Origin of the sequence: Actinoplanes sp. NBRC 101535, from assembly GCF_030269225.1 — a bacterium.
Taxonomy (GTDB): Bacteria; Actinomycetota; Actinomycetes; order Mycobacteriales; family Micromonosporaceae; genus Actinoplanes; species Actinoplanes rectilineatus.
In genome coordinates this window covers 113,049-170,284 of sequence record NZ_BSSY01000017.1, presented here as the reverse complement: position 1 = coordinate 170,284, position 57,236 = coordinate 113,049, and the positions used below count along the sequence as shown (strand labels likewise).

Here is a 57,236-nt window from a genome sequence, read left to right as displayed (position 1 = left end):
CCGCCGGCTCCCGGGCCAGCAGCCCCTTGCCGAACGAGGCCACGGTGGCCAGGAACGCCACGTTGAACGCGGCACCCCAGTCGAAGGTGAACACGTCGAACGCTCCGGCCAGCATCGTCGCCGACAGCGAACCCAGGAACGTCTTCACCAGCCGGGCCACCAGGTCCGGCCAGAACGCCAGATCGGTCAGCCTCGTCGCATACTGCACCGCGGTCAGCGCCAGCGACGACACGAACGCGCCGAACGCACAGGTCAGCGACAGCCGCCAGGGCAGCTCACCGACCGGCCCGGCACCCCCGGCCAGCAGGGTCGCGAAGAACACCTGACCGGCCGACCAGCCGGCCCGCTCCACGAAGTCCAGCAGCACCGCCCGCCACTTCGGAACCGTCATAGCCATCGACCATCCTCGCTGCGAAGATCACCGAGAATCCCCCGAACGGCTCGCCCTGTCGATCAACTCGCGCAGGATGGCGACCATGGCGGCGGGCAGCGGGTGGCGAGGGGCCAGCCAGTCGAGGACGGCGGTCGCGGCGGCGGCGTTGTGCGCGTACCCCGGAACCATCGTGGCCAGCGGCAGCACCTGCGGCGGATGGGCCCGCTCCACCCGCCGCGACGGGTCGAACAGGTCACGGTACAGCGGTTCACCACTGCCCAGCCGGGCCAGCGACACCACCCGGTCCACCGCCCGCACCTGGATCAGGCGGGACGCGGCCAGCCGCTCCCCCCGCAACTCCCGGTGCAGGCCCGACCAGAGCAGCGTGAGCGCCTCCCCGACGTGGAACTCCGGCGAGTCGTACGGCGTCCGGGGCGGCAGCACCTCGCTCTGGGTGAGCCCGGGCGGCGCGTCGGCCCGCCGCCACACCACCCGGGCGCCGGAGAACGGCAGGTGGGCGAGCTCCCGCGCGGTCACTATCCGGTACGCGGCGAGAATGCCGTCCGCATAGAGCGCGGTCCGCCCGTTCCGCTCGTGGGCATAGCTCCACAGCACCGGGCACGGCGCCTCCAGCCAGTCGGTGCGGTCCAGCAGCCGCCACACCGCCCGCTCCTGGGCCACGACCAGGAAGTCCAGTCCGGAGTGCTCGTCGAGGCGAGCCCGCTGCGCCCCGGCCGACCCGAGCGCGAGAAGCGCCACGGTGTCGGCGCGCTCGGACAGGACGGTGGCCAGTTCGTCGAGCCGGCGCAGGATCGGGTGCATCGTGCCCTCCACACTGAGATACCGGCGTATCCCTGAAGGACATCATCGATCCTCGATGCCCGTTGATCTAGACCCGTAGGTCATCGGGCGCAGGCCGAGTCCGCGACCGCCCGGCGGAACGGGGCCGCGCCGAGCGGCAGACTCCGCCCGGCATCCACTCTTGCCGATGGGTCGCGACGTCGCTATGTTAATGAAAAATCACATGTTGACGAAGATTGAAACACGGTCGTAGCTGGATGATCGGTAGGAGGTAAGCGAATGCAAAATCTCAGCAGACGAAGCATCCTGACCCTCGGCGCCGCCCTGGGTCTGGCGGGTGTGGCGGACCCGTCGCGGGCGTGGGCGTGGTCGTCCGCCGGCTCGATCGCGGCGACCGACACGGTCACCGATCCGTGGGGGGTGTGGGACGACGCCACCGATCCGCTCGTGGCGTCGCTCCTGGAGAACGGGCAGATCCCGGCGGTCAACACCGCGTTCGGGGCGTGGCGGCGCAACGGCGACCCGCTGCCCGGCGGCATCCCGGCCGGGCTCACCACCTGGCTCCAGCAGCACAACACGCTGCCGTCGTGGGCCGACCAGACCAAACTGGGCCGGGCCGCCCAGTTCAACAAGCGGATGAGCATGTACCTGTTCCTGCTCTACGGGCTGGGCAGCGGCATCATGAGCACGGCCATCCCGCGCGAGGCCCGCAACGTCTACTGGTCCGAGGGCGGCGGTGACATGCAGGCGCGCGCGGCCAAGACCTTCACCTACGGGTACGACCTGAGCGCGCTCGACGCCTTCCAGCCCACCGGCGGTTTCGTGGTGACGTCGAACAAGACCCGTCTGACGCACGCCGCGGTCCGTCACCTGCTGCCGCAGTCGGCGAAGTGGCGGGCCGTCACCGACGACCAGGATTTCATCCCGATCAGCAACGGCGACATCCTGGTCACGTTCCACAGCCTCGGCACCTATGTGTACGGGAAGCTGAAGTCCTGGGGCATCCGGATGTCGGCGGCCGAGGAGGAGGCGTACCTGCACCAGTGGCAGGTCGCCCTGCACCTGCTCGGTGTCCGCGACGACTTCATCCCGGCCAGCTGGGCGGCGGCGAAGGAACAGTCGGCGTACGCGCTGACACCGGTCATGGCGTCCACCCCGGAGGGCGTCGACCTGGCCGACATCCTGCTCAACCTGGTCGCGCAGGTCGATCTGGGCGTCACCCGCGGATTCCAGCGGGAGTTCGCCCGGTACGTGCTCAGTGACAGGATCGGCGACTGGTTGAAACTGCCGCGCGACTACGCGTCGCGTACCGTGATCGAGGTCGGCTGGCCCGCCTACGTCGCGTTCCGCGAGGGGTTGTCACCGGTCATCCCGAGCACGTTCTCGCTCTTCGACCAGTTCGTGCGGGGCCTGGCGATGCTGTTCCTCAACAACGGGACGTCGCCGACGTACACCCCGATCACCATCCCGACCGGGAACCGCCCCGGCACCTGAGGGTTCACAGCAGGGCGCCGATGACCAGGGCGGTGACCGTGTCCCGATGGCCGGGGGTGTCCTGCCAGCGCAGGGCGCGCCCGGCCTCGACCACCACGCCGAACCCGGCGTGCACCAGCAGGCGGGCCTGCCGGGCGTCGAGGTCCGGGCGGACGGTCCGCAGCTGCTGCTCCCAGACGGCGATGTGTTCGCGCTGGGCCAGGATCAACGGGCGCCGCAGACCGGCCGGCAGACCGGCGAGTTCCGCCTCGGCGACGCTGGTCAGGGCGTTGTGTTCGAAACTGTAGGCGACGTATGCCGCGGTCAGCGCGGTCAGTGCCGCGTCCGGCCCGGTCGCCCGGTGCAGGCTCCGCTCGACCGCCTGGGCGAGCAGTCCGGCCGCCTGCAGGCACGCGGCGACCAGGATGTCGACCTTGCCGGGGTAGTGCCGGTAGATCGCGGACGGGGCCAGCCCCACCGCCTGGGCGATCTGCCCGTTGGTGACGGTGGCGAAGCCGTCCCGGGCGAACAGCGGGACGGCCGCGGCGAGGATCTCGGCACGGCGGGTCCGCGGCACCGGCGGGGCGGGCAGGTCGACCGGTCCCGCGAGGCCTTCGGCCGCGGCCGGATCGGCGGCGACCACCCCGCGGGCCGAGGCGACGAGCAGGTCCTCGATGCGGCGCTGGGCGATCGAGGTGTGGTGCATGGTGACGGATCCGATCGCCCCGAGCGCCGCGACCGCCCGCAGACGTTCCGCCGGCCGCGGGTGCTCGCGGTGGACCGCCGTGGTCACCCGGTCGACGACGTGCCCGAACTTCGCCCGCAGCAGCCGCCGGTCGGCCCGGTCGAGGTAGCGGGCCTCCCAGCGGTAGAGGCCGCCCGACCGGCGGTGCGCGACCGTGACCCGGGTGAGGGCGGTGAGCACGGCGGTGAGGGCGGCCTCCGGACCGCAGGTGTCCAGGGCGGCGACGAGCCGGTCCACCATCAGGTCGGCGCACCCGGCGAAGAGCGCGTACTTGTTGGGGAAGTGCCGGTAGAGCGCGGGGGCACTGATGCCCACCGCCGTGGCGATCTCCTCCATCGAGGCGGCGTGGTAGCCGCGTTCGCTGAACACCTGGCCCGCCGCCTCGACGATGAGCTGCTTGCGGTTGCGCGGGCGGGCGGCTGCGGCCGGCCCGGCCGTCACCGGCGCGCTTCCACGGTCGGGGGCGGACGCAGAGCCATACGCGTCAGTCAATCACAGCGGGATCGACGCCTCGATGAGGTCGGCGGCGCGGTCGGCACCGCTGGCGGCCCGGACCTCCCGGCTCAGAGCGGCGCTGCGGGCGATCACCTCCGGGTCGGTGGTCAGCGCGATCAGGGCGTCGCGCAGCTCACCGGCGGTCACCGTCGCGCTCGCCACGACCCGGGCCACCCCGAGCGACGCCAGCTGCTCGGCGTTGGTGAACTGGTCGGAGGCCTGCGGCGCGGCGATCATCGGGACTCCGCAGTGGAGGCCCTCACTGCTGCCGCCCATGCCGGCGTGGGTGAGGAAGGCGTCCGCCTGCTCCAGGACGGCGAGCTGCGGCACCCACGGATGCAGCTCCACACTGTCCGGAATCGGCCCGAGATCGGCCGGGTCCACGTGACGGCCGATGTTGATCACCGTGTGCCAGCCCGGCAGGTCACCGAACGCGGTGATGCAGCGCCGGTAGAACTCGGGCTGCCGGGTGAAGGCCGACCCCAGCGAGACCAACAGGACCTTCTCGGCACCGGGCGGGCGGGTCCAGCCGCCCTGCTCCGCACGGGCGCCGAGGACCGGGCCGACGAAGCTGTAGACGGCGGGATCAACGCGGTCGGCCTGCGGTTGCAGGGCCTTCGGGAGAAGAGCGAGGCAGCGTACGGGACGGCCGAGGAACGCCGTGCTGTCGGTGACCGACGAGCCGTTCTCGGTGAGCCACGCCGTGAAGCGCCGGTAGTACTCCGCCCCGCGCGGGTCGGCGCGCAGGCCCTCGATCATCGGTGCCATGTCCTGCTCGTAGCCGTCCCAGGCCACGAAGGCCGGGGCGAGCTGGACCGCCGGGATCCCCCACTGCTCACCGAGGATCCGGGCCGGGGCGCCGGCGATGTCGTACAGGAACAGGTCCGGGCGATCGTCGGTGTAGGCGGCGCGCAGCTGCGGCAGCATCGAGGCCGCGTCGTCGAGGAAGACGGTGAGCTGCTCGATCGGGTCGTCGCTCCACACGTCGTCGCCGGTCGGGATCGTCGTCTTGTACGGCTTGAGCTCGGCGCCGGTCGCCTCGATCACGGCGGCGAAGGACGGGTCGTTGGCGTAGGTGACCCGATGACCGCGCCGGACGAGGGCGCGCATGACCTCCAGGCTCGGGTTGACGTGGCCGTGGGCCGGGATGCTGACCATGGCGATGTGGGACATGGGTTCCTCCACCTTGCGTTCTCGCGTGCTTGCGTTCTTCCGTGCTTGCGTTCTCGCGTTCTCGCGTTCTCGCGCTCTCGCCCTCAGAGGCGAGACGCAACGTCTCGTCTCAGACTGGCACGGGTCCGGTGCGCGGTCAAGACGGAACGTCTCGTCTCGCGTACCATCGGAGAGGTGACCGCCCCGCACCGCCGCAACGAACGCTCCCGCCGCGCCATCCTCGACGCCGCCCTGGCCCTACTGACCGAAACCGGCTACTCCCGCATGACCATCGAGGCGATCGCCGCCCGCGCCGGAGTCGGCAAACAGACGATCTACCGCTGGTGGCGCAGCAAAGGCGCCGTCGTCCTGGACGCCCTCGTCGACGGCCTCCCCGCGGCCGCCGCCCTCCCGGACACCGGCGACATCCACGCCGACCTGCGCGCCGTCATCCGCGCCACGGTCGCCGAATTCGCCGACCCGCACCTGTCCGCCACCACCCGCGCCCTCACCATCGAAACCCTGGCCGACGACGAACTGGCCGCCCAAGTCCGCGACCGGCTGCTACGCCCACAACTCGACCAGGTCCGCGACCGCCTGGAATCAGCCCGGCGCGCCGGGCAGATCCGCGACGACGCCCCCCTCGACCAGGTGGTGGAACTGCTCTTCGGGCCGATCTACCACCGCTGGCTGCTACGCACCGGCCCGCTCACCGAGCCCTACGCCGACACCCTCGTGACGCTGGCCCTCACCGCGGCGTGCCAACCGACTGTCGGCCCGGCGACTGAGCGGCAACCCGATCTCCACGCGGAGTGACGATGTCGGCGTCGAAGCGGCCACCGACGGCCGCACCAGGAGGAGATGATCGAGATGGCACTGGACCCCTGGCCCCAGATCCGCAAAGGTCACAAGGCACACCCGGTGCTCACCCTGCAGTACCTGCTCCGCGCCCACGGGCACACGGTGACCCCCGACGACGAGTTCGGGCCGCAGACCGAGACCGCGGTCCGCGCCTTCCAGACAGCCAAGAGACTCACCGTCGACGGCATCGCCGGCCCGCAGACCTGGCAGGCCCTGGTCACCACGGTCCGCCGCGGCGACCGGAGCGACTCGGTCCGCGCCGCCCAGCAGGAATTCGAATACCGCAGCAAACCACTGCTGGTGGTGGACGGCGAATTCGGCCCGGCCACCGAGGACGTGGTCCGCCGGTGGCAGCAGTTCGTCAAGGACCGCGGCGAAACCGCCATGATCGTCGACGGCGTCGTCGGCCCGCAGACCTGGCAGTCCCTGATCAGCGGCATGTACTTCTTCTTCCCGCGCACCAGCGAGGCCGGCAACGCGGTCTGAGAGGAGAGATCAGCATGGCACTACAGCCGTGGCCGCAACTCCGGCAAGGCCACAAAGCCCATCCGGTGCCCAGCCTGCAGTACCACCTGCGGGCCCGCGGGCACACCGTGGTGGTGGACGGCGACTTCGGCCCCAAGACCGACACCGCGGTCCGCGCCTTCCAGAAACAGAAAAACCTGGTCGTGGACGGCATCGCCGGCCCACGGACCTGGCAGGCCCTGGTCACCACGGTCCGCCGCGGCGACGAGGGCGACGCGGTCCGCTCCGCCCAGGAGGAGTTGCAGGCCCGCAACCTGTCCGGCGACCCGTCCAAGGCGCCGGCTGTCGACGGCGACTTCGGCCCGCAGACCGAAAAGGCCGTCCGGAACTGGCAGCAGGCGATCCACGACGTCGACGAGCCGGCCATGCTGGTCGACGGCATCGTCGGCGGGCAGACGTGGCAGTCCCTGATCAGTGGCATGCACCTCGGCTGATCCACAGCCCGATCAAGACGGCGAACGCACCCACAGTCCGGAGATCACGGATCACGGATCATGGTCCACAGATCGCGGTCTACGGATCACGGGCCACGGATCACGGGCCACGGATCAGGGCTCACAGTCCGCGGTCAGCGGCGATCGAGTTACTACGGTGATCGTCGTCCGTGGCGGTGCACGCACCCGATGACCGTGAAACGCGATGGTGGGCGCACCCGATAGCTGCGGACGGCGATGTGGGCGCACCCGTGCTCCTTCAGGAGACCGCCGCCTGGCGAACCGCTACGTGGGCGCACCCGGCGAACCGCGAGGTGTGCACTTCCGCCACCCGCCAATCGCCACCCGCCAGCCGCCACCCGCCAGCGGCCAATCGCCAGCCGCCAATCGCGACGTGAGCGCACCCAGTGACTGGGTTGGGTGCGTTCACCATCCGCGATAGGACGGTGGCAGCACCCGATCACGGTTTCGGGTGCTGCCACCGCCCTGCACTTCCGGCACCGCCCGGATCGGGCGCCCTCGGCATATCCCGGGATATCCCGGTAAATCCGAAAAGATACCCGCGAGCGGCAGTCGATGGCTTCGAGCCGACCGCCACGACCACGACCACGACCACGACCACGACCACGACGGGATACTCGAACGACCGCTGAGCACGGCCGCACACCCCGGGCCGTCGCACACGGCTCTCCCCCAGCCGCTGACCAGCCATAGACGACGGCCACACAGCCCGAGCCGTCGCACACGGCTCCCCGCCAGCCGCTGACCAGCCATAGACGACGGCCACACAGCCCGAGCCGTCGCACACGGCTCCCCGCCAGCCCCTGACCAGCCATAGACGACGGCCACACACCCCGAGCCGTCGCACACAGCTCCCCGCCAGCCCCTGACCAGCCATAGACGACGGCCACACAGCCCGAGCCGTCGCACACGGCTGACCACCGCTCCGAAAACAGCCACCGACGACGGCCGACGATCCTGAGCCGTCAGCCAGGGCTCCCCTTCGCGCGGTTGAACAGGCTGAACGACGGCTGACCGGACGATGACGGCTCATATCACCTGAACAGCAACTAACCGACCGGCGGCGGCTCGCCAAGTGGCGTCAACGGGCGGAGGCGGCTCGCCGGCGAACGGCAGTTCGCAACAGGCGGTGGTCGGCTCACCCGCGGACGGCGCTCGCCGACGAGCAGCGGCTGCCGGGCGAGAACTACCGGGCGGGAGAGCGGGACCCTCCACGGGAGGAACGCTCGGAATGCTGGGGGCTCGGGGACGCGTAGCTGCTGAGGGAGGTGTGGCTCGTACACGAAAAAAGAGGGAGGAAGGTGATCAGCTTGCGGCGGAGGTCATGTGGCGGGTGAGGAAGTCGGGCTGCGGGACCGGCTTGCTGAAGAAGTAGCCCTGGCCCAGGTGGTAGCCCAGTTCCCGCAGGTAGTCCGCCTGCTCGGCAGTCTCGACGCCCTCGGCCACCGCTCGCAGGCCCAGGCCCGTGGTGACGTGGATGAGGGCGTCGACGATCACCGGTTTCTTGCCCGGTTCGATGATCTCGTCGACGAAGGACTTGTCGACCTTGATGACGTCCACCGGGACGGTGCGGAGCAGGCCCAGGGATGAGTGGCCGGTGCCGAAGTCGTCGAGGGCTATCCGGACGCCGCTGCGGTGCAGGGCCTCGACGGCTTCGACGGCGGTGCCGCCGGTGAACAGGGCCGTCTCGGTGACCTCGACCAGCAGGGCGGCGGGCGGCAGGCCGGTCTCGGTGAGGATTCCGGCCACCACGTCGGGGAAGCCGGGTTCGCTGAGCTGGCGGGCCGAGACGTTGACGCTGACGTAGCCGGGTGCGGCGTCGCCGAGGTCGCGGTGCCAGGTGGCGAACTGGCGGCAGGAGGTGCGCATCACCCATTCGCCGAGTTCCACGATGAGGCCGTTGTCCTCCGCTACCGGGATGAAGGCGGCGGGGCTGACGAAACCGCGGACCGGGTGCTGCCAGCGAACCAGGGCCTCCACCGCTACCGTGCTGCCGTCGCACAGGGCGACGATCGGCTGGTAGACGACGTGGAAGTCGCCGTCGTCGAGGCTGTGCCGCAGGTCGGCGGCGAGGCGTTCGGCGGCTTCGGCGCGTTCGTCGAGGTCGGCGGTGTAGTCGAGGACGGGCAGGCCGGCGGCTTTGGCGGCGTAGCGGGCGGTGTCGGCGCGGCGGACCAGTTCGCCGGCGGGGATGTCGCCGTGGCTGACGGCCACACCGAGGCGGGCGTTGAGCAGCAGTTCGTGTTCGCCGGCCTGGACCGGGTGGCGCAGCAGGTCGAGGAGCCGTTCGGCGACTGTTTCGCCGTTCCGGCGCGGGGCCGAGCGGACCAGGACGGCGAATTCGTCGGCGCCGAGGCGGGCCACCAGGTCGTCGCCGCGGACCCGGTCGCGCAGCAGGGCGGCGACCGCGGCCAGGGCCTGGTCGCCGACGGCCCGGCCGAGGCGGTCGTTGATGTGTTTGAAGCCGGCCAGGTCGATGACGATGACGTGGCAGGGTCCGGCGGCGACGGCTTCGGCGACCCGCAGGTCGAACTCGCGACGGTTGGGCAGGCCGGTCAGGTCGTCGTGCATGGCGAGTTCGCGCAGCTGCCCGGCCTGGTGGTCGACGCGGGCGATGTATCCGGACATCCTACTGACGATCAGCACGAACAGGGCCATCGACCCGAATGCGACGGCGCCCCAGCTGAACCGGCCGCCGGTGCGTTCCTGGATCAGCAGGGTGGCCGGGACCATCAGCATCGAGGCGGTCAGGACGATCAGGCGGGACCGGCCGAGACCGTCGATGTCGGGGGGCGGCACCTTCATCGTGGGGTGTGCGGCGGCGGCCGCCCAGAGGATGTACGCGAGCAGGAACCCCGCCCAGACCAGTTCCTGACTGTCCGCCAGCACCTGCGGGAACAGTGTGTAGACGACGTTGCAGACCAGCGTCAGGGTGGCGCCGGCCGTCAGCAGCCACAGGCTCACCGTCCGGGGGCCGCGGCGCAGCAGGATCGGCGTGACCACCCCGCAGACCAGCACGCTGGCGGTCGGGTAGCCGACGCTGACGATCCGGGCCGGCAGCGGCAGACCGGTGTCGGTGAGCACCGGCTCGATCACGAACGTCCAGTACACGATGCCGATGCCGATCGCCACGATCGCCGAGTCGATCAGGTTGCCGGACCAGACCGGGCCGCGCTGGCGGGTCAGCCCGAACAGGCCCACCACCAGCGGCGGGTAGGCGCTCAGGTAGAGGTAGTCGGCCGGGGACGGGTAGGCCTGGCTGTGCATGACGAGTTGCTGGTAGGCGAAGACCGCGTCGCCGAGGACCCAGAGGATCAGGCCGGCGAGGAAGACGCTCCAGGAGCCGAGCGCGGCCGGCCGGTGCCGGCGGATGCCGGCGACGACCACGGCGCACGCGAGCAGCCCGGACAGCGGTGACAGGCCGAGTTTCCACCAGCCCCAGGGCAGCACGGGGTAGAGGACCGCCGCTGCGGTCCCGCCCGCGAGCCACGCCCACCACCAGGTGCGGGCGCCCAAGGTCGTCACGCTCACACCCTTCGGCGGGGAGCCTGAGAAGTTGAGCGCCGGGTCACACGCCGATCATCAGGTCCGCTTCGATCGCGGCGGCGGCGGCCCGCAGCGGGGGCAGCAGACGGTCGCGGACGTCGTCGAGGGTGGTCCGGGCCGCGTGCACGGAGATGTTGACGGCGCCGACCGTCGCGCCGGTGCGGTCGCGGATCGGCACGGCGACCGCGCGCAGGCCCTCTTCGAGCTCCTGATCGACCACGGCGTACCCCTGGATGCGAATTCGGGCGATCTCCGCGCGCAGCGCGGCGGGGGAACAGAGCGTGCGGTCCGTCAGCTGCCGCAGGTGCGCTCTTCGGAGGTACGCGGTGAGCCCGGTCTCCGGCAGGGCGGCGAGCAGCACCCGGCCCATCGAGGTGGCGTACGCCGGGAAGCGGGTGCCGACGTTGATCGTGACGGTCATGATGCGGCTGGTCGGCACCCGGGCGACGTAGACGATGTCGTCGCCGTCGAGCACCGACACCGACGAGGATTCGTGCACCTCGGCGACCAGGTGTTCGAGGTGGGGTTCGGCGACTTCGGGCAGGGTCAGCCCGGACAGGAAGGCGTAGCCGAGTTCGAGCACCCGCGGGGTGAGCGAGAACAGCCGGCCGTCGGTGCGGACGTATCCGAGGTCGGTGAGGGTCAGCAGGAACCGCCGGGCGGCCGCCCTGGTCAGCCCGCAGGACCGGGCGACGTCACTGAGGGTGAGCTCGCGGTGTGTCGCGTCGAACGCCCGGATGACGGCCAGTCCCCGTTCCAGCGACTGCACGTAGTACGGTTCCCGCGACATCAAGTGATCGAAGCCAATCGTTGACGTGACACGGGGCACATCTTAGCGTTCTCGATGAGAACTCATGTTCGTTGTGCGCACACATTTCGAAGGAGTAGACATGCGGCGCTTCCTCGCGGGGATGACGGCGATGGTGCTCGCCGGGTCCCTTGCGGCATGCGGATCGTCCGACGACGCGTCCGGCACGGACGGCGTGGACGCCGTCAAGGTCGGCGTCATCCCGATCATCGACGTGGCCCCGATCTATCTCGGCCAGAAGCAGGGCTTCTTCAAGTCCCGCAACATCGAGCTGACGCTCGAGAGCGGCCAGGGCGGCGCGGCGATCGTGCCCGGCGTGGTGAGCGGCCAGTTCCAGTTCGGCTTCAGCAACCTGACCTCGCTGATGATCGCCCAGACCAAGAACGTGCCGATCAAGGCGGTGGCCGCGGGTGTCGCGTCGACCGGCCAGGACGGTGCCGACTTCGGTGGTGTGGTGGTCAAGGCGGACAGCCCGATCAAGACCGCGGCCGACCTGGCCGGCAAGAAGATCTCGGTGAACACGCTGAAGAACATCGGCGACACCGTGGTCCGCGAGTCGGTCCGCAAGAAGGGCGGCGACCCGAAGGACATCGCATTCGTCGAGATGCCGTTCCCGAACATGCCGGCCGCGCTCGCCGAGGGCCAGATCGACGCCGCGTGGGTGGTCGAGCCGCAGCTCTCCACGATCAAGGCGGCCGGTGGCCGGGTGGTCGCGTCGACGTTCGTGGACGCGGCGCCGAACCTGACCGTGGCGGCGTACTTCGCCTCGACGAAGCTGGTCCAGGAGGACGCGGACCTGGTCAAGCGCTTCACCGAGGCGATCAACGAGTCGCTGACGTACGCCGACGCGCACCCCGACGAGGTGCGGGAGGTGCTCGGGTCGTACACGAAGATCGACGAGAAGTTGCGGGCGTCGCTGATCCTGCCGAAGTGGCCGGTGGAGATCAACGAGGCGTCGGTCCAGAAACTGGCCGAACTCGGCAACACCGACGGCATCTTCACCGGCAGCCCGGATCTGGCGGAACTGCTGCCGTGACCCGGTTCCGGCCTGTTCTTCTGGGTGCGGCGGGCCTGGCCGGGCTGCTCCTGGTGATCGAGCTGGCGCCCCGGACCGGGCTGGTCGACGAGCGGTTCCTGCCGCCGGCCAGCCGGATCCTGGCGGCGCTCGCCCGGGAGGCCGGGTCACCGGCCTTCTGGGCGGCGCTCGGCGACACCCTGGTGGCGTGGGCGCTGGGGCTGGCCGTCGCGGCCGGCGCCGGCGTCCTGGCCGGGCTGGTGATCGGCTCGGTGCCGGCGTTGCGGGCGCTGACCGCCTCGACGGTGGAGTTCCTGCGGCCGATCCCGTCGGTCGCGCTGATCCCGCTGGCGGTGCTGCTCTACGGCACCGGGCTCGGCTCGACCCTGATGCTGGTCTGCTACGCCGCGTTCTGGCAGGTGCTGGTGCAGGTGCTCTACGGGGTGGCGGACGTCGACCCGGTGGCGTTCGAGACGGCCCGCAGTTTCCGGTTCTCGCCGTGGGCCCGGGTCCGTTACGTGCTGTGGCCGACGGCGCTGCCCTACGTCTTCACCGGGGTACGCCTGGCGGCCTCGGTGGCGCTGGTGCTGGCGATCACGGCCGAGCTGGTGATCGGCTCGCCCGGTCTCGGCAAGGAGATCGCGGTGGCGCAGGCCTCCGAGGCGGTGCCGGCGATGTACGCGCTGATCGTGGTCACCGGCCTGCTCGGCGTCGTGATCAACGTGGCGGCGCGGTTCTCCGAGCGGCGTTTCCTGGCATGGCACCAGTCGGTGCGAGGTGAGATCTAGTGTCATTCATACGGAAAATCGGATATGCGGTGGGGCTGCCGCTGATCCTGTTCGGCCTGTGGTTCGTGCTCAGTTCCGGTAGCGAAAGCTTCTACGCTCCCCCGCTCGGCACCATTCTGACCGCATTCGGCGACACCTGGACCTGGCCCGCGATCCGCGCCGACGTGCTGCCCAGCCTGCTCCGCCTGGCCGCCGGCTACCTACTCGCCGCCGTGGTCGGCGTGACCCTCGGCGTCGCGATCGGCCTGGACCGCCGGCTGCGCGCCACCGTCGAGCCGGTGCTGGAGTTCTTCCGGGCCGTTCCGCCGCCGGTTCTCGTACCGGTGATCATGCTGTTCGCCGGCATCGGTGACGCGATGAAGGTGATCGTGATCGTCTTCGGCTGCGTCTGGCCGATCCTGCTCAACACGGTCGAGGGTGTGCGCGCGGTGGACAGCGTGCAGCTGGAGACCGCCCGCGCGTACGGCGTCACCGGCCCGGCCCGGATCACCCGCGTGATCCTGCCGTCGGCGAGCCCGCAGATCGCGGCCGGACTGCGCCAGGCGCTGTCCATCGCGATCATCCTGATGGTGATCAGTGAGATGTTCGCGGCCAGCAACGGCCTCGGCTTCACCATCGTCCAGTTCCAGCGCAGCTTCGCGATCCCCGAGATGTGGAGCGGGATCATCCTGCTCGGACTGCTCGGCTTCGGTCTGTCGCTGCTCTTCCGGCTCGCCGAACGGCGGGCCCTGCGGTGGTACGAGGGCCTGCGCGCCGCGCAGCGCACACGTTAGGGGGTCGGCGATGCTCGAGGTGAAGGGCCTACGGAAGGTCTACCAGGCCGGCGGCCGGGAGGTGGAGGCGCTGCGCGACCTGACGTTCACGGTGGACCGCGGCGAGCTGGTCTGCCTGGTCGGCCCGTCCGGCTGCGGCAAGACCACGCTGCTGCGCTGCGTCGCGGGCCTGCTCGACCCGAGCGGCGGCGAGGTCGCGGTGGACGGCAAGGCGGTGGACGGCCCGCCGCCGGGCATGGCGGTCGTCTTCCAGGAGTACGGGCGGAGCCTGTTCCCCTGGATGACCGTGAAGGCCAACGTCGAACTGCCGCTGAAGCAGAAGAAGGTGCCGAAGCCGCGGCGCGCCGAACTGGTCGAACAGTCCCTGGACGCGGTCGGCCTGACCGGCAACGCGGACGCGTACCCGTGGCAGCTCTCCGGCGGCATGCAGCAGCGGGTGGCGATCGCGCGGGCCGTCGCCTACGAGCCGCGGACGCTGCTGATGGACGAACCGTTCGCGGCGGTCGACGCGCAGACCCGGGCCGACCTGGAGGACCTGGTCCGCTCGCTGTGGAAGCGGCTGGACGTGACCATCCTGTTCGTCACGCACGACATCGACGAGTCGGTCTATCTGGGACAGCGGGTGGTGATGCTGTCGTCGTCGCCGACCGTGGTCCAGGACGAGCTGACGATCGACCTGCCGGCCGAGCGGGACCAGCTGACCACCCGGGCGGATCCGCGGTTCGCCGAGTTGCGGACCAAGGTCTACCAGCAGATCCAGCTGGCCAAGAAGGGCGCCTGACACCGCTCGCGTGTTGAGTTCGGGCGCTCAGCACGCCCAAACTCAACACACCCAAACCGGCGTGGTGACTTCGGGCGCCCAGCACACCCAAACTCAACACACCCAAACCGGCGTGGTGACTTCGGGCGCCCAACACGCCCAAACTCAACACACCCAAACCGGCGTGGTGACTTCGGGCGCGCAGCACGCCTGAAATCAACACACCCAAGCCGGTGTGGTGAGTTTGGGCGCGCAGCGCGCCCGAAATCAACACACCGGGGGACTCAGCGAGCGCCGATCGCCTCGCGGATCTCGGCGCGGGCGGAGTCCGGAGCGGACCGCAGGGTGGCCGCCGCCGACGGATCCGGCTGCGGGTTGGGCTCACACTGCACGTCGGAGCGGTTGCCGCGGACCCGGTCCGGCAGGGCGCCGGTGGCCAGGTAGGCGGCGATCAGGTCGTCAGTGCAGGCGATGCCGTTGAGCGAGCCGGAATGCGTGGTGCCCCCGACGCCCTCGATCAGCACCGACTTCGGGAAGCGCTTGCGTACCTCGATCGCCCCGGAGTACGGCGTCGCGGCGTCGTACGTCTCGGCGATCAGCAGCGACGCGGGCGCCTTCCTGCCGTTGATCTCGACCGGCTTGCCGGCCTTGGCGCCCCAGGTGAGGCAGGGCGCGTTGAACCAGGCGTTGTTCCAGGCCATGAACGGGTACTTGGCGTGGATCGCCCAGTTGTCCCGCTGCCACGTCGACCACCGGGTCGGCCATTGCACGTCGGTGCACTCGGTCGCCAGGTACATCGCGTAGCCGTTGTCCGCGCCGGCACCGCCCGGCTCGCCGTACAGGCCGAGCAGACCGGAGGCGTCCTTGTCGTTGACCCAGGCGGCGAACGCCTCGGCGATCGACTCCCAGCCGTAGACGTAGTAGCCGGCGGACAGGAAGATGTCGTTGAACTCGGACGGGCCGATCTTGCCGGCCGCCGGGGTCTTCCGCAGCGCCTCGAGGGTGGCGTAGTACTTCTTCTCCACCGTCCTGGCGCTGGTGCCCAGGTGGTACACGGCGTCGTTGCGGGCGACCCACGCCCAGTACACGTCCATGTTCTTGTCGAACTGGACGTCCTGGTCGAGGTTGGCGTCGTACCACACCCGGCGGGGGTCGACGACACCGTCGAAGACCAGCCGGCGGACCTTGTCCGGGTGCAGCGTCGCGTAGACCTGGCCCAGGTAGGTGCCGTACGAGAAACCGTAGTAGTTGATCTTCGACTGGCCGAGCGCCTTGCGCAGGCTCTCCATGTCGGCGACCGTGTCGGTCGTCTTCACGTGGTCGAGCAGGGCACCGCCGGCGGCGTCACAGGCCTTCGCGTATCCGGCGGCCTTCGCCAGCCAGGTCTTCTCCAGCGCCTTGGTGACCGGCACGTAGTAGGGCCGGTTGTAGCCGGCGTAGCCCGGGTCGCAGCTCAGCGCCGGGACGCTGGACCCGACACCGCGCGGGTCGAACCCGATCCAGTCGTAGTACTCCCCCGCTCCGTCCGGGACGAACTCGCCCAGGATGGCGAGACCGAGACCGGAACCGCCGGGACCACCCGGGTTGACGAGCATGACGCCCTGGTAGTCGGCGTCGGCGGACTTGTGCTTGATCCGGGACACCGCGACCTTGATCGTGGCGCCCTTCGGCTTGGCGTAGTCCAGCGGGACGACCAGGAAGCCGCACTGCGCGCCGCGGGCGACCAGACTGGCCCGGGTGCAGACTCCCCAGTCGATGGGTGGTGGCGTGTAACCGCCCTTGGTGGCTCCTGTCGTGACCCCGTGCGCCTGTGCCGTCGCCGGGATCACGCCGGCGCCGAGGAGCAGGCCGACAGTTGCGGCGATGGTGGCCGCAAGGACTCTTCGCATCCTCTGCCTTCCGTTCACTGTGGTCGATCGATCTCTCGCACAGTAAACATTCGTCGATGGACGGGCGCCCGGTCGCGGCGGTGATTCATTTGCCGGATCATCGGGTTGCGGAACGGTCGATGCGATAGGTGTCGATTGATATGCCCTGCTGACCTGGTTCCTCTGCGATGCTCGGGCGACCTTCCGTTCCCTAGGCATCCACGGAGGACACCCGTGCGAGCATTCCCCCTCCTCGGCGTCGCGGCGCTGATCGCCGGCGGCCTGTCCGCGGCCACCCCGGCGTACGCGGCGGCCGCCCCGGACATCCCGGTCGCCAACGTCAAGGCGCACCTGACCCAGCTACAGAGCATCGCCACCGCCAACGGCGGCAACCGGGCGCACGGCCGGGCCGGGTACCTGGCCTCGGTCACCTACGTGAAAGGCCTGCTGGACGCGGCCGGATTCACCACCACACAGCAGTCGTTCACCTACAACGGCGCGACCGGGTACAACCTGATCGCCGACTGGCCGGGCGGCGACACGTCCGACACGCTGATGATCGGCGGGCACCTGGACAGCGTCACCGCGGGCCCCGGCATCAACGACAACGGCTCCGGCTCGGCCGGCATCCTCGAGGTGGCGCTGCAGGTGTCCCGCTCGAACTTCCAGCCCGGCCGGCATCTGCGGTTCGGCTGGTGGGGCGCCGAGGAACTCGGGTTGCGGGGCTCGACCGCGTACGTGAACTCGCTGAGCACCGCGCAGAAGGCGGCGATCACCGGGTACCTGAACTTCGACATGATCGGCTCCCCCAACCCCGGCTACTTCCTCTACGACGGGGACAACTCGGACAACACCGGGTCGGGACCGGGACCGGCCGGATCCGCGGAGATCGAACAGGTGCTCGCCGACTACTTCACGTCCATCGGGGTGCCGACCCGCGGCACCGACTTCGACGGGCGCAGCGATTACGGGCCGTTCATCGCGGCCGGCATCCCGGCCGGCGGCACCTTCACCGGGGCGGAGGGCACCAAGACCGCCGCGCAGGTGACGCTCTGGGGCGGCACGGCCACCCGCTTCGACCCGTGCTACCACGCGGCCTGCGACACCAGCACGAACATCAGCGACACCGCGCTGGACCGCAACACGGACGCCATCGCGTACGCCGTCTGGACCTTGGCGGACAGCGCGGGCGAACCGCCGACCGGGACCACCGTCTGGTCCGACGGCTTCGAGACGGCGACCACCTGGACGCGCGGCACGGCCGACACCGCGACGGCCGGTCTGCTCGAACGCGGCAACCCGGAGGCGACCACCAGCTCCGGCGTGGCCACCCAGCTGGACGCGGCGGCCGGCGGCAGCTACGCCCTGGTCACCGGGGCGACGGCCGGGGCGAGCGCGGGCGCGAACGACCTGGACGGTGGCACCACCGGCCTCACCTCCCCGGCGATCACCCTGCCGTCGACGGGGACGTTGACGCTGAACCTGAGCTGGTACCTGGCGTACCTGAACAACGCGACGAGCGCCGACTACCTGCGGGTGAGCGTGGTGACCGGCTCGGGCAGCACGATCGTGCTGTCGCAGACTGCCGCGGCGGCGAACAAGGCGGCGGCGTGGACGACCGGCACGGCGAACCTGTCGGCGTACGCCGGGCAGACGATCCGGCTGACCGTGGAGGCGGCCGACCTGGGGACGGCGTCACTGGTCGAGGCCGCGGTGGACGACCTGCGGATCGTCCAGTCCTGAGACGGGGCAACCCTCGCTGTGGTGGGCCGCCCCGTGGGCCCACCACAGCACCCCGTGACGCCGCGGAAAATCAGCGGGCGGGACGGGTGAGGGCTCAAGCGGCCGGGTGCGCCGCCGATCGGGACGGCGGCAGCACCGCATCGCCCCGCATGACGAGCCCGCAGGAGGACCGCCCCGCATGACGAGCCCCGCGCAGCCCGCCGGCTGGTACGCCGACCCGCACGGCCTGCCCGCGCAGCGCTGGTGGGACGGGCACCGCTGGACCGAGCACGTGCAGCCGGGCGGCACGCCGATTCCACCGGTCACCGGGTTCTTCCCGCCGATGGCGCCGCGCGGGCGGGCCGCGCCGGGACCGCACACGGTGGCGCCGACCGACCCCGAGCAGGCGGAGATCTTCGCGGCCCGCCAGCAGATCATGCCGGGCAGCGTGCCGCCGGTGAGCCCGCCGGCAGGGCCGTTCCTGCGGCCCGCCGGCCCGGAGAACGCCGGGGACCCCGCGGAGGCCATGCCCACGGCGGAGGTCCCGCCGATGTACCGGATGCCGCCGGTGGACGCCGCCCCGGCTCTGCCGCGACCGGCCGTCTCCCCTTCCGGCACGCCCTCCGCCGGGGAGGCGCCGGGCCCACGACGTTGGCGGCTCAGCCCGATCCTGCTGGCCACGCTCGGCGTCGTCGCCCTGGCGGTGATCGCCTACCTCGTCGCCTGAATCGCCCGGAGTGACCGATCACGGATAGAAGGCTGCGATCCTCCCACGGGGTCGCTAACGTGACGGTCCCCCTCCCGGAGAGGCACGACGATGGCCGACGACAGTTACCCGGCGTCCGGCGGCCGTGGGCGGCGCACGCGGCAGATCGCGCTCGGCGTCGCCCTGCTGGTCGCATTGATCCTGCTCTTCCTGCTACTCGCCTTCTGCACGCGGGACGGTGGCGGCACGGTGACCGAGCCCTCCTACCCGGTGACCCCGACCTCCGCCCCGCCCGGTGGTCACCCGTCGGCGAGCGTCGGCCCCTCGCTCTCCTACCCGCCCTCCTCGCCCCCGTCGCCGCCCCCTTCCCCGACCTACCCGCCCGACTCGCCGACGCCCCCGGCCTCGTCGCCGCCGGCGCCGTCGTCACCGGTGCCCAGCGACTCCGGGCCGGGCTCGGCGGGGCCGACACCCTCGGGCGGGGTGGACGCCGGCGGCGGCAGCACGGCCTCCGGCACCCGGGTGGCCCTGCTGGCCGGTGGCCTGTTCTTCCTGGTCGCCGCGATGGGCGCGGGATGGCGTGCGGTCCGCCGCTGACGCCGCCCACCGGCCGCACGCCCCGGTCCCCCGCCGGTCACGGTTCGCACTGCCTGTGGTGCGTGACCGGCGGGCGGCCGCCGCGGCGGTGTTGTTCGCGGTGCTGGGTTCGACCCTGACCGCGATGGGAGTACGCGCGGAGCCGACACTCCCACCGCCGGTGGCCGCGCCCGTCGCCACCGCCACCGCGTCACCGTCGGCCGACCGCGGTGAGGCGTCACCGCCGGACGACCGCGGTGAGGCGTCGCCGCCGGACGACCGTGCCGGCGCGATGCCGCGGTCGGTGCCGGTGCGGTTGAGTGTCCCGGCGATCGGCGTGGACACCGCGGTCATGAAACTGGGGCTGCGCGGGGACGGCACGCTGCAGGTTCCGCCGCTGCGGGCGGACGCTCCGGCCGGCTGGTACGAACATTCGCCCACGCCGGGTGAGCCGGGCGCCTCGGTGATCGCCGGGCATGTGGACACGGCACGCGAGGGCGCCGCGGTCTTCTTCCGGCTCCGGGAGCTCACCCCGGGCGACATCATCCTGGTACGCCGTGCCGACCGTTCCGTGGCCCGCTTCGCGGTGCGACGGGTCCTCGCGTACCCGAAGGACGACTTCCCGACGGCGGCGGTCTACGGGCCGGTGAGTTACGCGGCGTTGCGTCTAGTCACGTGCGGCGGAACGCTGGACCGGGATCGCGGCAGTTACCGGGACAACGTGGTGGTGTTCGCGGAAGCGGTACCGGAAGCGGTTTCGGGCAGCTGAATGGGCATCCGGTTCCGGAACCCGGGTGACTCGTCCCGGAAGCGTGGGGTATGCCGGATCGCCACCCTTGACATGGAGCTTCGCCGATTGGTTCCGTGACGGGGATCATTGCGATCTTGTTACGGAAGGACACCCTCCGCATGACGAGACTCTCCCGCCGCGAGCCACGGTCGCGGTCGTTACGGCGTACCCCCGCGGTGTTTCTGTCGATGGTCCTCGCCGTCACCGCGGCACCCAGCCCGGCCACCGCCTCGCCGGCGGCCGTGAAAGCCCCCGATCTCGGCACGAACGTGACCGTCTTCGACCCGAGCATGCCGGTGAGCAGCATCCAGGCGAAACTGGACGCCACCTACGCGGCGCAGGTCGACAACGAGATGGGCACGAGCCGGTTCGCGTTCCTGTTCAAACCGGGCACCTACGGCACGGCCGAGCAGCCGTTGCAGGTCAAGGTCGGCTACTACACGGAGATCAGCGGCCTGGGCGCGAACCCGGGCGACGTGGTGATCAACGGCAAGGTGGAGGCCTACAACCGCTGCCTGAGCTCGGATCCGGCCAACCCGAACTGCATCGCGCTGGTCAACTTCTGGCGCACGGTGTCGAACCTGACCGTCAACATCAACGGTGCGGGCCAGGACGGCTGCCGGCAGACGGCGAACTTCTGGGCGGTATCGCAGGCGGTGTCGCTGCGCCGGGTGGAGTTCACCGGCGGCACGCTGTCGCTGATGGACTACTGCACGGCCGGACCGCAGTACGCGAGCGGCGGGTTCATCGCGGACTCGAAGCTGCCGGCGACGACGAACGGGTCGCAGCAGCAGTGGCTGACCCGGAACAGTTCGGTGGCGTCGTGGTCGAACGCGGTGTGGAACCAGGTGTTCTCGGGTGTCGACGGGGCTCCTGACGACTCCGCCTTCCCGGATCCGCCCTACACGACACTCGCGAAGACGCCGGTGAGCCGGGAGAAGCCGTTCCTGTTCGTCGACTCTCGCGGGAAGTATCAGGTGCGGGTGCCGGCTGCGGCACGGAACACGAGCGGGACGTCCTGGAACGCCAAGTCTGGAAAAGTGCTGCCTTTGTCGGATTTTTACGTCGCTAAGCCCGGCGACTCGGTGGCGAAGATCAATCTGGCGCTCGCGCTCGGCAAGCACCTGCTGCTCACGCCGGGCGTGTACGACATCGCCCGCAGCATCCAGGTGACCCGGCCCAACACCGTCGTGCTCGGCATCGGGCACGCCACGCTGACCGCCGTCAACGGCGCGACGCCGCTTGACCTCGCGGACGTGCCCGGCGTGATCGTGGCCGGCGTGACCATCGATGCCGGCACCGAGGAATCGCCGGTACTGCTGCGCGTCGGCCGCGGCAACGGCGTCACCTCGCCGTCGAACCCGACCACGCTGAGCGACGTCTACTTCCGGGTCGGCGGCCCGCACATCGGCAAGACGAACATCGCGCTCGAGGTGAACAGCGACGACGTGCTGATCGACCACACCTGGGTGTGGCGCGGCGACCACGGCGTGGAGGGCTTCACCCAGGGCGTCAACGGCGACACCGACCGCTGGCGGACCAACACCGGACGGTACGGCGCGGTGATCAACGGCGACGACGTGACCGCGACCGGGCTGTTCGTCGAGCACTTCCAGAAGTACAACACGGTCTGGAACGGCGAACGCGGCACGACCGTGCTGTACCAGAACGAGCTCCCGTACGACCCGCCGACGCAGGCGGACTGGATGAACGGGTCGACACTCGGATACGCCGGATACAAGGTCGGCAACCGCGTGAAGCAGCACAGGCTGTACGGCGCGGGCGTCTACGTGTTCAACCAGAACAACCCGTCGATCCACACCGCGAACGGGTTCGAGGTGCCGTCCACACCGGGCGTCGAGCTGCACCACATCATGACCGTCAACCTGAGTGCGGGCGTCATCGACCACGTGGTGAACGGTGTCGGCGCGGCCGCGGACACCACCAAGGTGGGCCAGCCGGTCTTCGTGACCTCCTACTGATCCGTCCGGGTGGTCATCCGTCCGTCACCGGGCGGATGGCCACCCGTGGCCGTAGAGTCCATAGGTCATGGTGGATACGACGCTCAACCGGGTGATCGGACCGTGGCTGCTGCTGCTCTTCGTGGTCGGCGACATCCTCGGCACCGGTGTCTACGCGCTCACCGGCAAGGTCGCCACCGAGGTCGGCGGCGCGGTCTGGCTGCCGTTCCTGCTGGCGTTCGTGGTGGCGCTGCTGACCGCGTGCAGCTACCTCGAACTGGTGACGAAGTATCCACAGGCCGCGGGCGCGGCGCTCTACACGCACAAGGCGTTCGGCCTGCACTTCCTGACCTTCATGATCACGTACGCGGTGATGTGCTCCGGGCTGACGTCGGCGTCCAGCGCGGCCAAGGCGTTCGCCGGCAACTTCGCCGCCGTGTTCGGCCCCTCCACCGGCGTGGCGATCGGCTTCATGGCCCTGGTCGCGGTGATCAACTTCCGGGGCGTGGGCGAGAGCGTCAAAGCGAACGTGGTACTCACCACGGTCGAACTGACCGGGCTGCTGATCGTCATCGTCATCGGCGCGTGGGCCATCGGCGGCGGAGACGGCGACCTGTCCCGGCTCACGTCGTTCTCCTCCCCGGACGGGAACGTCGTCCTGTCGGTCACCGCCGGGACAGCCCTCGCGTTCTTCGCCATGGTCGGCTTCGAGGACTCGGTGAACATGGCCGAGGAGACCCGCGACCCGGTCCGGATCTTCCCCAAGGTGATGCTGACCGGGCTCTGCATCACCGGACTGATCTACATCCTGGTGGCGATCTCGGCGGTCGCGCTGGTGCCGCCCGCCGCCCTGGGCGAGGGCGAGACCCCGCTGCTCAAGGTGGTGTCCGCCGGGGCGCCGGGCTTCCCGCTCTCGGTGTTCGCGTTCATCACCATGTTCGCGGTGGCCAACAGCGCGCTGATCAACATGATGATGGCGTCCCGGCTGCTCTACGGGATGGCCCGCGAAGGCGTGCTCCCCGCGGCCTTCGGCCGGGTCCACGCCGGGCGGCGTACGCCCTGGGTCGGGATCCTCTTCACCACCGTCGTGGCCTTCGGACTGATCGGGTACGCCGACCTGACCGCGCTCGGTGGGACCACGGCGCTGCTGCTGCTCGTCGTCTTCACTGTGGTGAACGTCGCGGTCCTGGTCCTGCGCCGCGACCCGGTGTCGCACCGGCACTTCCGCACCCCGACGGTCATTCCGGTCATCGGGGCGGTCAGCTGCGCATTCCTGGCGAGCCCGTGGAGCGGGCGGGACGGCGCGGACTACCGCGTCGCGGGAATCCTCCTGCTCATCGGTGGCATCCTCTGGGCGATCACGTACGCGGCGAACCGTTTCGTACTCTCCAGGCCCTGATACCCGTCACGCCCTGCAACGACCGACCGGGCGTAACCTGCCGGAAATGATCTGGCGCCCCGGTCCGGGTGCAGGTGGCACCGTATGGCGGACGAACGGCACCCTCGTTCTCGCTGCGTACGGTGATGTGCGAAGCTGCCCGCTACCGCAAAGCATCCTCCTCTCCTGTCCGGAGGCCCCATATGGCATCATTCCTCTCCTTTGTCGCCGGGCTGGTCATCGGCGCGATCGCGGGTTGGCTGGTGTGGGGACGCCAGCTCAACGCGAAGTCCGCGCCGGCCGCCGCCTTCAAGCCCAAGTCGTCCACCACCCCCGCCACCACGGAATCCGCCGACGCGCCGACGCCGGAGCCGGCCGCGGTCATCGCCGCGGTGGCGGCCACGTCGGCTGCTTCTCCGGCCGCCGCATCTCCGGCCGCCGATTCCTCCGTCGCGTCTTCGCCTGCCGCGCCTTCCGCCTCCTCCTCGGATGACGACGCGGAGGCGACCTCGGTTTTCACGTCGCCCGTCGTCGCGACGCCGGAGGCGGTTACGGACACCCCGGCCAGCGAGTCCACCGCGGTGATCCCGCTCGACCCGGCCTCCTCCTCCTCCTTCTCCTCCTCCGGCACCGCCGCGGGCAGCGTCTCGGGGATCGACGAGCCGGTGGCCGAGGCCGAGCCGGTGGCCGAGGCCGAGCCGGTGGTGGCGTCCGCGCCGCTCGTCGAGTCCGCGTACTACGAGAACGAGGACGAGCCGACCGCGGTCATCATCCCGGAGAAGGCCCCGGCCGCCGAGCCGCTCGACCCGGCCGCGTCCGCCGAGGAGACCTCGCTGATCGTGCCGGCGCAGGCCACCGAGTCCGCCGCTCCGGCCACCGCGGCCGTGCCGGACGCTCCGGTTGCGCTGGACGCCCCGGCCGTGGACGAGGCCCCGGTCAAGGCCGACGCTGAGATCGCGGACGTTCCGGCCACCGCGTCGGAGGACAACGGCGACGAGCCCACCGCCGTGATCATCCCGGTGCAGCCGTCCGAGCCCGTGATCGTCGAGTCCGCGTCCGCCTCGTCGGCCGCCGAGACCGCCGCGGTCGAGGCCGTCGACGAGCCGACGTCGGTCATTCCGGCCCAGGCCGGTGAGCCCGCGCTCGAGTCGGATGCCGCCGCCGCGCCGGTTCCCGCCGTGGACGACCCGTCCGTCATCGTGCCGATCGACTCCCCCGGCGTCGAGCAGCCCGACGACCTGACCAAGATCCCCGGCATCGGCCCGAAGATCGCGATCGCGCTGGCCGCCGCGGGGATCACCACCTACGACAAGCTGGCCGAATCCGACGTGAACGACCTCAAGCAGGCGGTCACCGCGGCCGGCATGCGTGGCTCCGCGAGCCTCGCCACCTGGCCCGAGAAGGCCCGCGCGCTGGCGGCCGTCGCCGGCTGACCCTTCGCGGTCCGGCACCCGGGCGTCGTCAGCTGACACGCCTCGTGCCCGCTCTTCCAGGACCGGTCCGGCTATCCGCCGGGCCGGTCCTTTCGTCTGTCACCGGTCCGCCGCAGAGCCCCCGGGCCGGGTCGACAGCGCCCGTGTGGTGACTTCAGGCGCTCAGCGCGCCCGTAATCACCACACCCAAACGAGCGTGACGACTTCAGGCGCCCAACACGCCCGAAATCACCACACCCAAACGAGCGTGACGACTTCAGGCGCCCAGCGCGCCCGTAATCACCACACCCAAACGAGCGTGACGACTTCGGGCGCCTGGCGCGGCTGAAGTCACCACGCGGAGGGGCTTCGCACACTGACCACGGAACGCGCATAGACCTCGAAGGCGGGCTGCGGGCCAGAATCACGAGAAATCAACCTTTCAGCCGCTCAGGGTAGCCGAACGGCCAGCTAAAAGAAATTTTCGGATGATGTTGGGTTCGAGAGTTGCAACCCGGGAGCGGTGCTGCCGATCAGAGGGATCGTCCTGCCCGGCCTAGACAAACAAGGAGTCCCGATGTCCGTCAGCGCCACCGCCGCACCCGCCGCGAACTGGAACAGCCACGCCGCCTGGACGCGCCTGCAGACCGCCCGCCTCAAGCTGGCCGCCGACCTCACGCCGGTCCAGGCCGGCCACTCGGTCATCACCGCCGACCGGGCGGCCGTCACCGCGGCCGAGAACGCGGTGGCCCGGATCGAGTCGTCCCAGGACATCGAGGCCCTGCGGCTCCGGATCGCCCGCAGCAACACCGGGAACGCCGTGGACGTCACCGTCTGACCGTTCCCGTCGACGGCACCGCCGTACCCGAGTTCCGCCCGGCCAGGTTTCCGCCGGTGCGGTGCGGACGCATGTACGCGTCCCGCACACCGCACTCATCGGCGTGATCACGATCGGTCTGAGCTCGCTGCCCGCCGTCCATCCCGTCAACGCCGCCGGACACCAGCCGGCGTCGTCCAGCATGCTGCCGGTGCGAGGTGGCACGCTGCCCAGCGCCGCTGCTCAGCATCCGGCGTCCCCCGCCATGTCACCGAACACCCGGTGACCAGCCTTCGTAGTTCACGTCGTCCCCGTTCACCGACCCCTTCGACTCCACCGCCGAGTACCCGTCGGCCGCACCACGACGCCGCCGAGTACCAGTAGGCCCGCACCACAACGCCGCCGAGCGCCAGTCGGCGTGCTGCACAACGCCGCCGAGCCGCAGCCGGCGTGCGGAGCACGGGCATGCCCCGGTTCCCCACGCACCGCTGGGGCACTGCGGCATCCGACAGCCGGATCGTCACCGCGCCCCCAGCGCGGCCGCTGACGTTTCCGTGCCCGGTCGACGACCATCAGGCTCGCCTGCCAGTGAACGGCAGGCGAGCCACCTGTGCGCCCAGCCGGCCCCGGCCCCACGCGCGTCCCCCGAGGGGCGAACGCCGTACCGGTGACCACCCACCGTGAGCCCGGCGCCGGCGCAACGGCATCGAGCGGCAGTCAGGCCGCAACCGCTCTCCGGGGAGGTGTGGTTGCCGGGGAGGGGCTGTCGCGTACCCCCAAGGAAGATCGGGAAGAGCGGAAGCCGGCGGCGACAGACGGGTTTCCGGCATTTCGGAAGGGTGGGCACGCACCTTCCACTGGATCCGGTGAAATTCTCGGCTGATTCGGACATCCGACAGTCGGTGCGCCGGGGCTCCTGGGGGCGCACCGGGCGCGGGTAACATCATCGCAGGTAGATCGGTGTTCTTGGGCTGTCCGAAACGGACCGGGAACACGGAGATCAACAACTCTGTGTTGTGGAGGCCTGGCGTTTCGTAATCATCAAAGGGTTTCGTGGCTCGCTCCGGCAACGCACCATGGATGAAGGGTGATGCGATGAGCGGGCGACGACTGGCTGTTGTGGTGACGATCGAGCACCACGACGATCCGGTGCTGGGCAGATTCGCGGTGCCGTCGGCTGACGTGCCCGCACTCTCCGAAGTGCTCGGTGACTCGGGGCTCGGCGGGTTCGAGGTGACGTTCCTGCGCGACCCCAGCACCGCCGAGACGTTCGAGCAGGTGAAGTCCCTCTTCGAGGGCCGGGCGCAGGACGACTGCGTGATCCTCTACTTCCGGGGCGTGATGCTCACCGGGCCGGGCGGCGGGCTCCACCTCGCCGCGGCGGACACCGTGATGGGCCGGCCGGCCGAGACCGCGGTCGACGTGTCGCAGGTCGCCTCGCTGCTGCAACGCTGCCGGGCCGGGCAGGCCGTGGTGATGCTCGACGGGCGGACCGGCGGACCGGTCGACGCGGGACACCACTTCCGGGCGGCGCGGTCCGCCGAGTGGCAGAGCCGCGTGGTGATGGCCACGACGGCCCGCGCCGAACCCCCGACGTTCGCCGGCCTGATCGCCGACGGCGTCCGCGGCGCCGCCGCCGACCGCGACCGGGACGGGTTCGTCGGTGTCGGCGAACTCTACGAATACTTGCGGGAACGCGACCCGAGCGTGCGGCAGTGGGTGTTCGGGTCGGGCCGCCAGGCCTATCTGTCACGGATCCGCCGACCGGGCAGCGACCAGATGACCCGCATCGCGGGACTGGCGGCGGACGCGGCCGGCGACGACCTGTCCCGCGCGGTCGAGGCACGGGAGACACTCCGCGGGCTGACCAGCGGCGAGGGCCGGGTCGCGGCAGCCGCGGCGGCGGCACTGCGGCGGACCTCCCTGCGCGTCACAGAGTCGAGCCTCGACTTCGGCCGGGTCGCCCCCGGCACCCGCCAGCTGACCGCGGAGATCCCGGTCCAGGGCCCGCCCCTGGCCGCGGCGTCGGCGGTGAGCAGCACGGCGGAGGGCCTGCGCGCCCGCCTCGAGGGCAACACGCTGCGGGTCTCCTGGTTCCCGACGGTCGGCAGGTTGCACGGCGAGATCATCCTGGACGGTCCGGCGGGGAACGCCCGGGTCGCGGTGATCGGCGAGGTCGCGGCGGACTTCGAGACGGGGGCCGCCCTTCCTGCCGGTCCGTCGGGGCGGACGGCGCGGGCTCTACCGGCTGGGCCGGGAGCGCGTGAGGCGGTGTCGGCGCCTTCGGTCCCGGTCGTACCCACCCCGGCATCCGGTGCGGCATCTTCGGTGCCCGTTTTGCGGTCACCGGCCCCCGCAGCGTCGTCCTCCGGGCCCGCCGTCTCTTCGCCCGGACCTGCCGTGCCGTCTTCCGCCGGGTCCGATTCCGGTTCTGGTTCTGGTGGCAGGCCCGCGGGGGTTCCGGCAGGTCAGCCGGTCCCTGCCGCGGGGTGGCCCCAGCCCGGTGCGGTGGGCGGTGGGTGGCCCGGTGCGGGTTTCGGACAGTCAGGCACCTCTCCGGGTACGCCGCAGAGCCCTCCCGCCGACACCGGCACACCGCCGCGTCCAGCTGTCGACGCGGTGACCGGTGGCGGTGGCGGTGGCGGTGGCGCAGTGGGCACCCCCGCGGCGACCGGGCCCGGCCACGATGAGGAAGCGCCGATCCTGCCGCGCGCCGGGGTGAAGGCCAGCGCGCCGGTTCCGTCCGCGACAGTTCCCACCGTGGTTCCTGTGCCGGTTCCCGAGCAGATCCCGCCCTCGGTCACGAAGGATGCCGAGCCTCCTACGACCGGACCTACGACTGCCCGTGCCGAGGCTGTCACGCCTTCCCTGGAGACAGCTGTGGAAACCAGCGCTGTGCCTCTGAACGGTGACTCCGCGAACGCCCTTCCCCCCGAAGCACCGTCGGCGGTTGCTGTCCCGAAGGCTCCCGCCGACGGGACGGTCGGGGCGGCTTCGGGAACCACGGGTCCAGCAGGCGAGCCGACAACGACAGCGCGGGAGGAACGACAGGGAGCAGCGGACGACCGGCCGTCAACGACGGCCGCAGGCGCAGCCGCAGCCGCAGCTGGCGAACGACCGGCAACGACAGGCGCGGGGGAACGACCGGCCGGGACGACGCCGGAGCGACAGTCGGCGGGAACAGCCTCGGACAGCCGGCCGGCAGGGACGGCTTGGCCCGGTTCCGGAGGTGGTTGGCCCAGCCCTGGCGGCGGGTGGCCCGGCGGAAGCTGGACAGGTTCGGCGTGGCCCGGAAGCAGCTGGTCGGACGCCGCATCCGTGAATCAGCCGGCCCCGGAACCCGAACCGGCGAAGGCCGCGGACATCGCGGCTCCCGCGGCTACGGAAACTCCAGCGGCTACGGCTCCAACCCCGGCGGCGCCGGCGGCTACGGCTCCAACTCCGGCGGCTACGGCCCCGGAGCCTCCTGTCTCGGACGTCGCGGCCCCGACGGTTGCGGAACCGAAGGCCCCGGTTACGGACGTCGCGCATACGGACTCGGGAGCCGTTCCCCCCGACGGCCCTGCTGCGGCGGGTGGTTCCCCAGTAACGGCGGATGAGCCCACCACTTCCTCATCCTCGAGGATCCCCGACGAGTCGGAGCAAGAAGTCGGGGAGCCGATTCCCCACACAGGCGATTCCGCAGCGAGCTCGACAGCCTCGAAGACTGAGGACTCGATCCCGGACAGCAGCCCGGTCACGGCCAACGAGGCGGCGTCTCAGGAGCAGGCTTCTCACGAACAGGCTTCTCACGAGTGGGCGTCTCACGAACAGGCTCCGCACAAGCCGGTGACGGCTGTGCCCGCTGTGGATTCGGCTCCGGGTCAAGGACCGGAATCGGGTTCGACTTCGAGTTCGGCTTCTGGTTCGGATTCGCGTGGTGGGCCGGCTGAGCGGGAGGATCGGGACAACCCTGGTGACTCCGCAACGTTCAGCGAGAGCGGGAAACGGCATGCCCCGGTGGGTGGGAGTGTCGGGGCGTTCATGGTGGCCGCCGCCGGGCCGAGCGCGGTCCGGCCGGTAACGAGAACCGGCGACACCGATCCCACCTCCACTCCCACCTCCACCGAAGCGACGACGGCGACATCGGCGACGGCAACGACGGCGGCGACATCGGCGGCGACGGGCACGGGATCGACGGCAGCAGCGGCGAGCACGGCGTCGGACGGCGATGCCGTCACGACAGCTGTGCCCTGGAGCGCCGGACCGGACAGCACCGATTCTGGGACTGCTGCGCCGTGGGACTCGGCGGCCACCACTCGGGTGGACAACGTCTCAGGTCGCGCGGACGCCGTCTCCGGTGGTGCGGGTGACGGCTTCGGGCGTTCGGACGCCACCTCTGGTGGCGCGGGCGGTGGCTCCGGGCGTACGGATGCCGTCGCCGGGGGTGTGGATGGTGGCTCTGTGGGTTCGGCTTCGGAGGGGCCGGGGACTTCGCCGGGGAGCAATCCCTGGTCGACCACTCCGGTTCGGGCCGAGGGCGTGGGGAACATGGTGGACGCCTGGAACAGTCAGGTGCCGGTTCCGCCTCCGCCTGCGGACAATCCGACCCGGCACTGGGGACCTGGGGCCGCTCCGACGTCGGGGACTCCGGCTTCGTCCTGGCCTCCGGCGGGGGCCGGGGCACCCACGTCGGGTGTGAGTCCGAGCTGGAACGAGACGCCCAGCGGGGCGTGGCCGATGTCGCCCGCTGCTTCCGGATGGCCTGCGCCCGCCGACGGGTGGAACGCCCCACATCAGGCCGGACCACACGGACAGCCAGGGCCACATGGGCAATCAGGGCCGCACGGGCGACCCGGACCGACTCCGCCGGGCGGACCTTACACGGGACAATCGGGCCCCACACCGACGAGCGGACCCTACGCGGGGCAGCCTGGGCCGGCACCGACAAGCGGGGCCTATCACGGGCAGCCTGGACCGACGCCGCCGGGCGGGCCCTACGCGCCGCACGGGCAGAATCCGCCGGATGGGCCCTGGGCCGGACAGCAGCATGGCACCGACCCGACATATCCGGGAGCGCAGCAAGGGGCGATGCCGCCGGGCTCCGCCTATCCGGGATCTCCGATGGCTCCGGGGTATCCCGCGCCTCCGGGCCAGGGGTATCCGCCTCCGCCTGGACAGGGATACCCGGCTCAGCCCGGGCAGGCATATCCGGCTCAGCCCTACTCCGGGCCGCCCTATCAGGCGCCGGGTCAGGGTTATCCGGTGCCCGGTCAGCCCTATGCCGAAGCGGGCCACTCCGAGCAGCCGGGACAGGCGCATCCGGGACAGGGGTATCCGGGTCAGGGTCATCCGGGTCAGGGTCAGCAGGTTCCCGGTTACGGCCGGCCCGACCAGTCCTATCCCCCTCAGGGGCATTCATATCCGCCTGCCCAAGCGAACCAGGGATATCCGCCTACCCAGGCGGGTCCGGCTTATCCGGTCAGTCCGGCTTATCCGGCTCAGGGTTATCCCGCGCCGGCCTATCCGGTCAGTCCCGCCTACCCGGTGCCACCGCACCAGGCGACGGCGCCGCCTCAGTACCCCGCTTCTCAGAATGGTCCGGCCTATGCGGCTGCCGCGGCTCAGGTGAGCCCGGCCTACCCGGGGTTCCCGTCGGCGCCCGCTCTGCCGGGTGGTCCTGCGGGACCGGCCGGCCCCGGCGGGCCCGGGCAGCCGGTTCCGCCGTCGGCTGACCCGTACCCCGGAAATGGTGCGCCACCGCCTCGCCGGCGGCGGGCCTGGGTGGCTGCGGTGCTCCTGGTCGTGTTGATGTTGGCGACCGGGTCCTATGTCGGGTTCCGGGTGCTGACCTCTGATCAGGATCAGCAGGACGCTGCGCCTCCGGCGGCCGGTTCGCAGGCGACGCCGGATCCGGCGGGGACCGGGCCGTCGCCGGTGGAGCCGACGGCCGCGCCGGTGGAGAGCGTGCCGCAGCCCGCGGTGGTGGACACGTTCCCGCTGGGCCGCGAGCCGGAGGGTGTCGCGGTGTCGCCGGACAACAAGACCGTCTACGTCGCTGACCAGAATTCCAAGGACGTGCACTTCGTCAACGCGGCGACCGGGACGGCGAGCGCGGTGAAGGTGCCGAACACGCCGAGGTTCCTCGCGGTGTCGCAGGACGGCGGGCGACTGTACGTGTCGCTGTTCGAGAACGACTTCACCGGCAACGGTCTCGCCGTGATCGACACTGCCTCGCGGAAGCTGGTGAAGACGATCAGAACCGGTCCTCGGCCGTTCGAGCCGGCGGTGGACGCGGCCGGGAGGATCTGGGTGCCGATTCACAATGCGGGACGGGTGGAGATCTACGACCCGGAGACGCTGACCGAGGACGGGCGGATCACGGTGCCGCCGAACCCGCACTGGGTGGTGTTCTCGCCGGACGGGAGGACGGCGTACACGGCCAACCACGAGTCGAGCCAGATCTCGGTGATCGGGGCCGAGGATCGCCTGGTCAAGCGCAACATCAAGGTCGGCAGGTCGCCGCACGCGCTGGCGGTCACCCCGGACGGCAAGCAGCTGATCGTGACCAACTACGACGTGGACACCGTGGAGATCTATGACACGTCGGACATGCGGCAACTCCACAAGATCAAGGTGGGCCGGGAACCGCAGGCTGTGATGATCTCGACGGACGGCGTGCACGCGTACGTCGTCAACGAGGGCACCGACAACATGTCGGTCGTCGACCTGAAGGACGGGAAGGTCGTGTCGACGGTCGGGGTCGGTGACAGCCCGCGCGTGGTGGCGATCTCCCCGGACGGGCTGCGTCTCTACGTGTCCGACGGCCGGGGCCAGTCCATCACCGTGCTGCGCACCTCGAAGGAGTAGACGCCGCCATCGACCGCTCGCTGCTGCACCGTCTCACCGACCGTGAGCGGGTGACGTTCGCGGACCGTCACCCGCGGTCGGCGGCCGCGTACCGCAAAGCAGGTCATCTCTTCGGTCGTGTCCCGATGACCTGGATGAACAAGACCGCCGCGGGTTTCCCGATCCACCTGGCCACCGCCCGCGGCAACCGGATCACCGACGTCGACGGCAACACGTTCGTCGACTTCTGCCTGGGCGACACGGCGGCGATGGCGGGCCACTCCCCCGCGCCGGTGGTCGCCGCGGTCACCCGGCGGCTCGGCGTCCTCGGCGGCGCGAGCACGATGCTGCCCACCGAGGACGCGGCGGCCGCGGGCGCCGAACTGGCCCGGCGGTTCGGACTGCCGTACTGGAGTTTCGCGCTCACCGCCACCGACGCCAACCGGTGGGCGATCCGGCTGCTGCGCGCGGTCACCGGCCGTCCGAAGATCCTGGTGAACAGTTGGTGCTACCACGGCTCGGTCGACGAATCACTGATCGTTTCCGGTCCGGACGGTGGTGGGCGCAGCCGGGACGGCAACGTCGGGGCGCCGGTGGACGTGACCGTCACGAGCCGGGTCGCCGAGTTCAACGACCTGGCCGGCCTGGAACGGGAGCTGGCGCACGGCGATGTGGCGGCGGTGCTGATGGAACCGGCGCTGACCAACATCGGCATCGTGCTGCCGGAGGACGGCTACCTGGCCGGGGTCCGGGACCTGACCCGGCGCCACGGCACGTACCTGATCAACGACGAGACGCACACGTTCTCGGCGGGGCCGGGCGGGGCGACCGGATTCTGGCACCTGGATCCGGATGTCGTGACCATCGGAAAGGCGATCGGCGGCGGCATCCCGGTGGGTGCCTACGGCCTGTCGGCGAAGCTGGCGGACGCACTGGGCGGCCGCGCGGACCTCGACCTGATCGACATGGGTGGGGTGGGCGGCACGCTCGCGGGCAATCCGGTGTCGATGGCGGCCACCCGCGCGACCCTCGAGGAGGTGCTCACCGACGACGCCTTCGCCGCCATGACCGCGAGGGCCTCGACGTTCGCCGCCGGCCTTTCCACGATCATTGCGGGGTACGCGCTGCCGTGGTCCGTCAGCCGCCTCGGAGCCCGGGTGGAGTACCGGTTCGCGGACCCGGCTCCCCGTGACGGGGCGCAGGCGGCGCGGAGTGCGGACGCGGAGCTGGAGGACTTCCTCCACCTGTACCTGGCGAACCGCGGAGTGCTGCTGACACCGTTCCACAACATGGTGTTGATGTGCCCGGAGACGAGTGAGCGGGACGTGGATCGGCATCATGAGGTCTTCCACGCGGCGTTGGGCGAGCTGGCGGGCTGACGATCCGGTCAGGCGGCCAGTGCGTGGGCGGCACGCTTCTGGGCTGCCTGGTAGCGGGCGTTCCAGGCGATCAGGCCGGTGATCGTGACGACGGTGAGGACCGTGGACAGGCCCACCATGACCGGCACCGGGAGAACGTAGATCAGGACCAGCCGGACGGCCGCCTCGGCGAGCAGTCCGGCGCCCCAGACGATGGACGACACCCGGTGACCGCGCTGGAAACGGGAGCTGGTCGCGTACAGCTCGGCGAGTTCGGCGGCCTTCGCCGGCAGGAAGCTCTGCTGGGCGGCGAGCGTGAGCGGGCGTCCCCGCATCGTTGAGGCGAGGAACGCCAGTCCCAGGATCGCGGTGGTCACCGAATGCTTGACGAGCATCATCCGCGGGTCACCGGTGACCAGGGTGAAGACCAGGCCGACGCCGAACATCGCGCCGATCACCAGGGAGAAGGCGCTCAGCGTACGATCGCGGACGGCGACCGTGGCGAGGCGCAGACCGGCGGCGACCGTCCCGGCGAACAGCGCCGCCGTGTCGCCGACGCCCGCCGCGTGCAGGGCGTAGTAGGTGGCGACCGGCAATCCGAGGTCCCAGGCCAGGGCGCGGATCATCGAACCCACCCCGCCGGGTACGGAGGAGGCGGGAGCAGCAGGGTCCGCCGGAACGGTGGCGGGAATGGTGGCGGCGGTCGAAGCCGGCACGCCCCGGCCGGTGGTGATGGTCGCGTCGTGCTGCATGGTGTCGTCTCCCTCGGCTGGACCGCCACGTTGCGGCGACGGTTCCCTCTGGCCCGCCGGCATGTCGCGGCGATGAGGTAATCCTGGCCGGACAGTGGTCGTCCCCGGGACGACCGACCCACCGAGGCCGGTTGTCAACCGGTCGGTGGACACGCTCTCACCGCGCACCGCCGGCGGCCGGAGTGGGGGCGCTGACGGGTGCGGTGGCGGGGATGCGCAGGATCACCAGGGCGATGTCGTCCTCGCTGTCGGCGAAACGGTCCAGCAGCAGGTCGCACAGGTCCTCGACCGACCGGCCGGCGTGGGCGGTCAGCGTGTCCGTCAGATCGGCCAGGCCCGCGTCGATGATCTGTCCACGGCGCTCCACCAGGCCGTCGGTGTAGAGGACGACGACGCTACCCGGCGGCAGGCCCACCACGTGATCGCGACGGGTGTTCCCGGCCGCCCGGACGGCGGAACGCGGGCTGCCGGAGTCGGCGGGCGACGGTGCCGGCCGGGCGGCACCGGTGAGGCCGAGGCCGAGGAGGATGTCGACCGGAGTCGTCAGCAGGCGGGCCGGGCCGTCCGGCGGGATCAGCACCGGCGGCGGGTGGCCCGCGTTGGACCAGCGCAGACGGTGGCCATTCTCGTCGTGTTCCACGCGGGCCAGGATCGCGGTGGCGAAGGAACCGACCCGCAGGCCCCGCATCGCGGCGTCGAGGGTGGTGAGGATCTGCGCGGGTGAGCGGTCCCCGTCGTAGGCGACGCCGCGCAGCAGGTTCCGCATCTGCGCCATCACCGCGGCGGCGTGCCGGTCGTGGCCGGACACGTCGCCGACGACCAGGGCCAGGGAGCCGTCCGGCAGCAGGAACGAGTCGTACCAGTCGCCGCCGACGTGGGTCTGCTCGGCGGCGCTGCGGTAGCGGACGGCGACGTCGAGGTCCTCCGGCCTGGCGGGTGCGGTGAGCAGGCTGAGCTGGAGGGCTTCCGACATCTGGTGTTCGAGTTCGGCCAGTCGCCGTTCGGCCTGCCACTGGCGGACCCGGGTGAACGCCTGTGTGAGGGCGGCGGCGATCAGCCGGAGGAATCCGCGGTACTCGTCGTCGACGGGCAGGTGGTCGCTGAGGCGGACATCCAGATACGGGTGTCCGGCGTCGGCGGACAGCGGTATCCGGATGATGCGGGCATCCCGCATCGGCGTCGAACCTCCCGAGGACGGCGCCACGCCGAGACTTTCGGCACCGCCGGCGACAGCGGCTGCGGCAGGCGGTGGGGACAGGCGGACGGCGAACTCGGGGAGGTCGTCGGCGGCGCCGGCCAGCACCTCGGTCGCCCGCGTGACGATCTCGGCGTCGGTCGTGGCCTCGGACAGAGCGTCCGTCAGGCGGGCCAGGGCTGCCAGCCGGCGGTGGGCGAGGATGCGGCCCGTCGTCTCGGTCGCGATGTCGATGACGCCCTCGATGTCGCCGGATTCGCCGACCACCGCCGAGTAGCAGAACGTGAAGTACGTTTCCTCGAGGAAGCCGTGCCGGTCCATCATGAGGCGCAGGTCCTCGGCCATCGTCGCCTCGCCGGTGCTGATCACGCCGTGCAGCATCGGGCCGATGGTGTCCCAGATCTCCGGGAAGATCGTCGCTACCGGGGCGCCCAGGGCGGACGGGTGTTTGGCGCCGATCATCTCGACGTACGCCTCGTTGTAGATCAGGGTCAGGTCGGGTCCCCAGAACAGGGTGACCGGAAACCTGCTGTGCAGGGCGAGGGCCACCGCCGACCGCAGCGCCGTGCTCCAGGACGCGACCGGGCCGAGCGGCGTCGCCGTCCAGTCGATGCTCTCGTAGCGCACCCGGAGCGTACCCGCGGCATCGAACAGTTGATCCACGGGACGACTGTAGTCGTCACGGCGCGTGTCGATCTCAGCGACGTTTGCGGCGGCGGTGGATCAGGACGACGGCTACGGCGGCGGCGAACACGTCGACGGCGATGATCACGCCGGGCCAGCCGAACAGCAGCATGACCAGCGGTGCGCAGATGAAGAGCAGTGCGCAGAGGCCCGCGACGGCGGGGAACGGCTGTTCGGCCGCCGGTGCGGACATCCGGGCGGCGAATTCGGGGTCGGCGACGGCGAGCTGCTGCTCGAGGTCGTCGAGGATGCGGCGGTCTCGATCGTCCAACATCGATACCCTTTTCGGAGTCCTCAGATCGAGGGGTCGTACCCCGGCGGGTCGCTCGTCAAACGCCGTCCGCGTCAGAGATGCCTCAGGAGAGCGGCGAGCAGGGCGGTGCGTTCGGTGATCCCGGCGGCGGACACCCATTCGGTACGCGCATGCGCACCCCCACCCCGAGGGGCGAGTCCATCCACAGTAGGCCTTCCGAGTGCTCCCGTGGTGTTCGTGTCGGCGGCCCCGTCCGCGGGCCGTCCGCCGATGTCCTGTCCGATGCCGGCCGCGATCTCCCGGATCCGTCCGAGGAGCCGCTCCCCCGCCGGGCCGGGCCGCCAGGTGGGCCGGTGCGACAGCAGTTCCGTGGTGATGGTCGCGCCGCCCCGGACCGGGTGCAGGGCGTGGAGCCCGCCGAGCACGGCTTCTTCGTCGACCGGGTCGAGGAAGCGGAGTCCCAGGTCGGCGTGGGCGTGTCCGGCGACCACGTTGGTGCGCCCACCGCCGGCCACCGTCCCGGTGTTGAGCAGGACCTGACGGCCGGTGACGAGGCCCCGGATCCCGGTCAGCTGGTCGACGAGTTCGTCGATGGCGCTGACGCCGGTGTCCGGGTCGAGGGCGGCGTGCGCTTCGACGCCGGTGATCGTGATGCGGGCCCGGGTGCTGCCGCGCCGACCGGTTTTCAGGTCACCGCCGGGGTGCGGGGGTTCCAGTCCGAGGATCGCGGTGGCCCGGTTCGCCTCGGCGCGGACCAGGCCGCCGGCGGTCGGGGAGCCGATCTCCTCGTCCGCGACGACGATCACCCGGAGTTCCGGGTGGGGACCGCCGGCGATCGTCCGGACGGCGGTGAGCAGGGCGGCGAGGCCCGCCTTGGTGTCGTAGACGCCGGGGCCCCGGATCACGTCACCGTCCACGGTCCAGGGCAGTTCGGCGAGGGTGCCGACGGGCCAGACGGTGTCGTAGTGGCTGAGCAGCAGGATCGGCCCGCCGTCCGTGTTCCGGGCGGGCAGGGTCCAGATCAGGTGGTCGCCGGTCGGGTGCCGCTCCCGGTCGACGTGGAATCCGGCGTGTGCCGCGTCGGTCTCCAGCGCGGCGGCGAGCGTGTCCAGGGATCGGCGGTCGCCGGTCGGCGATTCGAGCAGCGTGTACCGGCGGAGCGCCTCAACGGTCTCGGAATCCATATATGAACGCTAAGTTTCCGGTCAGGCGTTGTCAACGAGCGTAGTAGCGGCCAGGATGGCGGTTATACGTTTCTTATCCTGGGGGTGGCAGCATGGTGGGAGACAGCGTGGACGGTGTCACGGTCCGCGAGCTGGACACCCTCACCGAGTGGACGGCCGCCTCCGCGCTGTACCGGTCGGTCTTCGACTACCGGGATCCCGAGTGGGCGCTCAGCCCGCGGCTGCTGGCCGCGTTGCGGGAGAACTCCGGTTCGGTGATCGGGGCGTTCGACCCGCACGGTGTCATGGTGGGTTTCTGTTTCGGTTTCTGCGCGGTCGAGGACGGCGAGATCTACCACTACAGCCAGGCCGCGGTGGTCGCGCCGGGTGCGCAGGGCGGCGGGGTGGGACGCGAGCTGAAACGGGCACAGGCCCTGGTGGCGCGACGCACGGGGGCGCATTCCATGCGGTGGACCTTCGATCCGTACGCGCTGCGTAACGCGCATTTCAATCTGCATGTGCTGGGGGCGACCGGAATCCGTTTCCTGCCCGATTTCTACGGGACCGCCGGGGCGGACCGGGTTCTCGTCCGGTGGGATCTCGACGGGACCGCTTCTCCGCGTACCCGGAAGGGCTCGAGCGTGGTGGCACCGGCGGGTGAGTCGATCGCCGCGCCGGGGGCGGAGGACCGGGTCTGGTTGCGGCGCGAGTTGCTGGACCGGTTCGCCGGCGGCGGTGTCCTGACGGCGGTGACACGGCCGCCCGGCGTCACCGACCGCGTGGTCTATTCATTCTCGGACAGCGACACCACGGCATCACCGGGCGTCGACGGCGGGACGGCGGCGGGGGAACGACGCGACCGGAACGCGACCGGACACCCGGGGGCTGTCGCGTGACGACGCCGGCGGAGCGGTTCGACCGCAATGTGCAGCGGCGGTCGGCGAAGGTGCTCAAGCAGCGGGTCCTGGAGCAGCAGCGGGCCGAGTTCGGCAAGGCACTGGCCTGGGCCGCCGAACATGATGCGATCGAGCGGGCGGCCGCGCTGATCGTGTCGGCGCGGCGCCGCTTCCTTCTGGGGTACGGCAAGTCGCACGGTTACGCGTCGTTGCTGGCCACCGACCTGAGCGGCGGTCTGTCCGGCGTGCACCTGGTCGGGGACGGTGCGTTGCGGCCGTTGGACGTGCTCGGTGACATCCGGCAGGGTGATCTGCTCGTCGCGGTGTCGATGGAGCGGTACCGGCGGGAGACCGTCGAGGTGGCGTCGGCCTATGTGCGGCACGGCGGTGACCTGGTGCTGATCACCGATGCCGAGGATGCCCCGCTGGCGGGGGCGGCCACGGCACGGATCGTGATCGGCGCGGATTCGGCGTCGTTCGCGAATTCGCCGACGGCGGTGGCGCTCGCGTTGCATCTGCTCGCCACGTTGACCATCGCCAGCTCGAAGGGGGCCGGGCGGCGTCTGCGGGACCGCGATGCGCTCGCCGCGGAGCTGGGACTCTATGTCGAGGAGGGCTGATGCGGGTCGAGCGGGTGGAGTTGCGGCGGGTGCGGTTGCCGCTGGTGCACGAGTTCCGGACCAGTTCGCATGCGAAGCGGTCGCTGGAGCACATCCTGGTGACGTTCACCGACGGTGACGGCACGGTGGGGTGGGGCGAGATCGCGTCGCCGAGCGGTCCCTGGTACGCGGCGGAGACCGTGGACACCTGCTGGGAGGTGGCGCGGTCGTTCCTGATCCCGTTGACCCTGGGGTGTTCGTGGGAGCATCCGGCGGACCTGGCCGCGGCGCTGGCGAAGGTGCGGGGCAATCACTTCGCGCGCGCCGGGTTCGACATGGCGGCGTGGTCGCTGTGGACGACGGCGCGCGGGGTGTCGCTGGCGTCGGCGCTCGGCGGGACGCGGGACCGCGTGGCGGCCGGGGTGTCGCTGGGCATCGAGGCGACCGTGGACGATCTGCTGCGCCAGGTCGCGGCACAGGTGGATGCGGGGTACCGGCGGGTCAAGCTGAAGATCGCCCCGGGGTGGGACGTCGAGCCGGTGCGGGCGGTGCGGGCGGCCTTCCCGTCGCTGGCGGTGCACGTGGACGCGAACGGTGCGTACACGCCGGCCGACACGCCGATTTTCACGGCGCTCGACGACTGCGGGCTGACGATGATCGAGCAGCCGTTCGCGCCGCGGGATCTGATCGGGCACGCCGGGCTGCAGGAACGGCTGGGCACCCCGGTGTGCCTGGACGAGTCGGTCGAGGAGACGGCCGATCTGGCCACCGCGTTACGGCTGGGGTCGGGTCGCGTACTCAACATCAAGGTGTCCCGGATGGGTGGCCTGACCGCCGCGGTCCGCGCCCACGACATGGCGGTGGCGCACGGCATGGCGGTGTGGTGCGGTGGCATGCACGAGTTCGGGATCGGCCGGGCCGCGAACGTGGCGCTCAGCGCCCTGCCCGGTTTCACCCTGCCGTCGGACGTCTCCGGGTCGGACAAGTATTACGCCCGGGACGTGACCACCCGGCCGATCGTCTGCACGGACGGTTTCGTGGCGGTGCCGGCAACGCCGGGCACAGGCTGGGATCCGGACCTCGACTTCATTGCGGAAAATGTGATCGACTCCACTTCGGCGTCGCATCCCGCGCATATTCCGTGACATTTCCGGACGATTGTCGGCAATTCTGTCCGACGGCTTTCCGATGCCTTTGCGATCGCTGTGACAATAGCATTCCCGGAAATGCGATGATCGGCCGATGCATCGGATCCGCCGCCCCCTGGTCTGCCTGACGGCCGTCGCGCTGCTGCTCACCGGGGCCTGCAAGACGCAGTCGTCGGCCGCGAGCACCCCGGTCGCCATCGTCGCGAGCACCTCCGCGTCCACCGCTCCGTCGGCGTCGTCCGCGTCGCCGTCACCGGTGCGGTCGCTGTCGTCGACGGCCGCGACCGCCACCGCGTCCCCGTCGCCGTCGGCGTCCCGATCCGCCGCGGTCGCCGCGACGACGGCCGACAAGGCGCCGGCCGCCGCGCCCTACCTGGACGTGGTCAGCGGGACCGCGGACATCGCGGCGATCAGCAAGAAGACCGGGCTGACCGACTTCACCCTGGCGTTCGTGCTGGCCGCCACGGACGGGTCCTGCACGGCCACCTGGGGCGGCGAGAAGAAGATCACCGACAGCGGAGTCCAGGAGATCACCGACGCGATCGGTGACGTCGGCGGCGAGGCGGTGGTCGCCACCGGCGGCGCGAGCGGAACCTACCTGGAGAGCGTCTGCTCCGCGTCCGAACTGGCCACGGCCTACGGGGACGCGCTCGACGCGGCGGACAGCAACACCCTCGACGTCGACATCGAACAGTCGGTCGACGTCGACACGGTCACGTCCGCACTGGCGATCCTGCAGAAGAAGCGGGACACCGCGATCAGCCTGACCGTGCCGGTCGAGGGCACCAGCGCCGGCCTGTCCGACGCGGCGACCACCCTGCTGCGGTCCGCCGAGAAAGCCGGCGTCGAGGTCACCGTCAATGCGATGACGATGAACTTCGGGTACGACGGCAACTGGGGTGACGCGATGAACGCGGCCACCGAGGCCGTGCACGCCGACATGGCCGCCATCTGGACCGGCCGCAGCGACGCGCAGCTGTACCGGATGCTCGGCATCACCCCGATGATCGGCGTCAACGACACCGGGCCGGTGACGACGGTCGCGCACGCGAAGACGGTCCTGTCGTTCGCCGAGGAGAAGAACCTCGCTTTCGTACGCTTCTGGTCCATCAACCGTGACAACGGCGACTGCGCCGACGGCTCCCTGAGTTTCGACTGCTCCGGCATCGACCAGAACGACTACGCGTTCACCAAACTGTTCGCCGACTTCGACGAATAGGGCATCACGCCCACACCCTGAGCCGGACCGCCCCGCCCCGTGTACACCCCGCCACAGGCTTGCCGACGGCGGAGGTTGCGGTGGACGACGGATCGTTGAACGTGCCGGCCGGCGACGTGCGCCGGCACACCGGCCATTTGAACACGATCGCCGGCGCGCTGGAAGCAGCACGGCAGGCGGGCGACACGGTCCGGCCCGGGCCGCAGACGTACGGCCGCCTCTGCGTGATCGTCCCCGCGCTGCTCGGCCGGCTCCAAGCCCCACTGGTCGAGGTCATGGCCGCGGCCTCGCGGTCGGTCCGCGAAACCGCGAGGGATCTGGACGCGGCGGTCGAGGGCTACACGGGCGCCGACGAGGCGGCCGCCACCGGGCTCCGCGACAGCGGAACCCTGCGGTGAGCCAGCCGATCGCGCCGGGGACGGCGTGGGCCGGAGTCGGGATCGCCGAGGACATCGCGTCGATCCGGCACGGTGTCGAGAACGGCAGCTGGATCGACGGCTCCATCGGCGTGGTGGGCGCCGGACTCGACACTCTCGCCCTGGTCAGTGACCCGCTGGGCGTCCTGATGCAGTACGGCGTCGCCTGGATCATCGAGCACGTCCGGCCGCTCACCGAGGCTTTGGACCAGCTCGCCGGCGATCCGGCGGCGATCGCCGGCGCCACGGCGACCTGGCGGGACATCGCTGCCGGACTGCAGTGGCAGGCGGAGGAGTTCCGGCACGCCGTCCGTCTCGACCTCTCCGAGTGGACCGGCGACGGCGGCGACGCCTATCGCGCCCGGTCGGCAGAGCAGGAGCAGGCCGTCATCGCGCTGGCCCGGGCCGCGGAGACGATGGCGGCGATCACGGAGGGCGCGGGTCTGCTCGTCGCCGCGGTCCGGCTCCTGGTCCGGGACGCGATCGCCACCCTGGTCTCCCGGCTCGTCGTCTACGCCGCCGAGGAGGTCGCCACGCTCGGCGCGGCCACACCGTTCGTCATCGAGCAGGTGGCCACACTGGTCAGCTCGTGGGCGACCCGCATCGCCGGCTGGCTGCGGGGTCTGCTGCGAAGCCTGCGCAACCTGTTCCCCGCCGTCGAACGCACCAGCGGGCACCTCGACGAGCTCCGGAAGCTCCTCGACCGAATCCGCGAGAAGCCTGCGGCACCGGCCCTCCACCGGGCCAAGAAGCGGGGTGCCGGGCCGATCCAGCTGTTCCGGATGGAGTCGGTGTACGCCGTCGCCGCGAAATACGACATCGACCTCTCCGGCCTGCGCATCTCTCTGGGCCCCAAGAGCCGCCGCGGTTACGACGGAGCGACAGCCCCCGACGGTTCCATCACGTTGCTTTCCAGTGCTTTCCGCAGCGAGGAGACCCTGGCAAGAACACTGGTCCATGAACGTTTCCACCGGGACGACCTCGCTGCCGGACATCCGTATCCACAGACCGACGCCGATGTTCCCCCGTTCGAGGACCGGGCCTACGCATATGAGGAGTACTGGTGGAACAATCAGCCGATCCGCCCCGAACCGAAAGCCCGGTGATGGCGACATTTGAGGCTTGGCTCGACGCTTGGGACGCCGTGTACGACCTGCCGCCCGGGCCGTATCCGGCTGCCTGCCCCCGATGCGGCGAACGGTGTCTGCATCTCGTCTTCACCGCCCTTCCCGGCTGGGAATCGGGCTACGCGCATCTATGGTGTGACAGTTGTCTGCACGGCATCGTGATCTCACGCGCTTCGGTTCCTGACGATGCCGTCGTTCAGGACATGTCGCAGCCGCCGGAGGAGCGGGAGCCGCGGATTCCGAACTTCCGCCTCGAACACTGATCCGCAGCCCGGCATGCGAGACCGGGCTGCGGCGCCGGTCAGCGCGGGGCGCCGCCGGGACCGCCGCCCTGCTGCGGGCCGGCGCCGGGGCCGTTGGGCGGGACGGCACCCGCCGACGGGATCACCTGCGGTGCCGCAGAGGCCGCGGCGGCCTGGGTGGCGGTGGCTTCGGTAGCGGGGGCCGCTGAGTCCGAGGAGGTGGCGGCGGCCTCGGTGGCGGAGACCGTCGCCTTCGTGGTGAGTTCGGCGCTGGGGGCGCGGACCACGCTCGTCACCACGACGCCGATGTAGAGGACGGCACCCGCGGCCGCCACCAGGCCGGACGTCATGAGCAGACGACGGCGGCGACCGGAGCTGTCGACGAAGACCTTGGCGTTGGTGGGTTCGTTGAGCTTGGTGGAGGCGTAGATCATGGTCGCGGGTCCCCTTGAATCCTGGTTGGTGGTGTCCAGGACGCTAAGCGCGTTTTCTGAGGGAACCCTTTGCCGAATCCCAGCGAACTCTGTGGAAACGGATCATCTGTGGGAGCGGGCCGCACGGGCCTGGCGCCGGGAGAACCTCCCGGGACTTCTCGAGGCCCGTGCCGGTGACGGCTCCCCGGTCAGGCCTTCACATCCAGGATGTCCCCGCTGCTGAGCACGCTGCGCAGCTGGGTCAGGTCGACACCGCGGTTCTGCATCAGGCCGATCAGTCCGGCGGCGCTGGTGGCCTGCTCGGTGACGTCCTTGGTGTCCATGTCCAGCAGGTCGCTGACCTGCTGAAGCTTCTCCTTGTCCTGGAGGCCGGAGTTCTCGCCGCGGCCGGCCGGCGCGGCGGGCGGCGGGGGCGGGGGCGGCGGCGGGGTGGCGCCGTCGCTCGAGGCGATCTTCTCGGCGGCGCCGGCGGCCGCGGTGGCCGGCAGGCCCTGTTCGATCGCTGCTATCAGGTCGTCGTGGGACACGCCCCGTTCGGTGGCGATGTCGTTGAGCGTCTTACCGGTGCCGAGCTCGTCCTTCAACTCCGCGCTGCTCAGGCCGAGTGTTTCGGCAACCTTCATCATCGGGTCGTTCTTCGGCTGTGCCGGTTGGTACGTGGCCGTATACCCGCCAGCCGAGACGCTGCTGATGGAGGTCGTCATGTCGGTGCTCTCCCCGCGTCCGTCGGGGCGCCTGTCGCCCCGCACAGTGGGTCAGATCGGCCGGACGGACGGCTACCTGCGTTTTCTCGCCCCATTCGATGAGAAAAAGACAGCGGGGTCAGGAGAAGCCGGTGACGGTGGTGGCGGTGACCGCTCCGGAGGCGTCGGCCGCGCCGTCGACGGTCACCGCCTGGCCGGCGACGAGTTCGGCGAGCGTCCCGATCCGGCTGGTACGGACGGTGGTCGTGTCGTTCGTCCGTACGATGACGGTCTGTCCTTGATCGGTTTGCAGGTAGAGGGTCGTCCCGTCGACCAGCTTGACCGTCCCGGACGTCCCCGATGCGCCGGAGACGGCCGCCGAGGGGCCGGGCTGCGGGCCCATCGAGAAGCCCCGGCCGGGCGGCGAGGCCGACGACGTGGTGGTGGCACCTCCCCAGCGGGTGTGTGCCAGGACGCCGCCGAGGAAGCCGCCGACCAGCAGGACCGCGGCGACCAGCGCCAGGGTGGTCCGGTTCCACCAGCGGCGGGGCGCGGCCGCGGCGAGCGCGTCGGTCAGGTCGTCGAGAGCGGGCGGCGGGTCGAGTACCTCGGTCTTGTCGTCGGCACGGGATTCAGGCAACGGAGGTTCCTCACTCGTAGCGCAGCGCGTCGATGGGCCGCAGCCGGGCGGCGCGGGCGGCGGGCAGGCCACCGAAGAAGAGCCCGATCAGGATGGAGACGCCCAGGGCGAGCACGACCGAGCTGGGCACGATCACCGGTCGGACGCCGACGATCTCGAACCGGCTGCCGAGGACGGCGGCGGCGACGCCCAGGCCACCGCCGATGACGCTGAGCAGGGTGGCCTCGATCAGGAACTGGGTCAGGATCACCCGGCGGGGCGCGCCGAGGGCTTTGCGGATGCCGATCTCGCGGGTTCGTTCGGTGACGGTGACCAGCATGATGTTGGTGATGCCGATGCCGCCGACCAGGAGGCTGATGGCGGCGACCGCGCCGAGTAGCGTGGTGAACGTGTCGGCGGTCTCGGTCTGCGTCTCGAGGAGCTGGGACGCGTTCTGGATGCGGTAGGAGGCTGTGCCGGAGGTGCCGGCGGGCAGCCGCTGGTCGAGGATGGTGGTGATCTCGGACTGGGCGGTGTCGACCATGCCGGAGCCGCGGGCCTCGACCAGGATCGAGCTGAGCGCGCCGTACCCGGCGATGACCTGCCGGACCGCGCTGATCGGGGCGACGGCGGTGTCGTTGGCGTCCTGGAATCCCGACGAGCTCTTCTCCTCGAGGACGCCGACCACGGTGAACAGGGCCCCGCCGATGGTGACCTGGACGCCGACCGGGTCGATGCCGGGGAACAGTTCCTCGGCGACGGTCTGCCCGATCACGGTGACCCGGCGGGCCTGGGCCTCGTCGTCGGCGGTGAACGCACTGCCGGAGCCGACGCCGAAGTTGGAGGCGGTGAACCAGTCCGGGGTGGTGCCGACGAACGCGCTGACCTCGTGGTCGCTGCCGTCGTAGGTGAGGGTGGCCGAGGTGCTGACCACCGGGGACACCGAGGCCACGTCGGGGGCGAGTACGGGGTCGTCGAGGGCGCCGGCGACGGCCATGGTCAGGCCGCCGCTGCCCCGGCTGGTGCTCATCACGGTCAGCGTGTTCGTGCCGAGCGCCTCGATGCGGTCGCTGATCGCCTTGGCGGAGCCGTTGCCGACGGCGACCAGCAGGATCACCGCGGCCACGCCGATCAGGATGCCGAGCATGGTCAGCGACGACCGCAGCTTGTTGGCGCCGATGCCGCGCAGCGCGAACCGGAGGATCTCCCACGGGCTCATGAGACGATCCGGCCGTCGAAGAGGGTGATCAGCCGGTCGGCGCGGGCGCCCACCTCGTCCTCGTGGGTGATCAGCACGATGGTGCGGCCGGCCGCGTTGAGGTCTTCGAACACGGCGAGCACCTCCTCGGTGGCGTGGCTGTCCAGGTTGCCGGTGGGTTCGTCGGCGAGCAGCAGGGCCGGTTCGGTGACCAGGGCGCGGGCCACCGCGACACGCTGCTGCTGGCCGCCGGAGAGCTGGTTGGGCTGGTGGCCGGCCCGGTCGGCGAGGCCCACCAGGTCGAGGGCGGACATCGCCCGGCGGCGCCGTTCGGCGGAACGGATGCCGGAGTACGCCAACGGCAGCTCCACGTTGGCGACCGCGCTGGTCCGGGGTATCAGGTTGAACGCCTGGAACACGAACCCGATCAGCCGGTTGCGGACCAGGGCGAGCTGGCTGTCCGACAGGGAGCCGACGTCCACCCCGTCGATCAGGTACGCCCCGGTGCTCGGCACGTCCAGGCAGCCGAGGATGTTCATCAGGGTCGACTTGCCGGACCCGGACGAACCCATGATCGCCACGTAGTCCGCGCGGTCCACCCGCAGGGTCACGCCGTCGAGGGCGCGGACCAGGGTGTCGCCCTCCCCGTACACCTTGGTCACGTCCCGCACGTCGAGGACCGGCCGGCTGCCGGGCATCGGTCAACGCCCGCCCGGTCCGGTGCCGCCTCCGGGCGGGGCACCGCCACCGCCGCTGAGTCCGCCGCCACCGAACCCGCCGGCGCCGCCGCCGGAGGTGGTGGTGGTGGTTCCGGTCGGGATGACCACCTTCTCGCCGGCGGTCAGACCGGAGATGATCTGGTACGCGTCGTCGCCCTGCAACCCGACCTGCACCGCCCGGGTCTGCTGCCCGCCGGCCGCGTCGAGCACGGTCACCGAGTGCCGGTTGCCGGTCGTGGTGACCGCCGCCGCGTTGACCGCGACCGCATCGGTGACGGTGCCGGTGACCACGGCGACGCTGACGGTCTGCCCCGGCCTGGCGCCCTCCGGCGGGTTCGGCAGGCTGATCGTCACCCCGTACGTGACGACGTTGTTGCTGCTCGTCGCGGTCGGGTCGATGGCGGTGACGGTGCCGGTGGCGGTGGCGTTCTGCAGGGCGTTCCAGGTGACGGTGGCGGTCTGGCCCTCGTCGAGCTGGGTGGCGTCGGCCTCGGAGAACGCGGCGGTGATCTGCAGTCTCGTCAGGTCGGCCAGGTCGACGAACCCGCCCGACGAGGTGGACGAGCCGGACGAGCCGGACGAGCCGGAGGTGCCGGACTGGGACGACGACGCCGAGGACGAGCCGCCGACCGTCCCGTTGATCGCGACCACGGTGCCGGACATCGGCGCGGCGAGCCGCGTGCCGGTGACCGCGGCCTGCGCCGCCTCGACCTGCAGTTCGGCCTGGGTGACCGCGTTGGTGGCGCTGCTCGTGTCGGTGCCGGCGTCCTCGGCCCGGTCGAGGGCGTCCTCGGCGGCGTCCAGGTCGGCCCGGGCCAGGGACAGGTCGCGCTGGGCGCTCGCCGGGTCGACCCGGGCCAGCAGTTCACCGGTGGCGACGGTCTGCCCGACTTTGACCTTGATGGTGGTGACCGTGCCGGCGGTGGTGAAGGTGGCCGTCGCGGTCGCGGCGCTGGCCACCGCGCCGTCGGCGGTGACCGTCCGGGTCACCTCGCCCTGGGTGACGGTGAGGGTGCGGGTGCCGGCGCTGGCCCGGGTGCCGGAGCCGGTGTCGCGCAGCAGGCTCCAGCCCCAGACGGCGGCGCCGACGAGCAGCAGCACCAGGAGGGCGTTGATGGCCGTACTGGGTCGTCGGAGCGCTTTCACCGCCTCATCATGCCGAGAAAGACCGGTTGATGGTGTGGTGATCCGGAAATCACCAGGAACGTACGACCTGAGCGCCCTCGTCCAGTCCGCCGGTTATCTCGGTGTACTGGTCACCGCGCAGGCCGACGGTCACCGACCGTTCCTCGGAGGTCGTGCCGGAGCGCAGCAGGACCGTGCCGGCGCCGTCGCTGATGTCGTGGACGGCGGTGGACGGCACCCGCAGCACGTCGTCGGCCTGCCCGGTGCGGACCCGGACCTGGGCGCTCTGGCCGATCAGCAGGTCCGCCGGGGCGTCGGTGAAGGCCAGCACCACGCCGTAGCGGACCAGGGTGCCGTCCGAGGTGCCGACCGGGTCGACCTGGACGACCGTGGCGGTCAGGCCGGCGGCGTCGGCGAGGGTCACGGTGGCGGTCTGCCCACTGGTCAGGGCACCCGCGTCGGCCTCCGGGAAGTCGGCCTCGACCTGCATGGTGGCGGTGCCGGCGAGGCTGACGAACGTGGTGCCGGCCTCGGCCTGGTCGCCGACGCCGCCGGCCACGGCGAGGACGGTACCGGCGATCGGCGCGGTGATCACGGTGCCGTCCAGGGCGTCCTCGGCCCGGTCGACGGCGCGTTCGGCGTTGTTGACCGCCTGTTCGGCGGTGAGGACCTGGTCGGCCCCGGTGTCCGGGTAGCCCTGCGTGACACAGGGCGTGGGGGCGGCGGAGATCGCGGGACGGGCGGTCACGCGTACACAGGAATCGGCGTTCTTGGTGGTCTTCGCGGCGGACAGGCGGGCCTGGGTGAGCCGGTCGCGGGCGTCGGCGAGTTTCTCCTCGGCGTCGCTGACGGCGGTGACCGCGTCGGTGTCCTCGATCGCGGCGAGCGTGTCACCCTTGTCGACGGTGTTCCCGGGACGCACGTCGACGGCGTCGACGGTGCCGGAGACGGCGAACGTCAGGTTGCGGGTGGTGGCCGGCTGTACGGTGCCAGTGGTGGCCACGTCGAGCGTGACCTCGCCCCGGTCCACGGCCGCTATCACGACGGTGGCCGGTGCGGCGGTCTCCTCGTCGGCGAGCGCCCAGGTGATACCGCCCGCAACGGCGCCCAGTGCGACGATCACGACACCGATCCCGCGCCAGTGCCGGTAACGACGGTTTCGCCCGGTTAGCTTGCTCATGATCCTAGATTGTGACGGTTTACCGCCTCATCGGACCTCGATTCGCAGGGAGCCCTCCGTGCAGAGCGTTTCGGCACAGCTCCCCCCGGTGGTCGAGGCCCTCGTGCAGCACGTCGAGTGCGGGGTGCTGATCGCCGCCGACGACGTGGTGGTCACCGCCAACCCGGCGTTCCTGCAACTCTTCGGGGCGATGCCGGACGAGCTGGCCGGCCTGCGGATCGACGAGATCGCCGACCGGGAGGCGCTGCGCAACGCCCCGGACTTCTGGACCGGGCGGCACGCCGCGCACGGCCACCGGCACCGGCACGCGCTGCCCGGCGACCGGGTGATCGAGGGACGCTGGCATCTGCTGCCGTCCGGCGGTCCCCGGCTGGTCGCCGCCGTGATCACCGACCTGACCGCGGAGGTGCAGGTCCGGCACCGGATGCGCGAACACAACCGGGCCCTGGCCGAACTGGCCGCGACCAAGACCGAACTGGTCAGCGCGCTGCTGCACGAACTGCGCACCCCGCTGGCCGCGGCGATGGCGATGGTCGGGCTGCTGCCGGAACGCACCGCCGACCCGATGGTCAACGACGCGCTGCCGACCATCTCCCGCAACCTGCGCCGCATCGAACACGCCGCCACCGAGATCGCCACGATCAGCAGCATCGAATGCGGGGCGACGGAGATGGCCGACGCCCCGTTCGACCTGCCGACCATGCTGATCGAGGTGGCCACCGAGGCGGGCGTGCCGGTGGACACCCGGCCCGGCGCCGGCGAGGTGACCGGCGACCGGACCCGGCTCGTCCAGGTGTTCCGGCGGCTGCTGAGCGCGGCGCGGGCCCTCGGCGGTGAGCCCCGCGTCGACGCCACGGCCGACGGCCACCAATGGTGTGTGGGGTTGCGGCTGCCCAGCCATCTGCCCGCCGACCAGCTGTTCACGGCGGGCGGGCCGGGCGGGAACGCGACCGCTCTGATGCTGGCGCGAGCGGTGGTGGGCCGGCACGGCGGTGAGGTCAGGGTCGAGACCTTCGGGGGTACGCCGTACCTGATGGTCCGCCTCCCCCGCGCGACGGCCGTCTAGCCGCGGGCCTGATGTCCCCGGGCGGTGAGGGCCGCGACCCGGGTCAGCAGGTCCTGCGCGGTGAACGGCTTGACCAGGTAGTCGTCGGCGCCCGCGTCGAATCCGGACGCCACGTCCAGCCACTGGCCCCGCCCGGTGAGCAGGATGATCGGGATGTTCGCGGTCTCGGCGTCGTCGCGCAGCGCCCGGCACACCTCGAGACCGGTCATGTCCGGCATCGTCACGTCCAGGACCGCACAGTCGGGCGGCTGCTCGTGGGCGGCCCGCAGACCGTCGCGACCGCAGGTGCGGGTGGCGACGTCCAGACCACCGGAGCGCAGCACCGTCTCGACGATCTGCAGGATCGTCGGATCGTCGTCCACGACAAGCACCGAAGTCACCCCAACCCCCTTGATCACTACATACAGTAAATGTCATGCCGGATCCGTATGATCCGAACGCCGATCGCCGGCTCTCACGGTGGACCGTGAGCCGGATGCTCGCCGCCGGGTACCTGATCACATTCCTCGCCCTGATCACCGTGGCCCTGGTCGCGGACAGCTCACCGGGCGACCACCGACTGCTCCTGGCCGTGGTCCTGATGGCCGCCGGGGTGACCGGGGTCTGCGCCTGGTTCACCGGTTCCCGGATCGCCGACCCGGTCACCACCCTCACCGAAGAGACGCCCGGCACGGCCTCCGGTCACGAGCACGAACCACGGGAGATCGCACAGGTGGCTTTGGCGCTGCACGCGTCGGCGGCCGAACTGCGGGCCGCCCACGACGAGACCGCGGCGGCGAGAGCGGCCGAGGCGGCGTTCCTGGCGACGCTGGACCAGCAGATCCGTACCCCGATGAACGCCATGATCGGAATGACCGGCCTGCTGCTCGGCACGGACCTGGACGAACGCCAGCGGGAACTGGTCGAGACCGTGCACGCCAGCGGCGGTTCCCTGCTCGCGACCGTCGACGACGTGCTGGACCTCGCCCGCGTCGACGCCGGCGACCTCACCCTCGACACGAAGCCGTTCGCCCTGCGCCGGTGCGTGCAGGAGGCGATGAACCGGGTCGCACCGGACGCCGCCGGCAAGGGCCTGCACCTGTCCAGCCACCTGACCGACGACTGCCCGGAGACGGTCGTCGGCGACGAGAACCGGATCCGGCAGATCCTGGCCGGGCTGCTCGGCAACGCGGTCACCTACACCGAACACGGCGCGGTGACCGTGGCGGTGTCGGCGGCACCGGACCTGGCCTGCGCCCAGACCGGGCGGGTGGCGATCCGGTTCGCCGTCCGGGACACCGGCATCGGCATCCCGGCCGACCGGCTGGACCGGCTGTTCGTGCCGTTCAGCAACGGGGCGTCGCTCAGCCTGGCGGTGGCCCGGCGGCTGGCCGCGGCGATGGACGGCGGAATCACGGTGGACAGCCAACCCGGACACGGGTCGACGTTCTCGGTCACGCTGCGCCTCGGCACCGCGGCGGGGGCCGTACCGGAGCCGGAACCTGCGGTCGCGGTGTCGCCGGCCCGGTCGCTGCTCGTGCTGGTCGCCGAGGACAACCCGGTGGACCAGCAGGTGGCCCGGCTGCTGCTGGAGCAGCGCGGCCACCGGGTGGAGACGGCCGGTGACGGGGAGACCGCGGTGGCGGCCATCCGGCGTACCCGATATGACCTGGTGTTGATGGATGTGCAGATGCCGGTGCTGGACGGGCTGACCGCCACCCGCCTGATCCGGGCCGACCCGCCGCCGCACGGGGCACCGCGGATCGTGGCGCTGACCGCGAACGCCCAGACCACCGACCGGACCGCCGCGGACCGGGCCGGCATGGCCGGGCTCCTACCGAAAGCGGACCTGGAGAAGGAACTGGACGCGGTGCTGGCCGAGGCTGCGGCCCACTCCGACGTGCTGCTCGCCGGGGACGGACCGCAGCCCGGCCCGGACGACGCGGAGTCCGACAACATCCGCGCCTGCGTGGACGCCATCACCGGCGACCGCGACGACGACCGGCACCGGGTCGCCGAACTCCTGTCGAACTTCGCCGACCGGCTGCCGGTGCTCCTGCACAAGATGGAGGACGCCGCGATCCACGGCGACACCCGCAACCTGGCCCGCCTCGCCCACGGCCTGAAGGGCTCGTCGGCGACCCTGGGCGCGAACCACTTCGCGGCGATGTGCGCCGACCTCGAGGACCGGGCGCTGCTGGACCCGGACGACTCCGGCGAACTGATCCGCGGCCTGCACCACCACGCGGGCGCCATCACCGGCGTGATGACGTCCCTCTCGCAGGAGCTGACCGACGTCCGGTGACCGCGGCGCCGCATGCACTGCGGGTGGGGCCGGGTCTGCCCGGGGATTCCACTCGCGGAGGTCTCGGGCATGACTACCGTCGGCGGTCGTACACCCGTGGCGGGTGTGGGCACTCCCACCACGGGTGTGACACTTTTTCTACAAACCAGTCCTGCCGGTCGACGGCGACCTGATCGGGTTCGGGCACCTGTCGGCGCCGGCATGGCGCACCCCGCGGCCGGGCCGAGGACCGCACTGACGCGGGCGGCCGCGGCCCGAGCCTGCCGCAGGCTGTTCGCGCCGTAACCGAGGCAACTCGTCCCAGTCGTCGACGTGCCGGTACAACGCCATCGGCGAACACCCGCGCAGCCCGGCCACCCGGCGCATGGTGACGGCCTCGACGCCGCCCTGCTCGGCGACCTCCCGCCCGGCACTCACGATCGCCGCCCGGCTCAGGGTCCTCTTGGTCGCCACCCCGCGACGCTACGGCATCCGGGGTCCGCGGACTCGCCGGGCAGACCGGTGATGGCTCACGCTCCACCGAAGCGACCCGCATGAAGATGCCAACGACAGGCCTCCGAGAGAGGGACCGAAGTCCCCTCGAAACCGTCTCCTCTTGGTCCGACGAAGCGGCCTGCATTAACATCCGCATAGGTATTCATCGACCTGTTCTCGCGATTCTATTCTGCTGATCGGCGAGCGGGGAGGATGGCAGTGATGCGCCTCATCGACCGGCCGACGGGACATCGACTACCCCGCCACCATCGCGATCATGAGCAGTATCGACAGAGGCGGCTAAACTGGCGAACAGGCCGGCCGACGATCGTCCGGGCGGTCTGATGGTCGCCCGACGTTCCGTTCTGATGATGCTGCTCGCAGGTGGCACGCTCATGATCGATCGCTCCGGATCCCCCGAGATTCCCATCAGGATCGACGCCGATGCCGTCGATCTCCTCCGCCGGCGCACCCGCAGTCTCCGCGATGAGTCCACCGAGGTCGTCGAACCGCTTGTCGACCGGCTGGAGTCACACGCCGGGCTCCTCAGCGGGCTGCTCGGCGGCGCACCGCGGACGTTCCGCGTGCCAATCGGTCAGATGGCCTCCGAGACGGCCTGGCTCGCCGCCAACGCGCACGCCGACAACGGCGACGACCGCCAGAGTCTCGAGTGGGGCAAACGGGCCGCCCGGCTGGCACGCGAGGTCAATGACCAAGACCTCCGTGCGCACGCGCTGACCCGGATCAGCCGCACCCATCTCTCGCTGAAGGACCCGGCCGCAGCATTGGAAGCCCTGGAACGCATCGACGCCCGACGGCTCTCGCCGTACGGCCGGGCCCGCCTGGAGGTTCATCGCGCACTCGCCTACTCCCGGCAGGAGACCGCCGCCGGACCGGTTCGTGCGAGCAGCGCCTTCCGCGCGCTGGACATCGCCCGGGAGTCCCTCATGGCCGCCGGTTCGCACAGCCCACGGCCCGAATGGGTGTGGTGGAACGACGACGAGGGGTTCGTCAAGAGCTGGGAATCGGAGGCCCTCCGCTCGCTGGAGTTGCCTCGGCTCGCCGTTCCCGCATTTCAACAGGCGATCGTCGCGGCAGGCCAGGAGGACATCCGTGAACTACCGTTCCTCCGCGGCGGGCTCGCCGAGGCACTCGCCCATGGCGGCGACCTGGACGCGGCAGCGGAGGAAGCGGTCCGGGCCGTTCTCCTCGCCCGCGCGGTCGACGCCGATGCAGCTCTGGGCCGCGTCCGCGCTCTCCATCGGACACTGAATCTGCGTGCCCCGCACAGCCGGCATGTGCAGTCATTGCGGGAAGCACTACGCTCGTGACATGCAGGAGCCGATGACACCGACGCCGCTGCACGAGATATCGGATCCGATTCTCGCCGAACGGCAGGTCCAGCTCTTCATGAAAAGGGACGACCTCATTCACCCCACCATTCCCGGAAACAAATGGCGGAAGCTGAAATACAACATCGCCGCCGCCCGGAACGCCGGGGCGCATTCTATTCTCACCTTCGGCGGCGCCTACTCCAACCACATCTATGCCGCCGCCTCCGCCGGAAAGATTTTCGGCTTCCGCATGATCGGCGTCATCCGCGGCGAGGAACACCTGCCGCTGAACGACGTGCTGCGGCACGCCGTCGACTGCGGCATGGAGATCACCTATCTCGACCGGCCCAGCTACCGCGACAAGTACGCACCGGAGGTGCTCGCACCCCTCCGCGAACGGTACGGCGACTTTCACCTGCTGCCGGAAGGCGGTTCGAACTGCCATGCGATCCGGGGCGTCGCAGAACTCGTCGACGAGTTGGACACGGAGTTCGATCACATCGTCTGCCCCATGGGCACCGGCGGGACACTCGCCGGGATCATCACCGGGCTCCAGGGCCGCGCACAGGTTCTGGGCGTCAGCTCCCTCAAGGGCGGCACCTTCCTCTACGACGATGTTCGCGCCCTGCTCTCTACCTGCGGCACGCCCGATCCTGGTAACTGGTCGGTTCTGCTCGACTACCACTTCGGTGGCTTCGCGAAGCACACCGCGGAACTCGACGCCTTCATCGCCGGCTTCCGAAAGCGACACGGCATCCCCCTGGACTTCGTCTACACCGGCAAGATGATGTACGGAATCTTCGACCTGGTGAAACAGGGCCATTTTCCGGCCGGGAGCCGGATCGTGGCCGTACACACCGGTGGCGTCGACACGAGCCGCAAGGTCGGCGACTAGCGTTTGACTCGATTGCGTACGGCCAGCAGGCCGAGCCCCAGCAGCAACGGGCCGAGGAGCCGGACGGTCAACCGCAGGACGGCACCAGTCGTGGTCAGCGCGACGTTCCGGTCCGGGGTGAAGACCAACGCGTCGATGGTGAACAGCAGGCCTTTCACATAGTTCGGTTCCACACCCGGATCAGCGACGAGGCCGTAGCGGGCGAAGAGGACGCCATGCACCAGGAGGACTCCGAGCAGACCCGCAAAGGCACGCCAAGCGTGTAGGCCGTACCCAGAGATCAACCAGTACAGGTACAGGATGACGCGGTCCGCCAAGGGCGTCGTCTCCGCCCTGCGGCGCATCTCCATCTCGCCGTAGTAGAAGTCCGCCGCGCCGGGCTCGTTCTTAGCGTCCTCGAACGACTTCCTCAACGCCCGGTACATGCTGGCGAGGCGATCGGCGGACAGAATCTCGACGGCGTTCCCGGTCTGTTCGGTGACCCAGCCCGGAACAGCCGTCACAGCCGTGCTCCACCGCCGTCGCACCAAGGCTGGTGACCGGCGGGCAGCCGATGCACGCCAGGAACGCTCCTCGGCGAGCACCCGCCGCCTTGTCCACAGCGGCAGAACCGGAATCCGGTGTCCGCGGACTCGGATCGCCGGCGATGCAGGCGATGAGCTGAACGCCCGCACCCCCTCGATTTTGATCTTGTCGAGATTGTGCGCGGCGGCGAAAAGACAACCGGCGATATCAAGATCGACAATGGTGAGGTTACTGACGTCGACGCGGCGCAACGAATGGATTCCCGGCCCCACCGGGTTCGCGACATCGGCCGTGAGAGCGGCGAGCGTCGAGGGCCCGGCGAACACCGCGCCGTCGAACACCATCGCACCCGCATCGAGACTAATGGATATCCCCTCGGCAAAACGCGCCCCCACCGCGACGAGACGGCCGGTAGAGACCTGGAGCCGCATCCTTCGCTGCACGACCGCGTGACTCAGAGTCAGAACCGGGCCGGTGTCCACCGGTCCGAGATCGGTGGCCTCGGCGAACTCGGCCCGCGAGAACCAGAGCCCACCCCGGAACGTCGATGCGTCGAGATAGCACTGACCACGGAAGCAACAACCGTCGAACCTCGCCGGACCGGCACAGTCCAGTCCGTCGAGCCAAACCGAACCGGTGAACTGGGCCTCATCGGTAGTCAGTTCCGACCGGAACCGCGCGCGGGTGGCCCGCAACTCGCGGGCGAACTCGGCACCGCCGAAGGATGCCTCCGCACCGAATTCCGCCTCCGTGAAAAGGGTAATGCCGCCGAAAGCACACCGACCGAAGTCGGCACCGGATCGGAACGAACAGCCCTCGAAGGAGGCGTCGCCACGAAAGGCCGCCCGAGCGAAACGGCTTCTACCGGCGACAACTGTCGCGTCGAACCGGGCCAGCCGGTCGACGGACGCCCCCATCATCGACAGGTTCCCGCCCACCACGCAACGCTCCAGCCACAATGACTGCCCGAACACCGCTTCGTCGAATGTCGTGCTGCTCGCGAACCGAGAACCGGTGAAA

General features: G+C 70.7%; 54 protein-coding genes (2 of these 54 cut by a window edge). 30 read left to right on the top strand and 24 right to left on the bottom strand.

Going from position 1 to position 57,236, the window contains the following annotated elements:
* Both QSK32_RS35475 and QSK32_RS35470 read right to left on the bottom strand, forming a co-directional pair.
* Window positions 1–397, bottom strand: the 5' portion of a protein-coding gene (locus QSK32_RS35475) for a holin (protein WP_083449619.1). Its footprint begins 149 nt before the window's first position; the window shows 397 of its 546 coding nt (coding positions 1–397); the start codon lies at window positions 395–397; its stop codon lies beyond the left edge, outside the window.
* Window positions 398–418: 21 nt separating this feature from the next.
* Entirely contained in the window at window positions 419–1,195 is a 777-nt protein-coding gene (locus tag QSK32_RS35470; protein ID WP_285474374.1) for a hypothetical protein, read from the bottom strand.
* Window positions 1,196–1,453: 258 nt separating this feature from the next.
* On the opposite strand from QSK32_RS35470, the gene QSK32_RS35465 reads away from it, so the two are divergent.
* Window positions 1,454–2,668 carry an oxygenase MpaB family protein gene (locus tag QSK32_RS35465; protein ID WP_285474373.1) on the top strand — a complete coding sequence of 405 codons (1,215 nt, stop codon included), beginning with the start codon at window positions 1,454–1,456 and terminating at the stop codon, window positions 2,666–2,668.
* 4 nt (window positions 2,669–2,672) lie between these two features.
* Here the strand turns inward: QSK32_RS35465 and QSK32_RS35460 are convergent, their stop codons facing one another.
* Both QSK32_RS35460 and QSK32_RS35455 read right to left on the bottom strand, forming a co-directional pair.
* The gene (locus QSK32_RS35460) at window positions 2,673–3,833 is read right to left on the bottom strand and encodes a TetR/AcrR family transcriptional regulator (protein WP_285474372.1); all 1,161 of its coding nucleotides are present in this window, start codon (window positions 3,831–3,833) and stop codon (window positions 2,673–2,675) included.
* Window positions 3,834–3,884: 51 nt separating this feature from the next.
* The gene (locus QSK32_RS35455) at window positions 3,885–5,060 is read right to left on the bottom strand and encodes a macrolide family glycosyltransferase (RefSeq protein WP_285474371.1); all 1,176 of its coding nucleotides are present in this window, start codon (window positions 5,058–5,060) and stop codon (window positions 3,885–3,887) included.
* Window positions 5,061–5,234: 174 nt separating this feature from the next.
* On the opposite strand from QSK32_RS35455, the gene QSK32_RS35450 reads away from it, so the two are divergent.
* Genes QSK32_RS35450 through QSK32_RS35440 form a run of 3 tightly spaced genes read left to right on the top strand, consistent with a single transcriptional unit; the run spans window position 5,235 to window position 6,859 of the window.
* The gene (locus QSK32_RS35450; RefSeq protein WP_285474370.1) at window positions 5,235–5,855 is read left to right on the top strand and encodes a TetR/AcrR family transcriptional regulator; all 621 of its coding nucleotides are present in this window, start codon (window positions 5,235–5,237) and stop codon (window positions 5,853–5,855) included.
* A gap of 54 nt (window positions 5,856–5,909) precedes the next feature.
* The gene (locus tag QSK32_RS35445; protein WP_045747284.1) at window positions 5,910–6,386 is read left to right on the top strand and encodes a peptidoglycan-binding domain-containing protein; all 477 of its coding nucleotides are present in this window, start codon (window positions 5,910–5,912) and stop codon (window positions 6,384–6,386) included.
* Window positions 6,387–6,400: 14 nt separating this feature from the next.
* A complete protein-coding gene (locus QSK32_RS35440; RefSeq protein ID WP_285474369.1) occupies window positions 6,401–6,859 on the top strand; it encodes a peptidoglycan-binding domain-containing protein in 459 nt (152 codons plus the stop codon).
* Window positions 6,860–8,185: 1,326 nt separating this feature from the next.
* Here the strand turns inward: QSK32_RS35440 and QSK32_RS35435 are convergent.
* Both QSK32_RS35435 and QSK32_RS35430 read right to left on the bottom strand, forming a co-directional pair.
* A complete protein-coding gene (locus QSK32_RS35435) occupies window positions 8,186–10,405 on the bottom strand; it encodes a putative bifunctional diguanylate cyclase/phosphodiesterase (protein WP_285474368.1) in 2,220 nt (739 codons plus the stop codon).
* Between the two features lie 43 nt (window positions 10,406–10,448).
* Entirely contained in the window at window positions 10,449–11,216 is a 768-nt protein-coding gene (locus QSK32_RS35430) for an IclR family transcriptional regulator domain-containing protein (RefSeq protein WP_045747178.1), read from the bottom strand.
* A 100-nt stretch (window positions 11,217–11,316) separates the two neighbouring features.
* On the opposite strand from QSK32_RS35430, the gene QSK32_RS35425 reads away from it, so the two are divergent.
* The 4 genes from QSK32_RS35425 to QSK32_RS35410 are packed head-to-tail and all read left to right on the top strand — an operon-like array spanning window position 11,317 to window position 14,591.
* Entirely contained in the window at window positions 11,317–12,270 is a 954-nt protein-coding gene (locus tag QSK32_RS35425; protein ID WP_045747179.1) for an ABC transporter substrate-binding protein, read from the top strand.
* The gene (locus QSK32_RS35420) at window positions 12,267–13,037 is read left to right on the top strand and encodes an ABC transporter permease (protein ID WP_045747180.1); all 771 of its coding nucleotides are present in this window, start codon (window positions 12,267–12,269) and stop codon (window positions 13,035–13,037) included. Before QSK32_RS35425 ends, QSK32_RS35420 begins: the two co-directional genes overlap by 4 nt.
* Window positions 13,037–13,810 (top strand): ABC transporter permease, encoded by a 774-nt coding sequence (locus QSK32_RS35415; protein ID WP_285474367.1) that lies wholly within the window; start codon window positions 13,037–13,039, stop codon window positions 13,808–13,810. The genes QSK32_RS35420 and QSK32_RS35415 overlap by 1 nt, the downstream gene beginning before the upstream one ends.
* A gap of 10 nt (window positions 13,811–13,820) precedes the next feature.
* Window positions 13,821–14,591 carry an ABC transporter ATP-binding protein gene (locus QSK32_RS35410; protein WP_285474366.1) on the top strand — a complete coding sequence of 257 codons (771 nt, stop codon included), beginning with the start codon at window positions 13,821–13,823 and terminating at the stop codon, window positions 14,589–14,591.
* 263 nt (window positions 14,592–14,854) lie between these two features.
* Here QSK32_RS35410 and QSK32_RS35405 read toward each other — a convergent pair whose 3' ends face one another.
* Window positions 14,855–16,459 (bottom strand): alpha/beta hydrolase, encoded by a 1,605-nt coding sequence (locus QSK32_RS35405; RefSeq protein WP_045747182.1) that lies wholly within the window; start codon window positions 16,457–16,459, stop codon window positions 14,855–14,857.
* Window positions 16,460–16,672: 213 nt separating this feature from the next.
* On the opposite strand from QSK32_RS35405, the gene QSK32_RS35400 reads away from it, so the two are divergent.
* The 9 genes from QSK32_RS35400 to QSK32_RS35360 all read left to right on the top strand — a co-directional run bounded on the left by QSK32_RS35400 (window position 16,673) and on the right by QSK32_RS35360 (window position 26,086).
* Entirely contained in the window at window positions 16,673–18,181 is a 1,509-nt protein-coding gene (locus tag QSK32_RS35400) for a M28 family peptidase (protein ID WP_052721125.1), read from the top strand.
* A gap of 178 nt (window positions 18,182–18,359) precedes the next feature.
* A complete protein-coding gene (locus tag QSK32_RS35395; RefSeq protein WP_285474365.1) occupies window positions 18,360–18,887 on the top strand; it encodes a DUF2510 domain-containing protein in 528 nt (175 codons plus the stop codon).
* Window positions 18,888–18,977: 90 nt separating this feature from the next.
* The gene (locus tag QSK32_RS35390) at window positions 18,978–19,463 is read left to right on the top strand and encodes a hypothetical protein (protein WP_285474364.1); all 486 of its coding nucleotides are present in this window, start codon (window positions 18,978–18,980) and stop codon (window positions 19,461–19,463) included.
* 58 nt (window positions 19,464–19,521) lie between these two features.
* On the top strand, window positions 19,522–20,211 hold the full coding sequence (locus tag QSK32_RS35385) for a class F sortase (protein WP_285474363.1): 690 nt from the start codon (window positions 19,522–19,524) through the stop codon (window positions 20,209–20,211).
* Between the two features lie 140 nt (window positions 20,212–20,351).
* Window positions 20,352–22,214, top strand: a complete 1,863-nt coding sequence (locus QSK32_RS35380) for a pectate lyase-like domain-containing protein (protein ID WP_285474362.1) — start codon at window positions 20,352–20,354, stop codon at window positions 22,212–22,214.
* 67 nt (window positions 22,215–22,281) lie between these two features.
* A complete protein-coding gene (locus QSK32_RS35375) occupies window positions 22,282–23,592 on the top strand; it encodes an APC family permease (protein ID WP_045747186.1) in 1,311 nt (436 codons plus the stop codon).
* 182 nt (window positions 23,593–23,774) lie between these two features.
* On the top strand, window positions 23,775–25,004 hold the full coding sequence (locus QSK32_RS35370; protein ID WP_285474361.1) for a helix-hairpin-helix domain-containing protein: 1,230 nt from the start codon (window positions 23,775–23,777) through the stop codon (window positions 25,002–25,004).
* Window positions 25,005–25,560: 556 nt separating this feature from the next.
* On the top strand, window positions 25,561–25,821 hold the full coding sequence (locus tag QSK32_RS35365; RefSeq protein ID WP_045747188.1) for a hypothetical protein: 261 nt from the start codon (window positions 25,561–25,563) through the stop codon (window positions 25,819–25,821).
* 61 nt (window positions 25,822–25,882) lie between these two features.
* The gene (locus QSK32_RS35360; RefSeq protein WP_045747189.1) at window positions 25,883–26,086 is read left to right on the top strand and encodes a hypothetical protein; all 204 of its coding nucleotides are present in this window, start codon (window positions 25,883–25,885) and stop codon (window positions 26,084–26,086) included.
* Between the two features lie 1,039 nt (window positions 26,087–27,125).
* Here QSK32_RS35360 and QSK32_RS35355 read toward each other — a convergent pair.
* The 3 genes from QSK32_RS35355 to QSK32_RS35345 all read right to left on the bottom strand — a co-directional run bounded on the left by QSK32_RS35355 (window position 27,126) and on the right by QSK32_RS35345 (window position 30,095).
* Complete coding sequence (locus tag QSK32_RS35355) at window positions 27,126–27,371, bottom strand: hypothetical protein (RefSeq protein ID WP_052721127.1); 246 nt, start codon at window positions 27,369–27,371, stop codon at window positions 27,126–27,128.
* A gap of 171 nt (window positions 27,372–27,542) precedes the next feature.
* Complete coding sequence (locus QSK32_RS35350; protein ID WP_157411489.1) at window positions 27,543–27,734, bottom strand: hypothetical protein; 192 nt, start codon at window positions 27,732–27,734, stop codon at window positions 27,543–27,545.
* 1,929 nt (window positions 27,735–29,663) lie between these two features.
* The gene (locus QSK32_RS35345; RefSeq protein WP_285474360.1) at window positions 29,664–30,095 is read right to left on the bottom strand and encodes a hypothetical protein; all 432 of its coding nucleotides are present in this window, start codon (window positions 30,093–30,095) and stop codon (window positions 29,664–29,666) included.
* A 1,477-nt stretch (window positions 30,096–31,572) separates the two neighbouring features.
* On the opposite strand from QSK32_RS35345, the gene QSK32_RS35340 reads away from it, so the two are divergent.
* Both QSK32_RS35340 and QSK32_RS35335 read left to right on the top strand, forming a co-directional pair.
* On the top strand, window positions 31,573–32,649 hold the full coding sequence (locus QSK32_RS35340) for a YncE family protein (RefSeq protein WP_285474359.1): 1,077 nt from the start codon (window positions 31,573–31,575) through the stop codon (window positions 32,647–32,649).
* 8 nt (window positions 32,650–32,657) lie between these two features.
* Complete coding sequence (locus QSK32_RS35335; protein ID WP_285474391.1) at window positions 32,658–34,007, top strand: transaminase; 1,350 nt, start codon at window positions 32,658–32,660, stop codon at window positions 34,005–34,007.
* Window positions 34,008–34,015: 8 nt separating this feature from the next.
* On the opposite strand, the gene QSK32_RS35330 is transcribed toward QSK32_RS35335, so the two are convergent.
* The 4 genes from QSK32_RS35330 to QSK32_RS35315 form a co-directional block, all read right to left on the bottom strand.
* Window positions 34,016–34,738 (bottom strand): VC0807 family protein, encoded by a 723-nt coding sequence (locus tag QSK32_RS35330; RefSeq protein WP_285474358.1) that lies wholly within the window; start codon window positions 34,736–34,738, stop codon window positions 34,016–34,018.
* A 157-nt stretch (window positions 34,739–34,895) separates the two neighbouring features.
* Window positions 34,896–36,596 carry a PP2C family protein-serine/threonine phosphatase gene (locus tag QSK32_RS35325; protein ID WP_285474357.1) on the bottom strand — a complete coding sequence of 567 codons (1,701 nt, stop codon included), beginning with the start codon at window positions 36,594–36,596 and terminating at the stop codon, window positions 34,896–34,898.
* Between the two features lie 34 nt (window positions 36,597–36,630).
* Window positions 36,631–36,891, bottom strand: coding sequence for a DUF3040 domain-containing protein (locus QSK32_RS35320; protein ID WP_045747192.1), 261 nt, complete (start codon window positions 36,889–36,891; stop codon window positions 36,631–36,633).
* Window positions 36,892–36,962: 71 nt separating this feature from the next.
* Window positions 36,963–38,054 carry a M20/M25/M40 family metallo-hydrolase gene (locus QSK32_RS35315; protein ID WP_285474356.1) on the bottom strand — a complete coding sequence of 364 codons (1,092 nt, stop codon included), beginning with the start codon at window positions 38,052–38,054 and terminating at the stop codon, window positions 36,963–36,965.
* A gap of 92 nt (window positions 38,055–38,146) precedes the next feature.
* On the opposite strand from QSK32_RS35315, the gene QSK32_RS35310 reads away from it, so the two are divergent.
* From QSK32_RS35310 to QSK32_RS35280, 7 genes are all read left to right on the top strand, one after another.
* Window positions 38,147–38,929 carry a GNAT family N-acetyltransferase gene (locus tag QSK32_RS35310; RefSeq protein WP_285474355.1) on the top strand — a complete coding sequence of 261 codons (783 nt, stop codon included), beginning with the start codon at window positions 38,147–38,149 and terminating at the stop codon, window positions 38,927–38,929.
* Complete coding sequence (locus QSK32_RS35305) at window positions 38,926–39,549, top strand: MurR/RpiR family transcriptional regulator (RefSeq protein ID WP_045747194.1); 624 nt, start codon at window positions 38,926–38,928, stop codon at window positions 39,547–39,549. The genes QSK32_RS35310 and QSK32_RS35305 overlap by 4 nt, the downstream gene beginning before the upstream one ends.
* Complete coding sequence (gene menC, locus QSK32_RS35300; protein ID WP_045747195.1) at window positions 39,549–40,673, top strand: o-succinylbenzoate synthase; 1,125 nt, start codon at window positions 39,549–39,551, stop codon at window positions 40,671–40,673. Before QSK32_RS35305 ends, menC begins: the two co-directional genes overlap by 1 nt.
* A gap of 97 nt (window positions 40,674–40,770) precedes the next feature.
* A complete protein-coding gene (locus QSK32_RS35295) occupies window positions 40,771–41,895 on the top strand; it encodes a glycoside hydrolase family 18 protein (RefSeq protein ID WP_285474354.1) in 1,125 nt (374 codons plus the stop codon).
* Window positions 41,896–41,975: 80 nt separating this feature from the next.
* Window positions 41,976–42,293 carry a type VII secretion target gene (locus tag QSK32_RS35290; RefSeq protein ID WP_285474353.1) on the top strand — a complete coding sequence of 106 codons (318 nt, stop codon included), beginning with the start codon at window positions 41,976–41,978 and terminating at the stop codon, window positions 42,291–42,293.
* Window positions 42,290–43,417 carry a WXG100 family type VII secretion target gene (locus QSK32_RS35285; protein ID WP_285474352.1) on the top strand — a complete coding sequence of 376 codons (1,128 nt, stop codon included), beginning with the start codon at window positions 42,290–42,292 and terminating at the stop codon, window positions 43,415–43,417. Before QSK32_RS35290 ends, QSK32_RS35285 begins: the two co-directional genes overlap by 4 nt.
* Window positions 43,375–43,701 carry a hypothetical protein gene (locus tag QSK32_RS35280; protein ID WP_285474351.1) on the top strand — a complete coding sequence of 109 codons (327 nt, stop codon included), beginning with the start codon at window positions 43,375–43,377 and terminating at the stop codon, window positions 43,699–43,701. The genes QSK32_RS35285 and QSK32_RS35280 overlap by 43 nt, the downstream gene beginning before the upstream one ends.
* 38 nt (window positions 43,702–43,739) lie before the next feature.
* Here the strand turns inward: QSK32_RS35280 and QSK32_RS35275 are convergent, their stop codons facing one another.
* The 7 genes from QSK32_RS35275 to QSK32_RS35245 form a co-directional block, all read right to left on the bottom strand.
* Window positions 43,740–44,114: a hypothetical protein gene (locus QSK32_RS35275; protein WP_285474350.1), complete on the bottom strand. Its 375-nt coding sequence runs from the start codon at window positions 44,112–44,114 to the stop codon at window positions 43,740–43,742.
* Window positions 44,115–44,302: 188 nt separating this feature from the next.
* On the bottom strand, window positions 44,303–44,818 hold the full coding sequence (locus tag QSK32_RS35270) for a hypothetical protein (RefSeq protein WP_285474349.1): 516 nt from the start codon (window positions 44,816–44,818) through the stop codon (window positions 44,303–44,305).
* Window positions 44,819–44,936: 118 nt separating this feature from the next.
* Window positions 44,937–45,437: a hypothetical protein gene (locus tag QSK32_RS35265; protein ID WP_285474348.1), complete on the bottom strand. Its 501-nt coding sequence runs from the start codon at window positions 45,435–45,437 to the stop codon at window positions 44,937–44,939.
* A gap of 10 nt (window positions 45,438–45,447) precedes the next feature.
* A complete protein-coding gene (locus QSK32_RS35260; RefSeq protein WP_285474347.1) occupies window positions 45,448–46,635 on the bottom strand; it encodes an ABC transporter permease in 1,188 nt (395 codons plus the stop codon).
* Window positions 46,632–47,312: an ABC transporter ATP-binding protein gene (locus QSK32_RS35255; protein WP_285474346.1), complete on the bottom strand. Its 681-nt coding sequence runs from the start codon at window positions 47,310–47,312 to the stop codon at window positions 46,632–46,634. The genes QSK32_RS35260 and QSK32_RS35255 overlap by 4 nt, the downstream gene beginning before the upstream one ends.
* Window positions 47,313–47,315: 3 nt before the next feature.
* Window positions 47,316–48,479: an efflux RND transporter periplasmic adaptor subunit gene (locus QSK32_RS35250; protein WP_285474345.1), complete on the bottom strand. Its 1,164-nt coding sequence runs from the start codon at window positions 48,477–48,479 to the stop codon at window positions 47,316–47,318.
* A gap of 49 nt (window positions 48,480–48,528) precedes the next feature.
* Window positions 48,529–49,638 (bottom strand): efflux RND transporter periplasmic adaptor subunit, encoded by a 1,110-nt coding sequence (locus tag QSK32_RS35245; protein ID WP_285474344.1) that lies wholly within the window; start codon window positions 49,636–49,638, stop codon window positions 48,529–48,531.
* Window positions 49,639–49,696: 58 nt separating this feature from the next.
* Between QSK32_RS35245 and QSK32_RS35240 the strand changes: the two genes are divergently transcribed.
* Window positions 49,697–50,704: a sensor histidine kinase gene (locus QSK32_RS35240; protein ID WP_169792519.1), complete on the top strand. Its 1,008-nt coding sequence runs from the start codon at window positions 49,697–49,699 to the stop codon at window positions 50,702–50,704.
* On the opposite strand, the gene QSK32_RS35235 is transcribed toward QSK32_RS35240, so the two are convergent.
* Window positions 50,701–51,084: a response regulator transcription factor gene (locus tag QSK32_RS35235; RefSeq protein ID WP_285474343.1), complete on the bottom strand. Its 384-nt coding sequence runs from the start codon at window positions 51,082–51,084 to the stop codon at window positions 50,701–50,703. The genes QSK32_RS35240 and QSK32_RS35235 overlap by 4 nt on opposite strands.
* A gap of 35 nt (window positions 51,085–51,119) precedes the next feature.
* Between QSK32_RS35235 and QSK32_RS35230 the strand changes: the two genes are divergently transcribed.
* Complete coding sequence (locus QSK32_RS35230) at window positions 51,120–52,988, top strand: ATP-binding protein (RefSeq protein WP_285474342.1); 1,869 nt, start codon at window positions 51,120–51,122, stop codon at window positions 52,986–52,988.
* Window positions 52,989–53,126: 138 nt separating this feature from the next.
* Here the strand turns inward: QSK32_RS35230 and QSK32_RS35225 are convergent, their stop codons facing one another.
* Entirely contained in the window at window positions 53,127–53,441 is a 315-nt protein-coding gene (locus QSK32_RS35225) for a TetR/AcrR family transcriptional regulator (protein WP_285474341.1), read from the bottom strand.
* 365 nt (window positions 53,442–53,806) lie between these two features.
* Between QSK32_RS35225 and QSK32_RS35220 the strand changes: the two genes are divergently transcribed.
* Together QSK32_RS35220 and QSK32_RS35215 are read left to right on the top strand one after the other, a co-directional pair.
* Complete coding sequence (locus QSK32_RS35220; protein ID WP_502872580.1) at window positions 53,807–54,793, top strand: NsdA family TPR-like regulatory protein; 987 nt, start codon at window positions 53,807–53,809, stop codon at window positions 54,791–54,793.
* 1 nt (window position 54,794) lies between these two features.
* Complete coding sequence (locus QSK32_RS35215; RefSeq protein ID WP_045746138.1) at window positions 54,795–55,691, top strand: 1-aminocyclopropane-1-carboxylate deaminase/D-cysteine desulfhydrase; 897 nt, start codon at window positions 54,795–54,797, stop codon at window positions 55,689–55,691.
* On the opposite strand, the gene QSK32_RS35210 is transcribed toward QSK32_RS35215, so the two are convergent.
* Window positions 55,688–57,236 carry the 3' portion of a pentapeptide repeat-containing protein gene (locus QSK32_RS35210; protein ID WP_285474339.1) on the bottom strand. Its footprint extends 308 nt past the window's final position, so the window shows 1,549 of its 1,857 coding nt (coding positions 309–1,857); the start codon falls outside the window, past its right edge; it ends in the stop codon at window positions 55,688–55,690. The genes QSK32_RS35215 and QSK32_RS35210 overlap by 4 nt on opposite strands.

Excerpts from the sequence above, each read along its gene's own strand:
- QSK32_RS35320 (WP_045747192.1), bottom strand. The coding sequence starts at position 36,891 with ATGTTGGACGATCGAGACCGCCGCATCCTCGACGACCTCGAGCAGCAG.
- QSK32_RS35310 (WP_285474355.1), top strand. The coding sequence starts at position 38,147 with ATGGTGGGAGACAGCGTGGACGGTGTCACGGTCCGCGAGCTGGACACC.
- QSK32_RS35470 (WP_285474374.1), bottom strand. The coding sequence starts at position 1,195 with ATGCACCCGATCCTGCGCCGGCTCGACGAACTGGCCACCGTCCTGTCC.
- QSK32_RS35465 (WP_285474373.1), top strand. The coding sequence starts at position 1,454 with ATGCAAAATCTCAGCAGACGAAGCATCCTGACCCTCGGCGCCGCCCTG.
- QSK32_RS35220 (WP_502872580.1), top strand. The coding sequence starts at position 53,807 with ATGGTCGCCCGACGTTCCGTTCTGATGATGCTGCTCGCAGGTGGCACG.
- QSK32_RS35390 (WP_285474364.1), top strand. The coding sequence starts at position 18,978 with ATGGCCGACGACAGTTACCCGGCGTCCGGCGGCCGTGGGCGGCGCACG.
- QSK32_RS35330 (WP_285474358.1), bottom strand. The coding sequence starts at position 34,738 with ATGCAGCACGACGCGACCATCACCACCGGCCGGGGCGTGCCGGCTTCG.
- QSK32_RS35380 (WP_285474362.1), top strand. The coding sequence starts at position 20,352 with ATGACGAGACTCTCCCGCCGCGAGCCACGGTCGCGGTCGTTACGGCGT.
- QSK32_RS35245 (WP_285474344.1), bottom strand. The coding sequence starts at position 49,638 with ATGAGCAAGCTAACCGGGCGAAACCGTCGTTACCGGCACTGGCGCGGG.
- QSK32_RS35315 (WP_285474356.1), bottom strand. The coding sequence starts at position 38,054 with ATGGATTCCGAGACCGTTGAGGCGCTCCGCCGGTACACGCTGCTCGAA.
- QSK32_RS35440 (WP_285474369.1), top strand. The coding sequence starts at position 6,401 with ATGGCACTACAGCCGTGGCCGCAACTCCGGCAAGGCCACAAAGCCCAT.
- QSK32_RS35445 (WP_045747284.1), top strand. The coding sequence starts at position 5,910 with ATGGCACTGGACCCCTGGCCCCAGATCCGCAAAGGTCACAAGGCACAC.
- QSK32_RS35295 (WP_285474354.1), top strand. The coding sequence starts at position 40,771 with ATGCATCGGATCCGCCGCCCCCTGGTCTGCCTGACGGCCGTCGCGCTG.
- QSK32_RS35270 (WP_285474349.1), bottom strand. The coding sequence starts at position 44,818 with ATGACGACCTCCATCAGCAGCGTCTCGGCTGGCGGGTATACGGCCACG.
- QSK32_RS35260 (WP_285474347.1), bottom strand. The coding sequence starts at position 46,635 with ATGAGCCCGTGGGAGATCCTCCGGTTCGCGCTGCGCGGCATCGGCGCC.
- QSK32_RS35255 (WP_285474346.1), bottom strand. The coding sequence starts at position 47,312 with ATGCCCGGCAGCCGGCCGGTCCTCGACGTGCGGGACGTGACCAAGGTG.
- QSK32_RS35275 (WP_285474350.1), bottom strand. The coding sequence starts at position 44,114 with ATGATCTACGCCTCCACCAAGCTCAACGAACCCACCAACGCCAAGGTC.
- QSK32_RS35430 (WP_045747178.1), bottom strand. The coding sequence starts at position 11,216 with ATGTCGCGGGAACCGTACTACGTGCAGTCGCTGGAACGGGGACTGGCC.
- QSK32_RS35405 (WP_045747182.1), bottom strand. The coding sequence starts at position 16,459 with ATGCGAAGAGTCCTTGCGGCCACCATCGCCGCAACTGTCGGCCTGCTC.
- menC (WP_045747195.1), top strand. The coding sequence starts at position 39,549 with ATGCGGGTCGAGCGGGTGGAGTTGCGGCGGGTGCGGTTGCCGCTGGTG.
- QSK32_RS35425 (WP_045747179.1), top strand. The coding sequence starts at position 11,317 with ATGCGGCGCTTCCTCGCGGGGATGACGGCGATGGTGCTCGCCGGGTCC.
- QSK32_RS35370 (WP_285474361.1), top strand. The coding sequence starts at position 23,775 with ATGGCATCATTCCTCTCCTTTGTCGCCGGGCTGGTCATCGGCGCGATC.
- QSK32_RS35395 (WP_285474365.1), top strand. The coding sequence starts at position 18,360 with ATGACGAGCCCCGCGCAGCCCGCCGGCTGGTACGCCGACCCGCACGGC.
- QSK32_RS35365 (WP_045747188.1), top strand. The coding sequence starts at position 25,561 with ATGTCCGTCAGCGCCACCGCCGCACCCGCCGCGAACTGGAACAGCCAC.
- QSK32_RS35215 (WP_045746138.1), top strand. The coding sequence starts at position 54,795 with ATGCAGGAGCCGATGACACCGACGCCGCTGCACGAGATATCGGATCCG.
- QSK32_RS35375 (WP_045747186.1), top strand. The coding sequence starts at position 22,282 with ATGGTGGATACGACGCTCAACCGGGTGATCGGACCGTGGCTGCTGCTG.
- QSK32_RS35230 (WP_285474342.1), top strand. The coding sequence starts at position 51,120 with ATGCCGGATCCGTATGATCCGAACGCCGATCGCCGGCTCTCACGGTGG.
- QSK32_RS35455 (WP_285474371.1), bottom strand. The coding sequence starts at position 5,060 with ATGTCCCACATCGCCATGGTCAGCATCCCGGCCCACGGCCACGTCAAC.
- QSK32_RS35410 (WP_285474366.1), top strand. The coding sequence starts at position 13,821 with ATGCTCGAGGTGAAGGGCCTACGGAAGGTCTACCAGGCCGGCGGCCGG.